This is a genomic window from Streptomyces sp. NPDC058086, from assembly GCF_042885015.1.
GTDB lineage: Bacteria > Actinomycetota > Actinomycetes > Streptomycetales > Streptomycetaceae > Streptomyces.
The window spans coordinates 1-56,654 of sequence record NZ_JBHVST010000031.1 but is presented as its reverse complement, the minus strand read 5'-3'; the positions used below and the strand labels follow the sequence as shown (position 1 = coordinate 56,654).

At 71.0% G+C, this 56,654-nt stretch carries 50 protein-coding genes and 1 pseudogene (1 of these 51 running past the window's edge); 26 read left to right on the top strand and 25 right to left on the bottom strand.

The window, feature by feature from the left end:
* Positions 1-476 carry the 3' portion of a S8 family serine peptidase gene (locus ACFVWD_RS24365; RefSeq protein WP_389598932.1) on the top strand. 1,264 nt of this gene lie to the left of the window's left edge, so 476 of the gene's 1,740 nt are visible here — the last part of the coding sequence; its start codon lies off the left edge, out of view; its stop codon occupies positions 474-476.
* Between the two features lie 77 nt (positions 477-553).
* Entirely contained in the window at positions 554-1,720 is a 1,167-nt protein-coding gene (locus ACFVWD_RS24360; RefSeq protein ID WP_389598931.1) for a damage-control phosphatase ARMT1 family protein, read from the top strand.
* Positions 1,721-1,723: 3 nt separating this feature from the next.
* Here the strand turns inward: ACFVWD_RS24360 and ACFVWD_RS24355 are convergent, their stop codons facing one another.
* Both ACFVWD_RS24355 and ACFVWD_RS24350 read right to left on the bottom strand, forming a co-directional pair.
* On the bottom strand, positions 1,724-2,989 hold the full coding sequence (locus ACFVWD_RS24355; RefSeq protein WP_389598929.1) for a cytochrome P450: 1,266 nt from the start codon (positions 2,987-2,989) through the stop codon (positions 1,724-1,726).
* Positions 2,986-3,888 (bottom strand): alpha/beta fold hydrolase, encoded by a 903-nt coding sequence (locus tag ACFVWD_RS24350; protein WP_389598927.1) that lies wholly within the window; start codon positions 3,886-3,888, stop codon positions 2,986-2,988. The genes ACFVWD_RS24355 and ACFVWD_RS24350 overlap by 4 nt, the downstream gene beginning before the upstream one ends.
* Positions 3,889-4,046: 158 nt before the next feature.
* Between ACFVWD_RS24350 and cyc2 the strand changes: the two genes are divergently transcribed.
* Positions 4,047-6,383, top strand: a complete 2,337-nt coding sequence (gene cyc2 / locus ACFVWD_RS24345) for a germacradienol/geosmin synthase Cyc2 (protein ID WP_389598925.1) — start codon at positions 4,047-4,049, stop codon at positions 6,381-6,383.
* Here the strand turns inward: cyc2 and ACFVWD_RS24340 are convergent.
* Both ACFVWD_RS24340 and ACFVWD_RS24335 read right to left on the bottom strand, forming a co-directional pair.
* Positions 6,346-8,001: a hypothetical protein gene (locus ACFVWD_RS24340; RefSeq protein WP_389598923.1), complete on the bottom strand. Its 1,656-nt coding sequence runs from the start codon at positions 7,999-8,001 to the stop codon at positions 6,346-6,348. The genes cyc2 and ACFVWD_RS24340 overlap by 38 nt on opposite strands.
* Positions 8,002-8,039: 38 nt before the next feature.
* Complete coding sequence (locus tag ACFVWD_RS24335; RefSeq protein WP_389598922.1) at positions 8,040-8,813, bottom strand: gamma-glutamyl-gamma-aminobutyrate hydrolase family protein; 774 nt, start codon at positions 8,811-8,813, stop codon at positions 8,040-8,042.
* A 117-nt stretch (positions 8,814-8,930) separates the two neighbouring features.
* Between ACFVWD_RS24335 and ACFVWD_RS24330 the strand changes: the two genes are divergently transcribed.
* Positions 8,931-9,797 (top strand): LysR family transcriptional regulator, encoded by an 867-nt coding sequence (locus ACFVWD_RS24330; RefSeq protein WP_389598920.1) that lies wholly within the window; start codon positions 8,931-8,933, stop codon positions 9,795-9,797.
* A gap of 93 nt (positions 9,798-9,890) precedes the next feature.
* A complete protein-coding gene (locus tag ACFVWD_RS24325; RefSeq protein ID WP_389598918.1) occupies positions 9,891-10,529 on the top strand; it encodes a PDZ domain-containing protein in 639 nt (212 codons plus the stop codon).
* A gap of 14 nt (positions 10,530-10,543) precedes the next feature.
* Here the strand turns inward: ACFVWD_RS24325 and ACFVWD_RS24320 are convergent.
* Positions 10,544-11,179, bottom strand: a pseudogene (locus tag ACFVWD_RS24320) (metallophosphoesterase); the annotation flags it as partial.
* A 201-nt stretch (positions 11,180-11,380) separates the two neighbouring features.
* Between ACFVWD_RS24320 and ACFVWD_RS24315 the strand changes: the two are divergent.
* Both ACFVWD_RS24315 and ACFVWD_RS24310 read left to right on the top strand, forming a co-directional pair.
* The gene (locus ACFVWD_RS24315) at positions 11,381-12,496 is read left to right on the top strand and encodes a M24 family metallopeptidase (protein ID WP_389598917.1); all 1,116 of its coding nucleotides are present in this window, start codon (positions 11,381-11,383) and stop codon (positions 12,494-12,496) included.
* Positions 12,497-12,563: 67 nt separating this feature from the next.
* Positions 12,564-13,493, top strand: a complete 930-nt coding sequence (locus ACFVWD_RS24310) for an aminoglycoside phosphotransferase family protein (protein WP_389598915.1) — start codon at positions 12,564-12,566, stop codon at positions 13,491-13,493.
* A 27-nt stretch (positions 13,494-13,520) separates the two neighbouring features.
* Here the strand turns inward: ACFVWD_RS24310 and treZ are convergent, their stop codons facing one another.
* A complete protein-coding gene (treZ, locus tag ACFVWD_RS24305; RefSeq protein ID WP_389598914.1) occupies positions 13,521-15,266 on the bottom strand; it encodes a malto-oligosyltrehalose trehalohydrolase in 1,746 nt (581 codons plus the stop codon).
* 241 nt (positions 15,267-15,507) lie between these two features.
* Between treZ and ACFVWD_RS24300 the strand changes: the two genes are divergently transcribed.
* The 3 genes from ACFVWD_RS24300 (at position 15,508) to ACFVWD_RS24290 (ending at position 17,990) form a co-directional block, all read left to right on the top strand.
* Positions 15,508-16,059, top strand: a complete 552-nt coding sequence (locus tag ACFVWD_RS24300) for a DUF1707 and FHA domain-containing protein (protein ID WP_067375856.1) — start codon at positions 15,508-15,510, stop codon at positions 16,057-16,059.
* A 150-nt stretch (positions 16,060-16,209) separates the two neighbouring features.
* Positions 16,210-17,577 (top strand): M14 family zinc carboxypeptidase, encoded by a 1,368-nt coding sequence (locus tag ACFVWD_RS24295; protein ID WP_389598912.1) that lies wholly within the window; start codon positions 16,210-16,212, stop codon positions 17,575-17,577.
* Complete coding sequence (locus ACFVWD_RS24290) at positions 17,574-17,990, top strand: SSI family serine proteinase inhibitor (protein ID WP_389598910.1); 417 nt, start codon at positions 17,574-17,576, stop codon at positions 17,988-17,990. Before ACFVWD_RS24295 ends, ACFVWD_RS24290 begins: the two co-directional genes overlap by 4 nt.
* A 143-nt stretch (positions 17,991-18,133) precedes the next feature.
* Here ACFVWD_RS24290 and ACFVWD_RS24285 read toward each other — a convergent pair whose 3' ends face one another.
* Positions 18,134-19,384, bottom strand: coding sequence for a M14 family zinc carboxypeptidase (locus ACFVWD_RS24285; RefSeq protein WP_389598909.1), 1,251 nt, complete (start codon positions 19,382-19,384; stop codon positions 18,134-18,136).
* Positions 19,385-19,891: 507 nt separating this feature from the next.
* Here ACFVWD_RS24285 and ACFVWD_RS24280 point away from each other — a divergent pair.
* On the top strand, positions 19,892-21,106 hold the full coding sequence (locus tag ACFVWD_RS24280; protein WP_389598907.1) for a cytochrome P450: 1,215 nt from the start codon (positions 19,892-19,894) through the stop codon (positions 21,104-21,106).
* Here the strand turns inward: ACFVWD_RS24280 and treY are convergent.
* Both treY and glgX read right to left on the bottom strand, forming a co-directional pair.
* Positions 21,066-23,471: a malto-oligosyltrehalose synthase gene (gene treY / locus ACFVWD_RS24275; protein WP_389598905.1), complete on the bottom strand. Its 2,406-nt coding sequence runs from the start codon at positions 23,469-23,471 to the stop codon at positions 21,066-21,068. The genes ACFVWD_RS24280 and treY overlap by 41 nt on opposite strands.
* 60 nt (positions 23,472-23,531) lie before the next feature.
* Positions 23,532-25,640, bottom strand: coding sequence for a glycogen debranching protein GlgX (gene glgX, locus ACFVWD_RS24270; protein WP_168496750.1), 2,109 nt, complete (start codon positions 25,638-25,640; stop codon positions 23,532-23,534).
* 178 nt (positions 25,641-25,818) lie between these two features.
* Here glgX and ACFVWD_RS24265 point away from each other — a divergent pair, with 178 nt between their 5' ends.
* From ACFVWD_RS24265 to ACFVWD_RS24250, 4 genes are all read left to right on the top strand, one after another.
* Positions 25,819-26,634: a Tat pathway signal sequence domain protein gene (locus ACFVWD_RS24265; protein WP_389598904.1), complete on the top strand. Its 816-nt coding sequence runs from the start codon at positions 25,819-25,821 to the stop codon at positions 26,632-26,634.
* 96 nt (positions 26,635-26,730) lie between these two features.
* Positions 26,731-28,050 carry a copper amine oxidase gene (locus ACFVWD_RS24260; protein ID WP_389598903.1) on the top strand — a complete coding sequence of 440 codons (1,320 nt, stop codon included), beginning with the start codon at positions 26,731-26,733 and terminating at the stop codon, positions 28,048-28,050.
* A gap of 114 nt (positions 28,051-28,164) precedes the next feature.
* Positions 28,165-29,403, top strand: a complete 1,239-nt coding sequence (locus ACFVWD_RS24255) for an SAV2148 family HEPN domain-containing protein (RefSeq protein WP_389598902.1) — start codon at positions 28,165-28,167, stop codon at positions 29,401-29,403.
* Between the two features lie 130 nt (positions 29,404-29,533).
* Positions 29,534-30,256, top strand: coding sequence for a 3'-5' exonuclease (locus ACFVWD_RS24250; RefSeq protein WP_389598900.1), 723 nt, complete (start codon positions 29,534-29,536; stop codon positions 30,254-30,256).
* A 27-nt stretch (positions 30,257-30,283) separates the two neighbouring features.
* Here the strand turns inward: ACFVWD_RS24250 and ACFVWD_RS24245 are convergent, their stop codons facing one another.
* On the bottom strand, positions 30,284-31,147 hold the full coding sequence (locus ACFVWD_RS24245) for a phosphotransferase enzyme family protein (protein ID WP_389598898.1): 864 nt from the start codon (positions 31,145-31,147) through the stop codon (positions 30,284-30,286).
* Positions 31,148-31,362: 215 nt separating this feature from the next.
* On the opposite strand from ACFVWD_RS24245, the gene ACFVWD_RS24240 reads away from it, so the two are divergent.
* The 4 genes from ACFVWD_RS24240 (at position 31,363) to mgt (ending at position 35,807) form a co-directional block, all read left to right on the top strand.
* Complete coding sequence (locus ACFVWD_RS24240; RefSeq protein ID WP_389598897.1) at positions 31,363-32,298, top strand: carbohydrate ABC transporter permease; 936 nt, start codon at positions 31,363-31,365, stop codon at positions 32,296-32,298.
* On the top strand, positions 32,295-33,128 hold the full coding sequence (locus ACFVWD_RS24235; protein ID WP_389598895.1) for a carbohydrate ABC transporter permease: 834 nt from the start codon (positions 32,295-32,297) through the stop codon (positions 33,126-33,128). Before ACFVWD_RS24240 ends, ACFVWD_RS24235 begins: the two co-directional genes overlap by 4 nt.
* An 89-nt stretch (positions 33,129-33,217) precedes the next feature.
* Entirely contained in the window at positions 33,218-34,477 is a 1,260-nt protein-coding gene (locus tag ACFVWD_RS24230; protein WP_389598981.1) for an ABC transporter substrate-binding protein, read from the top strand.
* Positions 34,478-34,607: 130 nt separating this feature from the next.
* Positions 34,608-35,807, top strand: coding sequence for a macrolide-inactivating glycosyltransferase (gene mgt, locus ACFVWD_RS24225; protein ID WP_389598893.1), 1,200 nt, complete (start codon positions 34,608-34,610; stop codon positions 35,805-35,807).
* Between the two features lie 161 nt (positions 35,808-35,968).
* On the opposite strand, the gene ACFVWD_RS24220 is transcribed toward mgt, so the two are convergent.
* Positions 35,969-38,233: an MMPL family transporter gene (locus ACFVWD_RS24220; protein ID WP_389598892.1), complete on the bottom strand. Its 2,265-nt coding sequence runs from the start codon at positions 38,231-38,233 to the stop codon at positions 35,969-35,971.
* 276 nt (positions 38,234-38,509) lie between these two features.
* On the opposite strand from ACFVWD_RS24220, the gene ACFVWD_RS24215 reads away from it, so the two are divergent.
* Positions 38,510-39,058 (top strand): DUF1697 domain-containing protein, encoded by a 549-nt coding sequence (locus ACFVWD_RS24215; RefSeq protein WP_389598891.1) that lies wholly within the window; start codon positions 38,510-38,512, stop codon positions 39,056-39,058.
* Complete coding sequence (locus ACFVWD_RS24210) at positions 39,051-39,428, top strand: DUF4440 domain-containing protein (protein WP_389598890.1); 378 nt, start codon at positions 39,051-39,053, stop codon at positions 39,426-39,428. The genes ACFVWD_RS24215 and ACFVWD_RS24210 overlap by 8 nt, the downstream gene beginning before the upstream one ends.
* On the opposite strand, the gene ACFVWD_RS24205 is transcribed toward ACFVWD_RS24210, so the two are convergent.
* Both ACFVWD_RS24205 and ACFVWD_RS24200 read right to left on the bottom strand, forming a co-directional pair.
* Positions 39,409-40,275 carry a transglutaminase-like domain-containing protein gene (locus tag ACFVWD_RS24205; protein ID WP_389598888.1) on the bottom strand — a complete coding sequence of 289 codons (867 nt, stop codon included), beginning with the start codon at positions 40,273-40,275 and terminating at the stop codon, positions 39,409-39,411. The genes ACFVWD_RS24210 and ACFVWD_RS24205 overlap by 20 nt on opposite strands.
* 34 nt (positions 40,276-40,309) lie before the next feature.
* Positions 40,310-41,140 (bottom strand): aldo/keto reductase, encoded by an 831-nt coding sequence (locus ACFVWD_RS24200; protein WP_389598887.1) that lies wholly within the window; start codon positions 41,138-41,140, stop codon positions 40,310-40,312.
* Between the two features lie 39 nt (positions 41,141-41,179).
* On the opposite strand from ACFVWD_RS24200, the gene ACFVWD_RS24195 reads away from it, so the two are divergent.
* From ACFVWD_RS24195 to ACFVWD_RS24175, 5 genes are all read left to right on the top strand, one after another.
* Positions 41,180-42,217: a ketopantoate reductase family protein gene (locus tag ACFVWD_RS24195; protein WP_389598885.1), complete on the top strand. Its 1,038-nt coding sequence runs from the start codon at positions 41,180-41,182 to the stop codon at positions 42,215-42,217.
* Positions 42,218-42,227: 10 nt separating this feature from the next.
* Positions 42,228-42,839: a TIGR03086 family metal-binding protein gene (locus tag ACFVWD_RS24190; protein WP_389598883.1), complete on the top strand. Its 612-nt coding sequence runs from the start codon at positions 42,228-42,230 to the stop codon at positions 42,837-42,839.
* 55 nt (positions 42,840-42,894) lie between these two features.
* On the top strand, positions 42,895-43,524 hold the full coding sequence (locus ACFVWD_RS24185; protein ID WP_389598882.1) for a DsbA family protein: 630 nt from the start codon (positions 42,895-42,897) through the stop codon (positions 43,522-43,524).
* Positions 43,525-43,680: 156 nt separating this feature from the next.
* Positions 43,681-46,164, top strand: a complete 2,484-nt coding sequence (locus tag ACFVWD_RS24180; protein ID WP_389598880.1) for a fibronectin type III domain-containing protein — start codon at positions 43,681-43,683, stop codon at positions 46,162-46,164.
* Complete coding sequence (locus tag ACFVWD_RS24175) at positions 46,161-46,271, top strand: fibronectin type III domain-containing protein (protein WP_389598879.1); 111 nt, start codon at positions 46,161-46,163, stop codon at positions 46,269-46,271. The genes ACFVWD_RS24180 and ACFVWD_RS24175 overlap by 4 nt, the downstream gene beginning before the upstream one ends.
* Positions 46,272-46,275: 4 nt before the next feature.
* Here the strand turns inward: ACFVWD_RS24175 and ACFVWD_RS24170 are convergent, their stop codons facing one another.
* From ACFVWD_RS24170 to ACFVWD_RS24115, 12 genes are all read right to left on the bottom strand, one after another.
* Complete coding sequence (locus tag ACFVWD_RS24170) at positions 46,276-47,016, bottom strand: sirohydrochlorin chelatase (protein ID WP_389598877.1); 741 nt, start codon at positions 47,014-47,016, stop codon at positions 46,276-46,278.
* Between the two features lie 8 nt (positions 47,017-47,024).
* Positions 47,025-47,945, bottom strand: coding sequence for an ABC transporter permease (locus tag ACFVWD_RS24165; protein WP_389598876.1), 921 nt, complete (start codon positions 47,943-47,945; stop codon positions 47,025-47,027).
* Positions 47,932-48,720 (bottom strand): ABC transporter ATP-binding protein, encoded by a 789-nt coding sequence (locus ACFVWD_RS24160; RefSeq protein ID WP_389598874.1) that lies wholly within the window; start codon positions 48,718-48,720, stop codon positions 47,932-47,934. Before ACFVWD_RS24160 ends, ACFVWD_RS24165 begins: the two co-directional genes overlap by 14 nt.
* Positions 48,721-48,756: 36 nt before the next feature.
* Complete coding sequence (locus tag ACFVWD_RS24155; RefSeq protein WP_389598872.1) at positions 48,757-49,872, bottom strand: aliphatic sulfonate ABC transporter substrate-binding protein; 1,116 nt, start codon at positions 49,870-49,872, stop codon at positions 48,757-48,759.
* A gap of 232 nt (positions 49,873-50,104) precedes the next feature.
* Positions 50,105-51,460, bottom strand: a complete 1,356-nt coding sequence (locus ACFVWD_RS24150) for a sulfate adenylyltransferase subunit 1 (RefSeq protein ID WP_389598871.1) — start codon at positions 51,458-51,460, stop codon at positions 50,105-50,107.
* 2 nt (positions 51,461-51,462) lie between these two features.
* Entirely contained in the window at positions 51,463-52,401 is a 939-nt protein-coding gene (cysD, locus tag ACFVWD_RS24145; protein ID WP_389598869.1) for a sulfate adenylyltransferase subunit CysD, read from the bottom strand.
* Positions 52,398-52,970: an adenylyl-sulfate kinase gene (cysC, locus tag ACFVWD_RS24140; RefSeq protein ID WP_384909899.1), complete on the bottom strand. Its 573-nt coding sequence runs from the start codon at positions 52,968-52,970 to the stop codon at positions 52,398-52,400. Before cysC ends, cysD begins: the two co-directional genes overlap by 4 nt.
* On the bottom strand, positions 52,967-53,704 hold the full coding sequence (locus ACFVWD_RS24135; protein ID WP_389598867.1) for a phosphoadenylyl-sulfate reductase: 738 nt from the start codon (positions 53,702-53,704) through the stop codon (positions 52,967-52,969). The genes cysC and ACFVWD_RS24135 overlap by 4 nt, the downstream gene beginning before the upstream one ends.
* Positions 53,701-53,880, bottom strand: coding sequence for a hypothetical protein (locus tag ACFVWD_RS24130; protein WP_389598865.1), 180 nt, complete (start codon positions 53,878-53,880; stop codon positions 53,701-53,703). Before ACFVWD_RS24130 ends, ACFVWD_RS24135 begins: the two co-directional genes overlap by 4 nt.
* Positions 53,877-55,571: a nitrite/sulfite reductase gene (locus tag ACFVWD_RS24125; protein ID WP_389598863.1), complete on the bottom strand. Its 1,695-nt coding sequence runs from the start codon at positions 55,569-55,571 to the stop codon at positions 53,877-53,879. Before ACFVWD_RS24125 ends, ACFVWD_RS24130 begins: the two co-directional genes overlap by 4 nt.
* 135 nt (positions 55,572-55,706) lie before the next feature.
* The gene (locus tag ACFVWD_RS24120) at positions 55,707-55,790 is read right to left on the bottom strand and encodes a putative leader peptide (protein ID WP_309486338.1); all 84 of its coding nucleotides are present in this window, start codon (positions 55,788-55,790) and stop codon (positions 55,707-55,709) included.
* A 172-nt stretch (positions 55,791-55,962) separates the two neighbouring features.
* On the bottom strand, positions 55,963-56,535 hold the full coding sequence (locus ACFVWD_RS24115; protein WP_389598861.1) for a GNAT family N-acetyltransferase: 573 nt from the start codon (positions 56,533-56,535) through the stop codon (positions 55,963-55,965).
* Positions 56,536-56,654 lie beyond the last annotated feature (119 nt).

Sequence of the window (56,654 nt, the reverse complement as noted above, 5' to 3'; positions counted from 1 at the left end):
CCCCGGCCCAGATCGAGACGGCCATCAAGAACAACGCCCGCGCACTGCCGGGCACCTGCTCCGGCGGCTGCGGCGCGGGCCTCGCGGACGCGACGAAGACCGTGCAGACCGTCAGCGCCGCGACCACGGGCACGACCTTCTCCAACACCACCGCCCTCTCGATCCCGGACAACGGGGCGGCCGTCGAGTCCTCGATCGCCGTCAGCGGCCGCACCGGCAACGCGCCCTCCGCCCTCCAGGTCGGCGTCGACATCACCCACACCTACCGCGGTGACCTGGTGATCGACCTGGTCGCCCCGGACGGCTCGACGTACCGCCTGAAGTCCTCCAGCACCTCGGACTCCGCGGACAACGTCAACACCACCTACACGGTCGACGCGTCCAGCGAGACCGTGAACGGCACATGGAAACTCCGCGTACAAGACGTGGCCGCCTCGGACACCGGCAAGCTCAACAGCTGGAAACTGACCCTCTGAGCGCGGCCCACGGGGGGAGGGGCGGCCCACGCGCGGCGTGGGCCGCCCCTTTCGGCTCAGCCGGTAGCGTGAGCCACATGTCTGAACCCGCCGACGTGCCCGTGATCCTCAGCAACGAGCCGGGCTCGTTCCCCTGGAGCGTGCTCGCCCAGCGGCATCCGGCCCTCGTCCGGAAGGTCCGGGACGCCTTCCCCTACGGCCCCGAGCAGCACGGTGCGCTCGACGCCCTGCTGAAGAACGCCACCGAGGGCGTCATCGAACCGCTCGGCGAGCAGGCGGCGGACCGCGGGCAGTGGGAGCGGTGGGGCGCCGAGGAGTACACCGGCCGCTCCTGGTTCGACGTGCCCTTCCTCTGGTCCGAGAGCTACTTCTACCGCCGACTCCTCGAAGCCGTCGGCTACTTCGCCCCCGGCCCCTGGAAGGGCATCGACCCCTTCCGCCCCTTCAAACTCGCGGAGCTGGACACCCCGGAGGCGGACGAGGAACTCGCCGCGCTCGACCCGCTCGCCGAGCGGCCGGTCGAGGAGCGGGAGAAGGCGCTGCTGCACGGTTCGCTGTGGGGCAACCGCGCGGACCTCGGCTTCCGCCTCGCCGCCCCGGACGGGGAATCGGACGTCGATGCCCAACTGGTCGCCAATGACGGTGAGTCGCTGCGGTCCCTGTTCGCGGGCGGCACCCTCTGCCTGGTCGCGGACAACTCCGGCCGGGAACTCATCCCCGATCTGCTCCTGATCGACCACCTGCTCCACCACCGCCGCGTAGGGCGGGCGCTCCTGCACGTGAAGCCGTACCCGTACTACGTCTCCGACGCCACGACCGCCGACGTGGTCGACGCTCTGCGCCACCTCACCGGGGCGAAGGGGGCGGCGGGCGAGTCCGGCCACCGGCTGTGGGCGGCGATGACCGACGGTCGCCTCACCGTCCGGGCCCACCCCTTCTCCTGTGCCCCGCTGCCGTACGCCGACATGCCCGACGACCTTCGCCGTGAGTTCGCCGAGGCCGACGTGACCCTCGTGAAGGGCGACCTGAACTACCGCCGCCTGGTCGGCGACCGGCGCTACCCCGCCACCACCCCCTTCGCGGAGCCCACCGCGTACTTCCCGGGCCCGGTCGCCGCCCTGCGCACCCTCAAGTCCGATGTGATCGTGGGCCTGGACGCCCGCACGGAGGCCGCCCTCGACGCGGCCGAGGGCGGCCGCTGGCGCACGAGCGGCACACATGCCCTGATCCAGGTGCGGACCTGAGGGTCAAGGAGCCTCCAACGGCAGCGACTTGATTCCGTTGATGAAGTTCGAGACGAGGCGCCGGGGAGGTCCGGCGGCTCGCAGCACGGGCAGGGCCCGCAACGTCTCCTCATGGAGCACGCGCAGTTGCAGACGGGCGAAGTGCGCGCCGAGGCAGACGTGCGGGCCGTCGCCGAAGGAGACATGGGGGTTGGGGGAGCGCGACAGGTCGAGCCGCTCGGGATCGGTGAAGACACGCTCGTCGTGGTTGGCCGAGGCGTGGAAGACGACCACCTTGTCGCCCGCGCGGATGCGCCGCCCGGCCAGCTCGGTGTCCAGAGCCGCCGTACGACGGAAGCTGAGCACCGGCGGATGCAGTCGCAGCAACTCATCGACAGCCGAGTCGATTTCGATGACCCCGGCGCGCAGGGCGGCGTACGCGACCGGGTGCTGAGCGAGTGTCAGAAGACCGCCGGGAGCCGCGCTGCGCACGGTGTCGTTGCCCGCGACGGTGAGGAGGAAGAAGAACATCTCCAGCTCGGCAGGCGTGAGTTCGGGGTCGGCGGCGAGGGTGGTCATCACGTCGTCGCTCGGATGGCTCTTCTTGTAGAGGGCCAGTTGGTGCGCGTACGCGAACATGTCCCCCAGCATCGCCGGGGAGCGCGGATTGACCGGGCGGCCGCGCGCGTCGAGCACGGGCTCGCCCGCCTCGTCGGGGTCCTGGTAGCCGATGACGCGCTGTGTCCAGCGCAGCAGCAGGCCGCGGTCGCGCTCCGGAACGCCCAGCAGGTCGGCGAGGTTGAGCAGGGCGTACTCGTCGGTGACGGTGGCGACGAGATCGAAGACGCCGTCGCCCGCACGGGCCTCGGCCGCCGCCTTTTCGAGCAGGCCCCGGGCCCGGGTGCGGACGACCGACGCGAAGTGCTCGACCCGGCGAGGCGTGAAGGCGCGGCTGACCAGACGCCGCAGCCTGCCGTGGTCCGGCGGATCCTGATTGAGCATCATGCGCCGGATGAAGGGCAGGTCGTCCGGGTCGGGATCGCGGATCTGGGTCGCCCCGAGACACGAGGAGTACGTCGCCGAGTCCTTCAGCACCCGGACCACGTCCGCGTGCCGGGTCACCGCCCAGAAGCCGGGCCCGGCCGGCCAGCCCAGCACTTCGGGCTCGTGCTGCCAGGCCACGGGGTGGTGGTCGCGCAGGGTGCGGTAGGCGGCGTGCGGGATTCCGTCGGCGTACCGCCGGGGGTCGAAGACGTCGGGGACGGGCGGGGCACTCTCGCGTACGCTCACGCCGGCTCGCCCCCACCCTTGCCCGCGACCACACCCGAGCCGCCGCTCGCGATCTCGCCCTCGTCGCCGCTCGCGATCTCGCCCCCTTCGTCTCCCGTGTTGTCCGCGTCCTCGCCGCTGCCCCAGCCCGCGTCCTGCGAGCGCAGGAAGGCCTCCACGACGCGGATCAGGTCCAGCGGGCTCTCGTCCATCGCGTAATGGCCCGCCCAGGGCAGCTCGAACAGCTCCGCGTCCGGGTACCAGCACATCCAGGTCTCCCGCATCAGACCGGCGGACAGGGCGGGATCCAGCGCCCCGGTCACCGCCAGCGCGGGTACCGTCGCGCCCTCGACCTCCGTGTGGAAGTCCTCGCCGGCCCAGGAGTCCAGATAGGCGCGGAACGCCTTGGTGTCGCTGAGTTCCAGTGAGCGCGCCACCATCCGGTCGAGCCACGCGGCGGGCAGCCGGCCGCCGGTCGTGAAGTCGATGATGGCGCGCCGGTTCTCCGGCTTGTGCGCCGCGTCCGCGAACAGCTCCCACTGGTCCGCCGGCAGCGGCAGCCCGGACGCGGGCACCGGCGAGACCCCGACGAGCCGGTGCAGCCGGTCCGGGGCGAGGGCCAGCAGGCGCTGGGCGACGGCGGCGCCCATCGAGTGGCCGACCACCGAGAACCGCTCCCAGCCGAGCCGGTCCGCCAGCTCGACCACATCGGCGGCGGCCTCGGCGGTGGTGTACGCGCCGACCGCGTCCTTCGCCTGCCCGTAGCCGCGCAGGTCGACCAGCGCGTACTGGAACGCGGCGCGGTCGAGATCCGGGACCACCGCCGCGTAGGCGGACCGGTCGGCGAACCAGCCGTGCACGGCGATCACCTTGTGAGCGCCGTCGCCGTGCACTTCATGGGGAAGTACGAAGGAGGTCATGCGACCACGGTGGCCCGGCGGGTGCGGGTCGGCAAGACCCCGCGCCGACCCGCCCGCGGGGCCCGGGCCGTTGACCGGAAAAGGGGCAAATTCACGCGATGGTGTGATCATGTCCCACCCGGCGGATGCTCCCGGAGGGCCCTGGGTAGGGCCCGGCCATGACGCAGCCGTTCGAACTCCCGCACTTCTACATGCCGTATCCCGCGCGGCTGAACCCGTACCTCGACGAGGCGCGCGCCCACACGGTCGAATGGGCCCGTGGGATGGGCATGTTGGAGGGCTCCGGCATCTGGGAACAGTCCGACCTCGACGCGCACGACTACGGGCTGCTCTGTGCGTACACCCACCCCGACTGCGACGGCCCGGCACTCTCGCTCATCACCGACTGGTACGTGTGGGTCTTCTTCTTCGACGACCACTTCCTGGAGACCTTCAAACGCACCCAGGACCGCGACGGCGGCAAGGCCTACCTGGACCGGCTGCCCCTCTTCATGCCGCTGGACCTCTCGACCCCCGTACCGGAGCCGGAGAATCCGGTCGAGGCGGGGCTCGCCGACCTCTGGGCGCGCACGGTGCCCGCGATGTCGGTGGACTGGCGGGGGCGGTTCGCGGTGTCCACGGAGCACCTGCTCAACGAGTCGATGTGGGAGCTCTCCAACATCAACGAGGGGCGGATCGCCAACCCCGTCGAGTACATCGAGATGCGCCGCAAGGTGGGCGGCGCCCCCTGGTCGGCGGGGCTCGTGGAGTACGCGACGGCCGAGGTGCCCGCCTCCGTCGCGGGGACGCGCCCGCTGCGGGTGCTGATGGAGACGTTCTCGGACGGGGTCCATCTGCGCAACGACCTGTTCTCCTACCAGCGCGAGGTCGAGGTCGAGGGCGAGCTCAGCAACGGCGTCCTCGTCCTGGAGACCTTCTTCGGCTGCACCACCCAGGAGGCCGCCGAGACCGTCAACGACATCCTCACCTCACGCCTGCACCAGTTCGAGCACACGGCTCTCACCGAAGTGCCCGCACTCGCCGCGGAGAAGGGACTCACCCCGGACCAGGTCGCCGCCGTCGCCGCGTACACCCAGGGGCTCCAGGACTGGCAGTCGGGCGGCCACGAGTGGCACCTGCGCTCCAGCCGCTACATGAACGAGGGTGCGGTGGAAGGCAGTCGGCCGTTCGGCCTCGCCGAGCTCGGCACCTCGGCCGTCGACATCGGCGCACTGCTCTCCGCGGCCGGGGCGGAGCGGCTGCGCAGGTACACCCATGTCCCGTACCAGAAGGTCGGCCCGTCCCTGCTCCCCGACTTCTCCATGCCCTTCGAGCTCGCCCTCAGCCCCCACATGGACGGCGCCCGCGACCGCCTCACCGGCTGGATGTACGACAACGGCATGCTCCAGGAGGGGGTCTGGGACGAGGACAAGCTGGCGGCGTACGACCTTCCGCTGTGCGCCGCGGGCATCCACCCGGACGCGACCGAGGAAGCCCTCGACCTCGGCTCCCAGTGGCTGGCCTGGGGGACGTACGGCGACGACTACTACCCGCTGGTCTTCGGACACCGCCGCGACCTGGCGGCGGCGAAGACGACCACCGAACGCCTCTCGGCCTGCATGCCCATCGAGGGCGAGCCGACCTTGGTCCCGGCCAACGCAATGGAGCACGGCCTCCTCGACCTGTGGGAGCGCACGACGGCGAAGATGACGCCGGACGAGCGGCGCAAGCTGCGCGGTGACGTGGACAAGATGACGGAGAGCTGGGTGTGGGAGCTGTCGAACCAGCTCCAGCACCGCATCCCCGACCCGATCGACTACCTGGAGATGCGCCGCGACACCTTCGGCTCCGACCTCACCCTGAACCTGTGTCGCCTGGGCCACGGCCCCAAGGTCCCGCCGGAGGTCTACCGGAGCGGTCCCGTCCGGTCGTTGGAGAACGCCGCCATCGACTACGCGATGCTCATCAACGACGTCTTCTCGTACCAGAAGGAGATCGAGTACGAGGGCGAGGTCCACAACGCCATCCTTGTCGTGCAGAACTTCTTCGGCTGCGACTACCCGACCGGCCTCGGCATCATCCATGACCTGATGACCCAGCGCATGCAGCAGTTCCAGCACGTCGCCGCCTATGAACTGCCGCTCCTGTACGAGGACTTCAAGCTCTCGCAGGAGGTGCGCGGGATCATGGACGGCTATGTGGTGCAACTCGAGAACTGGCTCTCCGGAATCCTGAAATGGCACCAGGACTGCCACCGTTACGGCGCCGAGGACCTGGCTCGCCGCGCCCACGGCTTCTTGCCGGACCGGGCTCCCACGGTGCCGTTCCCCGGGACGGGGGTCGGGACCGTACCGGTACCGGTGCTCAGTTCGCACGACATGGTGGAGACGGAAGCCCCGCCGGACCTCGCTCCCAGGATCGCAGCAGGCGCCACCCCGTCGTTCACCCTGCCGAAGGGAGTGGGAGCCGCCGCGGAGTTCAGCCTGCCGAAGGCCGCGGCGTCCGCTCCGCACTGACGTCGGCATCGGCGTTCTCAACGGCGTTCGCACCGGTGTTGGCACCAGTGTTGGCACCGGTGTCCGTATGGATGTCCGTCGTCCCGGCGAGGCTCCGCTCCACGTTCGCCCTGGCCGTCCCGGAGAGTCTCGCCAGAAGCTCTCCGGCGGCCACGGCGACGGCGCGGACCTCGTCGGTGAGCGCCGGGTCGGGGGCCGCGGCCCGTGCGACCGCGTAGTGCTCCTCGACGATGTACGCGCCCAGATTGGTGCGCCACCAGTGCTCCAGTGAGCCGTCGCTGTTGCTGTTGCCGTCACTGTCACTGCCGCCGTCGTTGCCGTCCGGCTCGACGAGGGTGTCCCGCAGCGAGGTCAACGTGCGTATCGCCGCGCCGAACCTGCCCTCCTCCCGCTCCAGCCGGGCGAGCCTGAGGAGGGCCGAGACGCGGTCCCAGGCTTTGGTCTGCAGCGGCACGTACAGCCGCTGGGCGCGCAGCGCCTGAAAGGTGTCGCCCAACTGCTGGAACTCGTGTACGAGCGGGCTCAGTTGGCATGCGTGGCGGCGCTCCATGGCCTTGCCGTCCCGCGCGTCGCAGTACGCCCGGAAGTCGATGTCGTCCAATCGCCGGATCAGCGCGGCGCGGGCGAGCTCGACCAGACCCTGTTCGCGGGCGAGTCCGGTCCAGGTGAACAGCGGCTCGTCGGCGGGGTCGGTGCCGAAGAGCGAGTCGTCCAGGTCGCTCGCCCACCTCCGCAGCTCGGCCGGATCAGCGCCCGGCTCGGGCATCCCGCCGAGCCCGCACCAGGTGTCGAAGTCCGTCTCTCGGACCTCGTACAGCAGCGGCAGATCCTCCGCCAGACCGTGCAGGCCCACCAGGACGGCGGCGAGCCGCAGTTCGTCGGTCATCGACGCCTCGGCCTCATGCCTCAGCAGATGCCGCAGCAGCGGAAGATCGCCCTCGCGCCGGTCGAACTGGGCGGCGCGCAGCGCGAGCGCCCGGCGCGCCCGGTCCCCGGCCACCTCGTCCCACGCCGAGCCCTCGCGCAGCAGCGCCAGGTCGGCGCGTCCCCGCGCGAGGACCGACTCCCACAACGGGGGACGGGGGTGGCGGTCCAGGAGGCCGTGTGCGCCGCCCTCCTCCGCGTTCAGAAGAAGGAAGTCCGGCTCGGTGCGCAACAGGGCCGCGTGCAGCAGACCGATGAGCTCGACGGGTGAGCGCTCGGGCAGGCCGAGACCGGCCCGCAGTTCGGTCCGCTCGTCGTCGATCCCGTGGTACTCCCGGATCTCCTCCTCCGTCTCGGCGACCGCGGCGCGGATCTTCTCCTCTCCGTCGGCCGGCGCGAGCCCCAGGTGGTCGTGCCAGCCGGGCAGCCCGACCAGCACCTCCAGCGCCTCGTCGACGCTGCTGCCGATGATTCCGGCGGAGCCCTCCGAGTCCGCGTACAGCACGGAACCGTCCTCGCACACGAAATACGTACCGCCCGTGTCGTCCCCCGCCACCGCCTCCAGCGGACCGCCCGAGGCGAGCCGGACGTCCTCGCCGTGGTCGGCACGGGCCAGGTCGAAGTTGAAGGGGAACGCGGCCAGTTCGGCCAGGTGAGACTGCTCCCGGAGCAGCCGCAGGGCGTGATCGTTCATACCGCCGAACGTAACAGCCGGCACTGACAACGGCCCCGTCACACCGGCTGACGCCGTCCGCCGACCTCGCCGACCTCGCCGACCTCGCCGGGTCCCCCGACGGCCGCGTGCGCCACGGCGGCTCGTGCCAGTGCCCGCACGATCGGGTGCGGGCGCGAGCCGTCCCCGTACTGCTCCGGCTGGAAGAGGGTGCCCAGGAAGAAGGGGTGGCCCGGGAGTTCGACGATCCGTACGTTTCCGTCCTCGTCGTGGCCGCTGAAGCGCAGACCGTGGGCGCGCAGGGTGTCGAGGTGGCGGGTGGGGCCGTAGGCGCAGAAATAGCGCTCGACCGTCCGCTCGGCGCCCATCACGGACTGGGCGAGCGAACCCGGTTCGATGGTGACGGCGGCCTCGTGGCCCAGGAGGGAACAGGTGAGCGGTTCGATGAGGAGGTCATCGGCGTCGGGGTCCTGCTCGGCGTGCGCGACACGGGTGAGTCCGCAGACGTTGCGCGCGAACTCCAGGAGCGCGTGCTGGAATCCGCCGCATGTGCCCAGGAACGGGATGCCCTCCTCGCGCGCGGTGCGGATCGCGGTGAGGGTCCCCGCCTCGCTGCGGTACGGGCTTCCGGGCAGCACCCACACCGCGTCGAACCCGCGTACCGCGGCCGGGTCCTCGGCATCCTCGGACGGGACCCAGTAGGCGTCGAGGACGAGGCGGTCGCGGGTGGCCAGGGCGTCCAGGAGCAGGGGAACGCGGGTGTGGGCGAGGACGTTCGGGGAGCGGTCGCCCACGAGGGCGAGGCGAGCGGTCTGCGCCGCGTTGTTCGTCATGCCCTCATCCTCGGCGGGCGCGCTCGTTCACGTCCAACGATGACTACTGCACCCTCGATAAGCAACGCTGATGAGGGGGCTGATGTGCCCCAGGATCCGTACGAGATCCTGGGGCGCATGGATCCGCATCTCCTGCGCACATACGTCACCGTGGCCCGCCTCGCCTCCTTCTCGGAGGCCGCGCGGGAACTCGGCTACACCCAGTCCGCGGTGTCCCAGCACATCGCCGCGCTGGAGCAGGACCTCGGCGCGCCCCTGCTGACCCGGCGCCCCGTGGCACCGACGGCGGCTGGCGAACGGCTCCTCGAACACGCCGGGCCGCTGCTGCTGCGCCTGGATGCGGCCCGCGCGGACGTCGTACGGATGGTGGGGGCGCCCGAGCACGGGCTGACGCTCGTGGCGACACCGACGGCGCTCGGTTCGCGCGCGCTCGCGGCGCTGCCCGCCGCAGGGGTGACCCTGCGGGTGCTGGCCCGCGAGGGGATCCCCGCCGCCGTCGCGGAGGGCGGGGCGGACCTGGGCCTGGTGGATGGACTGACGGCGCCCAACGACCCCTTGCGGCACCCCGACGTGGCCCCGCTGACCACGTACGGTGTCGGCGAGGAACCCGTCAGCGTGCTGCTGCCCGAGACCCATCCGCTCGCCCGGCGCGACGGGCTGCGCCTCGCCGATCTCGTCGACGCCCGCTGGCTGGACGCCCCCGGCGCGGGACTGCCCCTGGCCCACCTCCGCCGGGCGAACGGCAGCGGGGGCTTCCGCCCGGCCCTGCGATACGAGGGCACCGACGTGCGCACGCTCACCGCCCTGGCCGCCGCCGGGCACGGCCTCACCCTGTTGCCGCGGGCCGCGGCCACCGGCGTCCCCGGGGCGGTGGCCGTCCCGCTCGTGGCGCCGCGCCTGGTGCACCGGACGGAACTGGTGCACAGCGGGTCGCCGCGCGGAGCCGCCGCGGCCATGGTGGACATACTTCTCGAACGTGTTTGACAGTCTCACTCGTTCGTGAATCGTCGTGCGCCGGAGCGCAGGGTAGAGCAAGAGCCGGGGGGCGGTCCGTAGAGCATCTGCCGGAGGCGATCCATGGAACAGGCCGCACTGCGTCCCAAGCCGATGCCCGGTCAGGAGCCGGGCGGTGACGGGCGTCCGACCGGCACCACCAAGCGTCCGCACGCCGCGCGACGGCGTGGCAGGCGGCTGATGTCCCTGCTCCTCGGTCTCTTCGTCGGGACCGTGCTGGTCCTGTCGGGCGTCGGAATCGGGACCGTCGGCGCCACGGTGATCGGTATGAGCAGGCTGGCGGACTTCCAGAAGCGGGCGGGGGCGACGCAGGGACCGTCCGGCCGGGCGTCCCGGCCCGGACAGGCCTCCCGTGCGCCGCGGGCCGGTGGCACCAAGTCGGCGTCCGGCGGCGGGAGTCCGGTCGCTTCGACGGCACCGGAGACCGCGCCCGGGAAGGCCACGCTCGGCGTCGAGGCAGTCGACGCCCCCGACGGCGGGGGCGCGCTCGTCGTCGGTGTGCACATCCCCGGCCCGGGCTACACCGCGGGCCTGGTCCGCGGTGACACCCTGATCGCCTTCGGCGGGGCACGGCTCGGCTCGGCCGCCGACCTCGCCCGGGCGGTCTCGGCCGCGGACCCCGGGACCACGGTCACGCTCGGCGTGCGCCACGCGAACGGCAACCACCAACAACTGTCCACGGTCCCGGGCATCGTGACCTGACGCCGACGAAACGGTGAGGCGGTCCTGAAGTGGCTGGTCAGCCGCCCGTCGTCGGCCAGCACATGAAACGCGAACCCAGGGGGCGCGTCCCGGTCGGCGACCCCCTCGCCCTCCCAGGGCAGCCGCAGCGTTCAGGTCACCCCGGGACCGACGACGAGCGGCCGCCCGACGAAGGCGGTTGCGGCGGGCGTGTGCGCATGCCCGGTGATCAGCCCGACGACCTCGGGCCTGCGCTCCAACAGCGCGGCAAGGGAATCCGGCCGGCGCAGCTGGAAGGCGAGCAACGCAGGAACACTGCCCTCCAGTTCGTCGAGCGTCGTCTCGATCCAGGCGTACGTCTCCTCGTCCAGCTCTCCTTCGTCGTGGCCCGGAACGCTGGAGTCGCACATCAGGAGGGCGGCGTCGTCGAAGACGTGGACGCTGTTGACCGGGCTCTCGGACGCGGGCTGCCCGAGCAGGGCCTTGCGGTAGGGCGCGCCGCTGTCGTGGTTGCCCGGGCAGGTGGGTACGGGGTAAGGAGGCTCCCCGTCGCGCAGCCCGAGCAGACGCGCCGCCTCCTCGTGCTTCGCCTCCGTGCCGTGGTCCGCGATGTCGCCGGTCACCAGCAGGGCGTCTAGATGCAGATCGCTGATGTGTGCCAGTACGAGCATGGCCTGGGCCTCCCTTCGGCGTTCTTAGAAGTTAATGGAACATCCGAATGCAGCCATTAGAGCTAATGGATTGGGGATGCCACACCGTTAGTTGAGCTCCCGGACCGACGCCATGGCCGCAACCGGCTCGCGTCCGCATCGGCGAACGGGCAGGATGCTGCCCGTAGACCCTGGGGAAACTCCGGACAGACGGAGGCATGGATGACCGGCACGCCCGCGCCCTTCACCGCCGGTGACTACGAGGCCCGTATGCGGCGCGCGGCCGAGGCCGCCGCGGACGCGGGACTCGACGGCGTCCTGATCGCCCCCGGACCCGATCTGGTGTGGCTGACCGGCTACCGGCCCGTGGAGACCGAACGCCTCACCCTGCTGGTGCTCAGGGCCGGGCAGGATCCCGTGCTGGTCGTGCCGACCCTGGAGGCCCCGGACGCGGCAGCGGCGGCCCCGACGCTGACCCTGCGCGACTGGACCGACGGCAAGGACCCGTACGAGGCGGCCGCGTCCCTGGTCGGGAGCGACGGCCGCTTCGGCGTCAGCGACAACACCTGGGCCCTGCATCTGCTCGGCCTCCGGCGGCGGCTGCCGGACACGCGGTACGCGGCCCTCACCGAAGCCCTGCCGATGCTGCGGGCGGTCAAGGACGCGGCGGAGGTGGCGCGGTTGGCGGAGGCCGGGGCGGCCGCGGACGCCGCGTACGAGGAGATCCGTAAGGTGCCCTTCGCGGGGCGCAGGGAGGCCGAAGTCGCCGCCGACCTCGCCGAGCTGCTGCGGCATTTCGGCCACTCCCAGGTCGACTTCACCATCGTCGCCTCGGGCCCGAACGGCGCCAACCCGCACCACGAGGCGGGCGAGCGCGTCGTCGAGCGCGGTGACATGGTCGTCCTCGACTTCGGCGGCCTCAAGCACGGCTACGGCTCCGACACCTCCCGCACGGTCCACGTCGGCGAGCCGGACCTCGAGGAGCGCCGGGTGCACGACGTCGTGCGCGCGGCCCAGGAGGCGGGCGTCGCGGCGGTCCGGCCGGGAGCCGCCTGCCAGGACGTCGACCGGGCGGCCCGCGCCGTCATCACCGAGGCGGGATACGGCGAGTACTTCATCCACCGCACCGGGCACGGCATCGGCGTCACCACCCACGAACCGCCGTACATGATCGAGGGCGAGGAACTGCCCCTCGTGCCCGGGATGTGCTTCTCCGTGGAGCCCGGCATCTATCTGCCCGGCCGCTTCGGGGTGCGCATCGAGGACATCGTGACGGTGACCGAGGAGGGCGGATGGCGCCTCAACACCACGTCCCGCGAGATGGCGATCGTCGACTGACCGGCCACCAGGAGTACTCCCCAGGGCCTCCCGGCAGCCCAAGGCCCCCGACGGCAACGGCGCGACCATGACCCAGGCACCGACACCGACCGCGGACACCGTCCGCCGACTGGCCCGTTCACTGCTCGCCGGCAGCGAGGCGGCGGGCGCGGGCCCCGACGTCCGGCCCGTCACCGAGGGCGGTGAGCACACCACCTGGTGGGTCGGCACCCGTTATGTGCTGCGGCTCGCCCAGGACCGCGAGACCGCCGTGCGCCGACGCCGCGAGCTGCGACTGCGCGACCTGGTCCGCCCGCTGGTCGGGGCCACGGTGCCGACGAGCGTCGCGCACGGCGACTGGGCGGGCGGGCTCGCCTACACCCTGGACACCCGGCTGCCCGGCCGCTCCGGTGAGGCACAGGGCGTCTCCGCGGCCGGGGAGGCGGACCTCACAGGACTGCTGGCAGGGCTGCGCGAGGTGCCCGTACGGCAGGCCGAGGCGCTCGGGGTGCCACGGGCCGCGCCCCGCTCCCTGGAGGAGCTGCGCACGGCCGCGGAGTGGGCCGCCGAGCGGCTCACCGCCGCCGACGAGTTCGACCCCGGACGCCTCGCCCAGCTCACTCGGCCCGCCGCCGGCCAACTGGCCGCGCAGACCGCGGCCGCCGTCCTCGTCCATCACGGCCTCAAGGGCGAACACCTGGTGGTGAGCGCCGACGGGCGGGTGCGCGGCGTCCTCGACTGGACCGACGCGGTCCTCGGGGACCCCGCCGAGGACATCGCCGGGCTCGCGATCGCCGTCGGCGCCCCCGCCGCCGTACGCGCCGCCACCCTCGCCGGCTACGGGGCCCGACCCTGTCTGCGCGGCCTGTGGCTGTCCCGCTGCGACACGGTGATCCGCCTCGCCGAGCGCCTGCGGGGCCGCGGCGAAGACCCGCTCCCGCTGCTGCGGACCCAACTGGGCCGCGCCTGGGAGCCGATCCTCCTCGAACGGGTCACGGACCTGCCGGGCGACGGCTGAGTCCGGTCGCGCGAAGCCGCCCGGCGCTCACGCCTGCGTCAGCACCACACACGACTCACCGGGCACGCTCAACAACCCGTCCGTGTCCGGCGCCTCGACCGGTTCCCACGCGGCCAGCACGCGCGCGTGGCGCAGCCCCAGCGGGATCGCGGCGGCCTCCTTGCCCAGGTTCACCGCCACCCGTACGTCCCCGCGCCGCAGGGCCAGCCAGCGGGCCTGGTGGTCGTAGGCGACCTTGACGGCGGCGAGATCGGGGTCCGCGAGGTCGGGCTGACGGTGGCGCAGGGCGATCAGGTCGCGGTACCAGGCCAGCACACGCGCGTGGAGTGCCTTCTCGGGCTCCGACCAGTCGAGGCAGGAGCGGTCACGGGTCGCCGGGTCCTGCGGGTCGGGGACGTCCTCCTCGGCCCAGCCGTGCGCCGCGAACTCCCGCCGCCTGCCCTGCCGTACGGCCTGAGCGAGCTCGGGATCGGTGTGGTCGGTGAAGAACTGCCACGGGGTCCCCGCCGCCCACTCCTCGCCCATGAACAGCATCGGGGTGAAGGGCCCGGTGAGCGTCAGCGCGGCCGCGCAGGCCAGCAGCCCGGGGGAGAGGGACGCCGACAGCCGGTCCCCCTGGGCGCGGTTGCCGATCTGGTCGTGGGTCTGGGAGTAGCCGAGCAGCCGGTGGGCCGAGACGCGCGTACGCTCCAGGGGGCGGCCGTGGCGGCGGCCGCGGAAGCTCGAGTACGTACCGTCGTGGAAGAAGCCGGACGTCAGCGTCTTCGCGAGCGCCGCGAACGGGGACCGCGCGAAGTCCGCGTAGTAGGCCTGCCCCTCACCGGTCAGCGCGGTGTGCAGCGCGTGGTGGAAGTCGTCGTTCCACTGCGCGTGCAGCCCGAGACCGCCCTCCGCGCGCGCGGTGACGAGCCGCGGGTCGTTCAGATCCGACTCCGCGATCAGGAACAGCGGCCGGCCCAGGTCGTCGGCGAGGGCGTCCACGGCCGTCGACAGCTCCTCCAGGAAGTGCACCGCGCGCGTGTCCCGCAACGCGTGCACCGCGTCCAGGCGCAGCCCGTCCAGCCGGAAGTCCCGCAGCCAGGCCAGGGCGCTGTCGACGAGATACGCGCGCACGTCGTCCGAACCCGGTGCGTCCAGGTTCACCGCGGAGCCCCAGGGCGTCTGATGGGTGTCCGTGAAGTACGGCCCGAACGGGGGGAGATGGTTGCCGGACGGGCCGAGGTGGTTGTGCACGACGTCGAGGACCACACCCAGGCCGAGTTCGTGCGCCCGGTCGACAAAACGCTTCAGCGCCTCCGGGCCGCCGTACGGCTCGTGCACGGCCCACAGGGAGACCCCCTCGTACCCCCAGCCGTGCCGCCCGGGGAACGGACACAGCGGCATCAACTCGACGTGCGTGACGCCCAGTTCCGCGAGGTGTTCGAGCCGCCCGGCCGCCGCGTCGAGCGTTCCCTCGGGGGTGTACGTCCCCACGTGCAGCTCGTAGAGGACCGCGCCCTGCAGCGGGCGCCCCGCCCACTCGGTGCGCCACGCGTACCGGGCCTGGTCGACCACCGCGCTCAGTCCGTCCGGGCCGTCCGGCTGCCGCCGCGAACGGGGATCGGGCAGCACGGGGCCGTCGTCCACCGCGAACCCGTACCGCGTGCCGTCCTGCGCGTCCGCGTCGCCCGTCCACCATCCGGCGTGCTCCGGATCGCGCTCCAGCGCGCGCGTGGCGCCCGCGCAGTGGAGCGTCATCCGGTCGGCATCCGGTGCCCACACCTCGAACCGCACAGACGGTTCCCCCTTGTCCGCTCTCCGTTGTCCGCTCTCCGTGACAGAGCGCGACGTGAGTGGCACAACATGTCGTGACGTAGCACGTCCATGGTGCTTCACGCGAGATCAATTCGCTTTCGAATCCACCCTTTTGCCGCGTGTTTGCCACGTGATGGACGCGTGGAGCCCACCTGTCGGCGGCGGCGGCCCTTTCCGGGTCTTCTGGACACCCCGCTCCTACTGACCGACAATCACCTCCGTGACGTCGTCTTTCGAGTTCCATACGTACCCCGCGCGGCTGTCCGACGCGGAGCGCGACCGGGCGCTGAAGGCGCTCAGTGACGGCGTCGCCCTCGGGCGCCTCTCGCACGACACGTTCGTCCGCCGGATGGAACTGGCGCTCGCCGCCCGCCGCTCCGACGAACTCGCCGTGCTCATCGCCGACCTGCCCACCGAGGGACGCTGGTCGAAACTGGTGTTCGGCACCGTCGAGGCGGTCTCCGGCTTCACCGTACGGCTGCGCAGGGCCTGGCAGGCCGAGCGTCTCCCCAAGCTGCTGCTGCCCCACCCGGGCAACAACTACCCCCTGCGGATCGGCCGCGACCCCGCGAGCGGACTGCGGCTCAACCACGAGACGGTCTCCCGCGTCCACGCCGAACTGAGCCGCCAGGGCGGCCTGTGGGTGCTGCGCGACCTCGGCTCGACCAACGGGACGACCGTCAACGGACGGCGGGTGATCAGCGCCGCCGTCGTCAAGGAGGGCGATCAGATCAGCTTCGGACGCATGTCCTTCCGCCTTTCCTCCTCCTGAGCGACCGACCCGCACCCGTGTGAGCCTTGGCCTCTGATTCACTCAGTGATTTCCTCAAATTCCCTTACGTTCGACGGTGTTGACGTACCTCCACAGCCGTGACTGACTGTGCGTACACCATGCACATCAGGTGAAACGACGGCACCATATTTGTGGAGGTGTGCCCTGCCGCCACTCCTCCGCTACCCGACCGTGGACGAACTGGGCGCCCGTGCGGCCGCGCTCGTCGCCCGCCGGCCGCGCGACGCCCGACTGCGCCGAGTGGGCACGTCACGGGCGGGCACCCCGCTGTGGCTGCTGTCCGTCGGACACGGCGGCCGCCAGGCCCTCGTCGTCGCGGGACCCCACGCCAACGAACCCGTGGGCGGCGCCACGGCCCTGCGCCTGGCCGAACGGGCGCTCGCCGACCCCCGGCTCCGCGAGGGCGCCGACGCCACCTGGAACCTGCTGCTCTGTCTCGACCCCGACGGCGCTCGCCGCAACGAGGCCTGGCTGTCCGGCCCGTACACCCTCGGCCACTACTTCCGGAACTTCTTCCGCCCCGGCTTCCTCGAACAGCCCGAGTGGCTGCCCGACGGCGCGGCCGGTGCCACCCTCCCCGAGACCCGCGCCCTCCTCGACCTCCAGGACGAACTGCGGCCGGTCTTCCAGTGCTCGCTGCACGGCGTCGACGTCGGCGGCGCCTTCGTCGAACTGACCCGCGAGCTGCCCGGACTCGCCCAGCGCGTCGCCCACACCGCGGCCCGCCTCGGCATCCCGCGCGAACTCGGCCCCTACGACACCCTGTACTGGCCGAGGCTCGGCCCCGCCGTCTACCGCATCCCGCCGCCGCACCCCGGCGACCTGGCCGCCGCCATCACCGAGGCCGCCGTCGAGTCCACCTGGTTCCACCCGCACCGCTACGGCACCGTCACCGCCGTCGTCGAGGCCCCCATGTGGGGCGTGGCGGCCGTGGAGGACGCCACCCGGCCCGCCGACGCCGACGCCGTGCTGCGCTTCGTCAGCCACACGCTGCGCCACGACACACGGCTCCTGGAAGGCATCCTCGGGCGGATCCGCCCCGGCCTCGACACCTCCCCGGACGCGGCCTGCCTCCTCGCACCCGTCGACGACTATTTACTCGTCGGGCCCGGCCTCGCCGATTCCTGGGACCCCGACGTGCACGACGCCGGGGCGCGTCCCCTGCCGCCGCTCGACACCGCCCGCCTGACCGCCCTGCGCCTCGCCGGACGCCGGGTCGCCCTGCGCACGGCCGGGCTGCTGCACCAGCTCGTGACCGGCTCCGGGCACGACCCGAGCGGGGCGCTGCCGGAGCTCGACCGGCTGATCGACGGATGGTGCGCCGACTACCGCGAGGGCTGCGGGGCGCGTTGGATCCCGGTCGCCCGCCAGGTCGAGTACCAGGCGCGCGTGGTGATCGCCGCGTTCGAACTCGCCGGGCGGTACGCGCCCGTGCGCTCCCATTCGGGTGAGACGGGGTGGGGTTCGCAGGCCGCGCTGCCGATGCACCGGGAATGACGAGAAACCTCCACGCGGTACGCAACGCCCTCCTCGCGACCGTCGCCCTGCTCACCCTGGGCGCGACCCCGGCCCAGGCGACGTCCCACCAGGCGTTCCCCGGCAACTGGCTCTACCTCACCCTCACCACCGGTGACGCCCACGCCAGCAGCATCCGCGGCACGCTCCTGCTCTGCGACCCGCCCCAGGGTCACGCCCACGCGGCCGAGGCCTGCGCCGAACTCGCCACCGCCGGGGGCGACATCTCCCGGATCCCGCCCAAGCCCGACACCGTCTGCTCGATGATCTACGGCCCGGTCACCGCTTCCGCGCGCGGGGAGTGGGAGGGGCGGCAGGTGACGTACTCGCACACATTCTCGAACTCGTGTGTGATGGGGGCTGGGACGGGGGCGGTGTTCGCGTGGTCGGATTGAGGTGATGTCGGATGACAGATAACGATATCTGTCATCCGATATCCGTCATCTGATATCTGTCATCTGCTCTCTGACACCTGACCTCTGCGATCCGGCAGACGTCATCTGCTATCTGCTATCTGCCGTCTGTCATCTGTCAGGCGTCAAGCCGCGCCGTCCCGCGCATGCCGCGCCGCCGCGACCACCGTGCGGGACTGGTGCTCGACCTGGTTCTCCAGCGGAACCCAGCGCGCGCGGAACCGTTCGGCGAAGGCGTCGCTCCAGGCGGCGACCAGGCGTTCGAGGCGTGGCGCCGCCCGGTCGTCGGCCTCCTGGAGGACCCGCAGCAGCATCGCGGCGGCCCGCAAAGGGAGTCGGCGCCCGAATGCGTCGACACTGCCGACGTACGCCATCGTCGGGTCGGGGGGCGGCGTCCGCACCCAGTCGTGGGCCAGACCCGGCACCAAATCCAGCGCCCACTTCGCGGCGCGCAGGAGCGGCCCGTCGGGGCCGGGGAGCCTCGGCAGGACCTCCGTGAGTACGTCCTGCACCTGGAGCGCGTCGCGCAGCAGTCGGTGTGCCAGGCGTCGCATCGCCGCGTCCGGTGCGGGATGCGGCGCTGGGTCGTCCACGAGGTCGCTCGCCCACATCGGCACCTCGACGACCGCGGTCAGGCCGCCGTACCGGTGAGTGTGGTACCAGGTGCTGTGCCGGGCGTCGTCGGGCATGCTCGGGTACGCCGCGTCCGAGCCCGGCGCCGGCATCACATGCACCCCGGGTCCGGAAGCGGGCCAGCCGGCGGCGTCCGAGGCGCCCGTCTCCACGGGGATGTGCAGTTCCGCCGCGGACTTGGCGAAGGGTTCGGCGAGGCCCGGGATGTCCTTGGTCAGCTGCACCCAGCTGCCGCCGAGATCGGTGCCGTGCAGGGTCACCTGGAGGTAGGGCCGCAGATCGTCGATGACACGGGTGAGGGCGCGGGTCTCCGGGGGCAGCCGGTCTGGCGGCAGGACGGAAGGCGACCACTCGGGCTGTTCGGGGCCGGCCGGACGGAAGAACCCGAGGTGGTAGTCGAACAGGGTGCGCGGGGCCGGTGTCACATGGAGGCTCGCGCCGTCCGGGTCCGCGCAGAGGAGGAAGTGCCAGGAGGTGTCGGCCCGCAACTCCCGCTCATGCACTACACGTTCGGCCAGGGACTGGAGCGTCGAGCCGCCGGTCGGCTCGTTCGCGTGGGCGCCCGCCACGACGAGGACCGCACGCTCGGCGTGACCGACGGACAGCAGATGGAGGGGTCTGCCCGCGCGCGAGACGCCGATCTGTCTGAGGGCGCACAGCCCGGGACGGTGAGCCGCCAACGTCCGAGCGGACGAGACGATTTCGGTCACACTGGGGTAGCGCAACTCCGGCAGGAGACTCACCCCCGACTTGTCCGCCCTGCGTCGCTTTCCGCAGTACTCCACGGTCTGGGGGAACTGTCAAGGAGAAGGCGGGACGGCGCCCCGCGGCTCCAGGTGGCGTTGATCTCCGCCAGGACGGGCGGGCAGCGCCGGACGAGCCGTACGCGGCGCCGCTCGTCCCCGCCCGGGGGCCGGGGCCGAACTCAGGAGTCCCGGCGCGGCCCGCGCGTCGTCGCCCGCCCCACACGCCGTCCCTCCGATGCGAACCCTGGGAGCGTGCGCGGTCGCGAGCCGGTCCCGGGACCAAGCTCCGGCGCGTGGTGAAGCCGCCCGAGCCTGTGACGAGCCGACGAGCCCCGGCGTCACCCGTTCGGGCGTACGAGGACTGCGGTCCGGGGGCCTCGGTGGTCCGCTGGGAACAACCACGTGCCGCTCCCCGGCGCGCAGACCCGAGGTGGGAGGCCCGCGGTGTTGTGTTCTCATGGCCTTCCTGTCGAAGGCGCTTCGATCGCGCCCGTCGCTCGGGTCGTGCCCATTGCTCCGGTCGCGCCCGTCGCCCCGGTCGCGGCCACCGCTCAGGCCGCTCAGGCCGCTCGGGTCGCTCCGACCGCGCCGCTCGCGACACCGACACGACCGCCCGTCGTACGACGGCTGCCCGACCCACCGAGCCTGCTCACCCCCGGCATCGAACGCGACCCGTACCCCCTGTACCGCACCCTGCGCCGGAAGTTCCCGCTCGTGTACGACCGGCCGTTCGGCGCGTGGCTGGTCAGCCGGTACGCCGATGTGCGCGCCGCCCTCGCCGACCCACGGCTCGTCGCCCCGCCGCCCGGACGCACCCTGGCCCACCTGGAGGGCGGCACGCACAGCGCGCACCGGGCCCTCGTCTCACCGGCGTTCCGCGGACACGCCCTGACCGCGCTGACCGCCGGGGTCGAACGGACGGCGTACGTCCTTGCCCGCCGCCTCGCCGACCGTCAGGAGGCCGACCTCGTCGCCGAGTTCTGCCACTGGCTGCCCACCGCGGCGGCCGTCGCCGCGCTCGGGCTGCCGTACGAGGACACCGCGCGCGTGCACTCCTGGTGCCGCACGGGCCTCGACCACCTCGGCGGTCACCACCCCGAGCTCGACGCCTTCCTGCTCCCGTACATCGCCCGCCGGCGCGCTCACCCGGGCGGCGATCTGCTCTCCGCGCTGTGCACGGCGCGGGCGGACGGGCGCCCGCTGTCCGACGAGGCGGTGGCGGGGATCGCCGGGACGCTCCTCGGCGCCGGCGGCGAGGCGACCGCGCACGCGCTGGCGTCGTTCCTCGCCAACCTCCTCGACCACCCCGGCCAACTGGCGCTGGTCCGCGCCCGGCCCGAGCTGACGGCCGGGGCCTGGGCCGAGTCGCTGCGCCGCGATCCCCCGCTGCACATCGTGCTGCGCCGGGCCGTCGAGCCGGTCGGCGCGGTACCCGTGGGGGCCACGGTGGCGTGTCTGCTGGGCGCCGCGGGCCGTGACCCGGTCCGGTTCGCCGACCCGGACCGCTACGACGTCTTCCGGCTCGACCCCGGGCAGCTCGCGTACGGCTCCGGACGGCACTTCTGCCCCGGCGCGCTGCTCGCCCGGCTCACCGCGGAACACGGCCTGCACGCCCTGCTCGCCGCCCTCCCGGAGCTGCGCAGGTCCCCGGGCTTTTGCCCCGTCGCGGACGGCCTGATCAGCCGCTCTCCCCGGAGCCTGCTGGTCCGCCTGCGCTGACCCGCTCCAGGAGGACCACCGGCAACCGCTCGAAAAGCTCCGCCACACGTGTGTGCCCCGTGAACTCCCGCTCCGGGGCGAGCACGTCCGCCCACCGCCCCTCCGGGAGCGCGAGCCGGGTGTCGCGCCAGCCGCCCGCCTCCGCCAGGCGCAGCGAGAGCCGGGTGACGGCGGAAATCACCTGCCCGGAGCGGACGAACGCCGTGCAGTGCGCGGCGCCCGGTCCCTCCGCCGCCAGCGGCACGTACGTCGCCGCGTCACCGAAGACCTCGGGGCGCCGCCCGCGCAGCCGCAGCGCCGCCGTGGTGAGCGCGGTCTTCGCCGACGTCTGCTCCAGGGGCGTGAACGGCTCGCGGTTGTCGGGGTCCACCAGCGCCAGGTACTCGCCCTCGGTGCCCTGGTAGACGTCGGGTACCCCGGGCATCGTCAGCTGGACCAGAGCGGCCCCCAGGACGTTCGCCCGGACGTGCGGGGCGAGCGAGACCCGGAAGTCCGCCACGCGCCGCCCGGGCGGCCCGCAGGGGCCCGCCGCGACGAAGGACGCCACCGACTCCTCGTACGCGGGGTTCTGCTCGGTCCAGGAGGTGTGCAGCCCGGCCTCCCGGACGTGTTTGAGCAGTGCCCCCTGGACGCGTTCCGCGTCGGCCGGACCCAGCCCGAACACCGTCTGCCACGCGGCCCACGCGAGCTGGGGGTCGGGTACGCCCGTCGCCCCCTCGCGGGTCACCTCGGCCAGCACGTCCGCCCATCGCTCGGGGCACTGGGTGAGCACCGAGAGGGCGGCGCGGACGTCGGCGCTGCGTTTGGTGTCGTGCGTCGACAGGGCGGTGCCGGTGGCGGGCCAGTCGCGTTGCACACGCGCGCAGTAGGCGTGGAAGTCCTCCGGGGAGACGGCCGGAGCGCCCGGGTTCCCGCCCACCTCGTTGGCCGACAACAGGGGCACATAGCGGTAGAACGCGGTGTCCTCCACGGACTTCGCCCGCAGCGCGGACGAGGTCTGAGCGAACCGGGCCCGGAACTCCGCGTGCTCGGGCCCGTCCCCGGCCCGCCCGAGCAGCAGGTCCCGTACGACGTCCACGGCGTGCGCCTCCTCCGCCACCGTGAAGACCGCCCGGGCCTCGTCGGCGGCCTCCTCCGTCACGACCAGGGAGGGGTCCGTGGACGGATAGGGCCGGTACACCTCGACGCGCACCAGGAGTTCCCGCAGCGCGGTGCCCAGGGCCCAGGGGGCGTGATCGCGCGGTTCCGGGTCGGGGGAGGCGGCGCACAGCCCGCTCGCCACGCGCGTGAGGCGGTCGAACTCCGTGGCCAGCTCGTGCGTGATCACCTTGTAGGCCGCCCGGCGCACCGTGGCCTCCCAACGGCCGCCCCGATCGGCCTGAGGGGCCGCGAACCGCCGGTACTGACCGAGGAGTTCCCCGGCGCCCGCCGGGTCCGTGAGGAGGCCGTCGACGTGCCGCAGGGCGTCGTAGCCCGTGGTACCCGCGACGGGCCAGGCGGCGGGCAGCGGCTCGCCGTCCGCGAGGATCTTCTCGACCACCGTCCAGCGCCCGCCGGTCGCCTCGTGGAGGCGGCGCAGATAGGCGTCCGGGTCCGCAAGGCCGTCCGGATGGTCGATGCGCAGTCCCTCGACCACGCCCTCGTCCAGCAGCTCCAGGAGCTTCGCGTGGGTCGCCGTGAACACCTCCGGGTCCTCGACCCGCACTCCGATGAGCTCCGAAATGCTGAAGAAGCGGCGGTAGTTGAGGTCGGTGCGGGCCAGCCGCCACCAGGCCGGGCGGTACCACTGCGCGTCGAGGAGCTCCGGCAGCGGCAGCCCCGCGGTGCCCTCGCGCAGCGGAAACACGTGGTCGTAGTAGCGCAGTACGTCGCCGTCCACCTTCAGGTGGCCGATTTCCGCGCCGAGCCGGCCCCCGAGCACCGGCAGCAGCAGCCGGCCGTCCCCGGCGTCCCAGTCGATGTCGAACCAGCGCGCGTACGGCGACTCGGGGCCCTCGCGCAGCACCTCCCACAGGGCGTGGTTGTGGCGCGGGGCCATCGCCATGTGGTTCGGCACGATGTCCACGACCAGGCCGAGCCCGTGCGCCCGTGCCGTGCGGGCGAGGGAGCGCAGCCCGTCCTCGCCGCCCAGTTCACCCCGTACACGCGCGTGGTCCACCACGTCGTAGCCGTGCGTCGAGCCGGGGACCGACTCCAGGACGGGGGACAGGTGCAGATGGGAGACGCCGAGCGAGGCCAGGTACGGCACGGCGGCCTCGGCGGCCCCGAAGGGGAACTCCGGCTGCAGCTGCAGCCGGTAGGTGGCGGTGGGTGCGGCGGGTACCACCGGGGCCGGGATCTCCCGTTCGGGACGCTCAGGTGTCATGGAAACCTACGTACCCGCCTCGCCCTCTTTCGTGTCATCGGCGTACGCCCGAATGACCGGCTACGCGGGCCGTTGCAGCACGGTCAGGCTCCGGTCGAGCAGGGTCAGCCGGTCACCGGCCTGGACCTTCGCACCCGTGCCCGCCGCCACCCCGTCCGGGAGGGCCGTGTCGACGACCACCTGCCACTGCCGCCCGTGGTTGACCGGAACCACGAACTCCAGGGGCTTGGGCGAGGCGTTGAACATCAGCAGGAAGGAGTCGTCGGCGATGTGCTCACCGCGCGGGCCGGGTTCGGAGATCGCGTTGCCGTTGAGGAAGACCGACAGCGCCTGCGCCTGTGTGGACCCCCAGTCGCGTTGTGTCATCTCGGTGCCCGCCGGGGTGAACCAGGCGATGTCGGACAGCTCGTCGTGGGTGCCCTGGACGGGACGGCCGTGGAAGAACCGGCGCCGCCGGAAGACGGGGTGGTCGCGGCGCAGCCACACCATCGCGCGCGTGAAGTCCAGCAGCTCGCCGCCGTCCTCGGGCCACGGCACCCAGGCCAGCTCGCTGTCCTGGCAGTAGGCGTTGTTGTTGCCGTTCTGGGTGCGCGCGAACTCGTCGCCGTGGCTGAGCATCGGCACGCCCTGGGAGAGCATCAGCGTCGCGATGAAGTTGCGCCTCTGACGGGCCCGCAGCGCGAGTACGGCCTCGTCGTCGGTGTCGCCCTCGGCGCCGCAGTTCCAGGACCGGTTGTGGCTCTCGCCGTCGCGGTTGTCCTCGCCGTTGGCCTGGTTGTGCTTGTTGTTGTAGGAGACGAGGTCGTTCAGCGTGAACCCGTCGTGGCAGGTGACGAAGTTGATGGAGGCGAGCGGACGCCGGCCGTCGTCCTGGTAGAGGTCGGAGGAGCCGGTCAGACGGGAGGCGAACTCCGCCAGCGTGCGCGGCTCGCCGCGCCACAGGTCCCTCACGGTGTCGCGGTACTTGCCGTTCCACTCGGTCCACAGCGGCGGGAAGTTGCCCACCTGATAGCCACCCTCGCCGACGTCCCAGGGCTCGGCGATCAGCTTCACCTGGGAGACCACCGGATCCTGCTGCACCAGGTCGAAGAACGACGACAGCCGGTCCACCTCGTGGAACTGGCGGGCCAGCGTGGCCGCGAGGTCGAAGCGGAAGCCGTCGACGTGCATCTCGGTGACCCAGTAGCGCAGCGAGTCCATGATCAGCTGGAGCACGTGCGGGGAGCGCATGAGGAGCGAGTTGCCTGTCCCCGTGGTGTCCATGTAGTAGCGGGGGTCGTCCGCGAGGCGGTAGTACGAGGCGTTGTCGAGGCCCCTGAAGGACAGCGTCGGGCCCAGATGGTTGCCCTCGGCGGTGTGGTTGTAGACCACGTCCAGGATGACCTCGATCCCGGCCTCGTGCAGCGCCCGGACCGCCGACTTGAACTCCAGGACCTGCTGGCCGCGGTCGCCCCAGGACGCGTAGGTGTTGTGCGGGGCGAAGAAGCCGATCGTGTTGTAGCCCCAGTAGTTGTCGAGGCCCATCTCCACCAGCCGGTGGTCGTTCACGAACTGGTGTACGGGCATCAGCTCCAGCGTCGTGACACCCAGCTCCGTCAGGTGTTCGATGATCGCCGGGTGGGCGAGCGCCGCGTAGGTGCCGCGCAGTTCCTCGGGCAGCGCCGGATGCTGCATCGTCAGGCCCTTCACATGGGCCTCGTAGATCACCGTGTGGTGGTATTCGGTGCGCGGGCGCCGGTCGTCGCCCCAGTCGAAGTACGGGTTGACCACGACCGAGGTCATGGTGTGCGGCGCCGAGTCCAGGTCGTTGCGCTTGTCGGGCGCCCCGAACGGATAGCTGTACACCTCCTCGCCCCACTTGACCGAACCGCTGATCGCGCGCGCGTACGGATCGAGCAGCAGTTTCGCGGAGTTGACGCGCTGTCCGCGCTCGGGCGCGTACCGCCCGTGCACCCGGAACCCGTACCGCTGCCCGGGCATGATCCCCGGCAGATACGCGTGTCGTACGAACGCGTCGCTCTCGCGCAGTTCCACCGCCGTCTCCGAGCCGTCGTCCTGCAGCAGACACAGCTCGATCCGGTCGGCGGCCTCCGAGAAGACCGCGAAATTGGTACCGGCGCCGTCGTACGTGGCACCGAGTGGATACGCCTCTCCAGGCCAGACCTGCATGGATATGACTCTTCCAGTAGTGCCGCGCCCCTGGGGGCAACTCGGAGTCGAGTCTCCCCGAAAGTGAGGGAACCTCATATGACTTATGTCCCTCTTACCCGCTGACCAGGCATACGTCGTATGCCGAACCAGTGGGGCTCAGATCACTCCTGGAGAAACAGAGGGAGTAGGGGGAAATGTGCGCAAGATAGTGCACCGCCATCTGGGAAAGGTGGTGGCGGGTGCGGCCATCGCAGTGGCCGGGACGGCCGTGATGGTCGGGGTCACCCTTCCGGGCTCGGCGGGGGCCGATGAGAGCTCGGGGGGACTGCGCGGCGGCAACCAGGCCGCGCAGCAGGGGGGACAGGACCAGGGACAGGCGGCCGTCGAGCCCGGTGTCGTCGAGCGGGCCCCGGCCGAGGGCGACAAGGGCACCGGCCGTGATCCCCTGACCGACGACGAGACCAAGCGGGTCGAACGGATCGCGCTGAACCGGCAGTTGTCGACCTCCGGCGAGAACGTCGAGGGGCAGCGCGGCCCGCAGCGTATCGGGGTCGACCTCGCCGATCCGGAGGAGAACGAACTCGACGACCCGAACGCGCCGCGCCGCGCGGATGTCACGTTCTACGACTACAAGGACGACTCGCTCGTCACCAAGACGGTCAACCTCGACAGCGGGAAGGTCGAGCGGACGGACACTCAGCACGGTGTCCAGCCGCCCATCAGCCGAGACGAGATGGTCGAAGCCGCGAAACTGCTGATCGCAGACCCGCTCGGCGCGGGCCTGCGAGCCGACTACAAGGACGCCACCGGCAAGGACCTCACCTCGCCCGACCAGCTGACGCTGAACAGCATGGTCTACCGGGCGACCTCGGGCGCCCAGCCCGCCCTTCTCGCGAAGTGCGGCGAGCACCGCTGCGTGAGGCTGTTCCCGAAGGTCAAGAACGGGTCCTGGATCGACGCCCGTCAACTGGTGATCGACCTGAGCGCCCGCAAGGTCGGCAAGCTCGGCTGAGCCGCGACCGACGCGCTCCGGGCGGCTGAGCCGCCTCCGTTCACATTCCCAACGCACCTCCTTCTTCCGCATGCTTTCGCAAGGAGTCTCTTCGTCATGCGCGTGAACAGAATCAGCCGTGCCCGCAGCCGTACGGCGGTCGGCCTCTCGGTGGCCGCACTCGCCGTCGGTGCGACGACGGCCGCGGGTCCGGCCGTCGCCCAGCCCAAGGCCGCGCCCGCGGCGGCCCCCGGCTGCAGCACGGCGTACAAGATCGAGCAGAAGCTCTCCACCGGCACCACCTGGCGCATGTGCTGGCACTACGAGAGCGAGGCCGGGCTCGTCCTGGAGAACATCTCGTACCAGCCCAAGGGCGAGGCCCAGCCGATCAAGGTCCTCACCAGTGCCAAGCTCGGCCAGATCCACGTCCCCTACGACGACGGCAAGGCCGAGTACGACGACCTGACGGGCGCCGGCTTCGGCCAGGGCCTGATGACGATGGCGCCCGGCGAGTGTCCCGGCGGCACCATCAAGACCGTGAAGATCCCCAACGCCTGGGACCCGCAGCACCCGAACGTCAACGGCCTGTGCACCACCACCCGTTCGCGCGGCCACGCCTACCGCATGGAGGCCGACACGGGCAACAAGGTCTACCAGACCCAGGGCAAGGACCTGCTGATCTACACCGTCAACAAGGTCGGCTGGTACGAGTACATCACCGAGTGGCGCTTCCAGGACGACGGCACCATCAACATGAACATCGGCGCCACGGGCAGCCTCTCGCCCGGCGACTACGACGCGGGCGACGGCCGCGGCTGGCCCATCGGCAAGGGCGCCAAGGCCTACGCCACCAGCCACAGCCACAATGTCTTCTGGCGGCTGGACTTCGGCCTCGACGGCTCCTCCAAGAACAAGGTCGAGCAGTACGACTCCGTGGTCAGCCCGCCCCGCAACGGCAACGAGGGCCCGACCAACAAGACCACCCGTACCAAGATCACCAAGGAACTGGCGGGCGACGCCGCGAACATGCGCTGGTGGCGCGTCGTCAGCGACACCGGCAAGAACAAGGACGAGCACGCCCGCAGCTACGAGATCGTCCCGGGCGCCACCACCAAGTACCTCGGCCGCCCCTTCACCAAGCACGACGTGTACTTCACCGAGTACAAGAAGTGCGAGCAGTTCGCCACCAACAACCTGCTCAACTGCGGTGCCGGAGCGGGCACGTCCGTCGACAAGTACGTCAACGGACAGACGCTCACCCACCCCATCGTGTGGGTCAACGTGGGCTTCCACCACATAGCGCGTGACGAGGACCAGCAGCCCATGCCGGTCCACTGGCAGGGGTTCTCCCTGGCTCCGCGTGACGTCACCGCTATGAATCCGCTCACTCCGCCGGAGCTCGCCGACCAGAACGGGCATGTGGAAAACGGTAGTTGAGAAACGACCTGTCCATCGGGCTGCACCGCCCGCCGCTCCCGGAGTACCCTTCCTTGATCGTTGAGTGGGGCTGACCCCACGGAAGAGCTCGGGGGAGCGGAAGGCGGTGCGCGGGTGGGCTCGGGAGGGCTGGAGTTGCCTCCTGGTGACGAGGGTCACGAGGGGAACTCCACAGATGTCCCACCCGGCGCGGTGTCCCTGGCACGGCCGATGGAGATGGGATCCATTGGACCGGAACTGGACTGGGGTGCCGACGCCTGGCGTGAGGTGCGTACGCGCGCCCAGCGAGCCGGCCGTGCCTACATCTGGCTGAACCTGGTCGAACAGCGGCTGCGTGCGGTCGTGGCCGCTGTTCTGCGTCCCATCTACGAACCCGTCCACGGCGACGAATGGGTGGTCGCCGCCGCCGGACCCGCCGGGCAGGAGTGGGTGCAGCGCGCGGTCGCCGTACGCGAAGTCAGCCGCCGCAAGGGTTACTTGCTCGACCCGGCCGACGACAACGTGCTCAGCTTCCTCACCCTGCCGCAGCTGCGCGAGCTCATGGTGCAGCACTGGCCGTGCTTCGAGCCCTACTTCGACGAGCGCCGGGACGTCGAACTCGCGCTGGACGAACTGGAAGTCACCCGGAACGTGGTCTCCCGCAACCGGGCCCTGTCCGAGGCGGTCCTGGGGCAGGCCGAGCGCGCGGCGGCGAAGCTCCTGGAGATCCTCGGCGCCGGCAGCGACGTGCCCTCCGCACGCCGGCTGCCCGTCGACGCCGTCGAGGACCTGGTCGGCGACCGGTACGCGGACGTGGTCGGCGTGCACTCCGACCGGGTGCGGCTGTTGCGCCAGTTCCCGGCCGAGGACCTCTTCGGCGGCGCCCGCCGCCTCGACGCCATCGGCATCGGTCTGAACCTGCTGGTGCAGAACTTCTCCGGGCGGCGGCTCGTACGCCTCGCCGAGTCGGGCTGCCGGGTGCGGCTGCTCTTCCTGAACCCGGCGTCCAGCGCCGTCAAACGGCGCGAGCGCGAACTCGGCCTCAAGCGGGGCGAGCTGAGCCGGGCCGTGGAGATGAACATTCTGCACATGCGGCGGGTGCGGGCCCGGCTGCGCGACCCCGGCGCGTTCGAGATCCAGGTGTACGACGAGACGCCGCGCTTCACGGCGTACCTCGTCGACGGGGACGGCTCCGACGGCATCGCGGTCGTGCAGTCGTATCTGCGCCGCGCCCGCGGTATGGAGGCACCGGTGCTGGTGCTGCGCGGCGGCGGCCGGGTGGTCAAACCGGACGAGATCGGTGAAGAGGGCCTTTTCCCCACATACCGCGAAGAGTTCGAGGTGGCTTGGGCGGATTCACGGCCGGTGTCCTGAAGTGTCGCCCCGAACGGGGCCGTGACGTGGTGTCCGGCGCGGGAAGCGGAACGCGGTCCTCGGACTGTCAGTGGCTCGTGCGATCGTGGAGACCACTGGGGGAAAGCACCACGAAGAAGGGGGGCCGCCCATGGGCTGGCACCGGGAGCTGCTGATCGGCTTCGACCTGGAGACGACCGGGACCGATCCGCGCGAGGCGCGCATCGTCACGGGTGCCGTGATCGAGGTCAGGGACGGAGAGCCGATAGGGCGCCGTGAGTGGCTGGCCGATCCGGGCGTGGAGATTCCGGCGGACGCGGTGGCGGTGCACGGGATTTCGAACGAGCGGGCGGCCGCGGAGGGCAGCCCCGCCGACCAGGTCGCCGACGCGATCGCCGACGTCCTCACCGGGTACTGGAAGAGCGGCGTCCCGGTCGTGGCGTACAACGCGACCTTCGACCTGACCCTGCTCTCCGCCGAACTGCGCAGGTACGGGCTGCCGTCGCTGCGCGAGCGGCTCGGCGGGACCGACCCCGCACCGGTCGTCGACCCGTACGCGATCGACCGCTCCGTCGACCGCTACCGCCGCGGCAAGCGCAACCTCGAAGCGGTCTGCACGGAGTACGGCGTGTCGCTGGACTCCGCCCACGACGCCTCGGCCGACGCCCTCGCCGCGGCCCGGCTCGCCCGTGCGATAGCCGACCGCCACCCGAAGGTCGCGGCCCTCGGCCCGGCGGAGCTGCACCGCCGCCAGATCGAGTGGTACGCCGAGTGGGCGGCCGACTTCCAGAGCTTCCTGCGCCGCAAGGGAGAGACGGACGCGGTGGTCGACGGGGCATGGCCGATGAGGGACCTGGCGGACCAGAAGGTCTAGGGCCCCTCCGGCGGACCGGCCCTCGGGTCAGAAGGGGTACCAGCGCACGGTCTCGTCCCCGTCCCGCAGCGACGCCACCCGTCGCTCGAACTCGGCCAGGGCCTTCGGGTTGCTCGGCGCGTGCTGGGCGACCCAGGCGCAGCTGGCGGTCTCGCGGGCGCCCCGGAGTACGGAGCAGCCCTCCCACGCGCGCACATCCCAGCCGTAGACCTCGGTGAAGGAGTCGTACGCCTCGGCGGGCAGCCCGTAGCGGTCGCGGGAGAGCGCCATGACCACCAGGTCGTGCTCGCGCAGATCGGCGGAGAAGGTCTCCAGGTCGACCAGGACCGGGCCGTCGGGACCCACGTGCACATTGCGGGGCAGCGCGTCGCCGTGGATCGGGCCCGGCGCCAGGTGCGGGGTGAGCGCGGCCGCGGCGTCCGCGAAGCCGTCGCGCCGCGCCCGCAGGTACGCCGCGTCCGCCGGGTCGATCGCCTCGCCCGCGAGCCGCAGCCAGCGCTCCACCCCGCCCAGCAGCTCGCGGGGCGGCAGCGGGAAGGAGGGGGAGGGAAGCGCGTGCACCACCCGTAGCAGTTCGGCCAAATCCCGTGGCTCGGCGGGGCGTACGGGATCGGGCAGCCGGTGCCACACCGTCACCGGGTGACCGTCCACCAGCAGAGCCTCTGCCTCGGCCGCCCGCACCGCGGGGACGCCCGCCTCGGCGAGCCAGGCCGCGATGTCCAGTTCCCGCCGGGCGCGGTCGAGGAGCTCGGCATCGCGTCCCACCTTGACCACCAGGTCACCGGCGGCCAACACCGCGTTCTCGCCCAGGGCGAGGAGCGTCGCGTCCCGCGCCTGCCCGGGCAGCACCTCCGCCGCGGCCAGTACGTCCCGCGCCCGTGCCTCGTCCATCCTTCGCCTCCGCGTCCTCGCGCACAGCCCGTGTACGACCCTCGTGTACGACCTTCGGGTAAGGCGTCACGTTCCCGCCATCCGTCGGCCAGTGTCGCATTCGCACAGGTCGGACCGCGTGCGAGGTGTCTTGACGACCTCCATCTCCCTCAGGACCATGACGGGGGCCGCCGGGGCGGCCAGACCGCCACGAGTCGCGCGAAGGAGCCGATTCCATGACATTGGCGAGCGCGACCAGGCGGCCGGCGACGCGCACGCCCGATGCGGGCGGCAGACGGCGCCCCGTCGACCACGGGGCCTGGTTCCTGGTGCTGCCCGCGCTGATCCCGATCCTGGTGCTCAGCGTCGGACCGCTGCTCTACGGGATCGCGCTGGCGTTCACCGACGCGCAGTCGGGCCGGACCGCGCCCACACGGTGGATCGGGGCGCTCAACTTCCAGGACCTGCTGCACGACACCTTGTTCTGGGACTCGTTCCGGATCGGACTGCTGTGGGCGGTCGGGGTGACCGTGCCGCAGTTCCTCCTCGCCCTGGGCCTCGCGCTTCTCCTCGACCAGGACCTCCGCTTCCGTCCGCTCGCCCGCGCCCTCGCGATCATTCCCTGGGCCATGCCCGAGGTCGTCGTCGGCATCATGTGGCGGCTCGTCTACAACCCCGACGCGGGCATCCTCAACGAGACCCTGCGCGACCTCGGCCTCGGCGACGGCCACGACTGGCTGAGCGGTCTCGGCACCGCCCTGCCCGCGGTGATCGTCGTCGGCGTCTGGGCGGGCATGCCGCAGACCACGGTCGCGCTGCTCGCCGGGCTGCAGAACACCCCGCGCGAACTCCACGAGGCGGCCGCGATGGACGGCGCGGGCGCCTGGCGCCGCTTCCTGACCGTCACCTGGCCCGCCCTGAGACCGGTCGCCCTCGCCATCACGGCGCTGAACTTCATCTGGAACTTCAATTCCTTCGCCCTGGTCTATGTGCTGACCAACGGCGGACCCGGCGGCCGGACCCGGCTCCCCATGCTCTTCGCCTACGAAGAGGCCTTCCGCTACGGGCAGTTCGGCTACGCGGCGGCCATGGGGTACGTGATGGTCGCGGTGATCTCGGTGCTGCTCGCGATCCGGCTGGCAGGCCGGCTGAAGGGAGACGAGGACGCGTGAAGACCCGCAAAGGGGCCCGCGCGGGCCAGTACCTCGCCCTGCTCGCCTATCTCGTCTTCCTGGCCTTCCCCTTCCTGTGGCTGATCTCCACCGCGTTCAAGCCGGCCCGCGAGCTGGCCAGTCTCCACCCCACCTGGATCCCCCGGAGCCCCACCCTCGCCAACTTCCGCCAGGCCTTCGACGAGCAGCCGCTGCTGCACGCCGCGCTCAACTCCCTGCTCGCGGCCCTCGGCGCGGCCGTCGTCGCCGTACTGATCGCGACCCCCATGGCCTACGTCATGGCGCGCCACCGCACCCTGCTCGCGAAGGCCACCACGGGATGGGTCGTGGTCAGCCAGGCGTTCCCCTTCGTGCTCGTGATCATCCCGCTGTTCCTGGTCCTGAAGAACCTGCGGCTGATCGACTCACTGACCGGGCTGATCATGGTGTACGTGGTGTGGGCGCTGCCGTTCGCGCTGTGGATGCTGGTGGGGTACGTACGGGCCGTGCCCGCCGAGCTGGAGGAGGCCGCGGCGGTCGACGGGGCGGGAAGAGTGCGGACGCTCGTCTCCGTCACCGCTCCGCTGCTCGCGCCCGGCATCGTGGCGACGGCGCTGTTCGCGTTCATCAGCGCGTGGAACGAGTTCTTCTTCGCGCTCGTGCTGCTCAAGACCCCGGAGAAACAGACCCTCCCGGTCGTCCTCACCCACTTCATCGGGGCGGAGGGGGCCGCGGACCTCGGCCCGCTCGCCGCGGCGGCGACCCTCGCGACCCTGCCGTCCCTGGTCGTCTTCGCGATCATCCAGAAACGGATCACGGACGGCATGCTCGCCGGGGCGGTGAAGAGCTGATGCGCGGGAAGCCGATGCGCGGGAAGCCGATGGACGGGAGGCTCGTGCGCGGGAAGCCGGCGCGCGCGAGAGGATGCGTCGCGCTGGTCATGGGGCTGCTGCTCCTGCTGGGCGCGGGCTGCTCCGGCGGCGGCAGCGGATCGCGGGACGGCCGGATCACCCTGCGCTTCCAGTCCCTGGCCTGGCAGCAGGAGTCCGTCGCCGCGAACAAGGCGCTGGTGAAGGAGTGGAACGCCACTCATCCGGGCATCAAGGTCGAGTACATCCAGGGCAGTTGGGACAGCGTCCACGACCAGCTGCTCACCTCCTTCGAGGGCGGTGAGGCGCCGGACATCATCCACGACGCCTCGGACGACCTCGCGGACTTCGCCTACGGCGGCTATCTCGCCGATCTGCGCACGCTGCTGCCCGCGCGGCTCAAGTCCGAGATCCCGCGACGCAGTTGGGACACCGCGACTTTCGGCGACGGGGTCTATGGCGTGCCCTTCCTCCAGGAGCCACGCGTCCTGATCGCCAACGCCGGATGGCTGAAGGCGTCAGGCGTCCGCATTCCCACGCCCGAACGGCCCTGGACCTGGGACGAGTTCCGGGCGATCGCGAAGCGGCTGAGCGGCAAGGGCAGGTACGGCGTCGCCTGGCCGCTGAAGGAACCCGTCTCGGCGACGCTCAACCTCTCCCTCTCCAACGGCGGACAGCTGTTCCAGCGGGGCGCCGACGGCAAGGTGACCGTCCGCTTCGACGCGGCCGACGCGGTGGTGCCGAGGACCGTGCACGACGAGGTGAACACGGACCGGAGCGCCGCCGGCGCCACGCTCGGCATGGGCGGCTCCGACACACTGCCCGGCTTCTTCGGCGGGAAGTACGCGATGGTGCCGCTCGGGTTCTCCTACCGCCAGCAGATCGTGCAGCAGGCGCCGAAGGGCTTCGACTGGCAGGTGCTGCCCGCCCCGGCCGGCGCGGACGGGCTCACCCAGGGCGTCAGCCCGCAGACCCTGTCCATCGATGCCGACAGCCCGCACAAGAAGGAGGCCGCCGCGTTCATCGACTTCCTGCTCCGGCCGCAGAACATGGTCCGCCTCGCCCTCGGCGACTGGATGCTGCCCACCGGGACCGAGGCACTCAAGGACCCCGCCCTGCACACCGCCAAGGACGGCTGGGCGACCGGCGCCGCCCTCGCCGCCCACCTCCGCCCGGCCCCCGCCCAGTCCGTGCGCGGCTATCCCGAGTGGAAGGACAAGGTGGCGACCCCCGCGTTCCAGGAGTACTACAGCGGGGCGATCGGGCTCGCCGAGCTGAGAAAGCGGCTGGTGAAGGACGGGAACCTGGTGCTGGCGCGCTATCAGAGGTGAGTGGTCAGGGTCAGAAGTGAGTGGTCGGGGCCAGCGGCGAGTGGCCAGGGCCGATACCGAGGCGCCGGTGGCCACTGTCGCGAAAGAAATCAGGTTGAACGAGACGTCTCGTCTCGCCTAAGGTCGTCGCATGACCATCCGCCCCGCCCACATCGCCATGTTCTCCATCGCCGCCCATGGGCACGTGAACCCGAGCATCGAGGTGATCCGCGAGCTCGTGGCGCGCGGTCATCGCGTGACGTACGCGATTCCGCCCGCCTTCGCCGAGAAGGTCGCCGAGACGGGGGCCGAGCCGAGGCTGTGGCACTCGACCCTGCCCACGGACGACGACCCGGAGGCATGGGGGACCGAGCTGATCGACAACCTCGAACCGTTCCTGGCCGACGCGCTGCAGGCCGAGCCGCAGCTCGCGGCGGCCTATGAGGGTGACGAGCCGGACCTCGTGCTGTACGACATCACCGCGTACCCGGCCCGGGTGCTCGCCCACCGCTGGGGCGTCCCGATCGTGCAGCTCTCCCCGAACCTCGTCGCCTGGGAGGGGTATGACGAAGAGGTCGGCAAGCCGCTGTTCGAGCCGCTCAAGCGGACCCCGCGCGGCAAGGCGTTCTACGACACCTTCGCGCGCTGGATCGCGGAGAACGGCATGGCCCTGAGCGTCGAGGACTTCATGGGCCGCCCCGACCGGTGCCTCGTCCTCATCCCCAAGACCCTCCAGCCGAACGCCGACCGCGTCGACGAGAAGCGGTACACCTTCGTCGGCGCCTGTCAGGGCGACCGCGCCGCGCAGGCGGACTGGCGGCGGCCCGCGGACGCCGGGAAGGTGCTGCTCGTGTCGCTGGGCTCCACCTTCACCAAGCAGCCCGCCTTCTACCGCACGTGCGTCGAGGCCTTCGGCGGGCTGCCGGGCTGGCACGTCGTGCTGCAGATCGGCAGCTTCGTCGACCCCGCGGAGCTGGGGGACGTTCCCGGCAACGTAGAGGTCCACCCGTGGGTGCCCCAGCTCGCGATCCTCCGCCAGGCCGACGCGTTCATCACGCACGCCGGTGCGGGCGGCAGCCAGGAGGGGCTGGCCACCGGCACCCCGATGGTCGCCGTACCGCAGGCCGTCGACCAGTTCGGCAACGCCGACATGCTGCAGGCGCTGGGCGTGGCCCGCCACCTGCCGATGACGGAGGCCACGGCCGAGACCCTGCGGGAGGCCGTCCTCGCCCTGGTCGGGGATCCCGAGGTGGCGCGCCGCCTGGCGGTGATCCGCGAGGAGATGGCGGGAGAGGGCGGCACCCGACGGGCGGCCGACCTCATCGAGGCCGAGCTGCCGGCGGGGGCGTAGGCACGATGGCCCCGTAGGCAAGAGAGGCCCGTAGGCAAGATGGGCGCCTGGACGAAACGGGCGCCTGGACAAGCCGGGCGTGTGGGCAAAGGGCGTGTGGGCAAAGGGCCTGTTGGTTCCCTGGGGAACCAACAGGCCCTGATACCCGGGCAGTTACGGAGTCAGACCCCGGCCCGCTCGCCCTCTCGGGCCGGCGGGAGCGCGGCCTCGGGCGACTCGTCGTGGGTGAGGTCCGGCAGCCGGTTCAGCCACTTCGGCAGATACCAGTTGCGCTCGCCGAGCAGCGCCATCACGGCCGGCAGCAGCACCCCGCGGATGATCGTCGCGTCGATGAGCACCGCGGCCGCCAGGCCCACACCCATCTGCTTCATGGACTGCATGGACAGCGTCCCGAAGATCGCGAAGACGGCGACCATGATGACGGCGGCGCTGGTGACGACACCGGCCGTCGTGACCACCCCGTGCCGGATCGCGTCCTTGGTGTCCCGGCCCCGCAGCCGCGCCTCACGGATCCGCGAGACCACGAACACGTGGTAGTCCATCGAGAGCCCGAAGAGGATCACGAAGAGGAACAGCGGCAGCCAGGTGATGATGGCGCCCACACCCTCCGCGCCGACCAGCGAGGCGCCCCAGCCGTGCTGGAAGACGGCGACCAGGATGCCGTAGGCCGCCGCGACCGACAGGAGGTTGAGCACGATCGAGGTGATCGCGATCGTCAGCGAGCGGAACGAGAGCAGCATCAGCAGGAAGGCGAAGACGACCACGAACGCGAAGACCGGGGCCACCGAGCCCAGCAACTGGTCGCTGAAGTCGTGCGATCCGGCGACCTGTCCGGTGATCGGCGCCTGGACGCCGTCGACCTTGCCGAGCGTGTCGGGCCGCACCTTGTCGCGCAGCAGCTGAAGGCTCTTCTCCGCCTTGTCCTGGTCGGAGCCGCCCACGAGGGGCACGTACACGAAGGCGACGTTCTGCGCCGCGTGCACCTTGATGTCGACCGGGCCGCGCGAAGCGCCCGAACTGATTGCCTGCGTACGGAAGTCGGCGAGCGCGGACTTCACGTCGGCCGCGTTGATGTCGTGCGCCTTGACGACCACCTCGGCCGGCTCGGAGCCGCCCGGGAAGGCGTCGTTGACCCGGTTGTACGTCCCCACGATCGGCAGCGAGTTGCCGAACTCCTTGTCCAGCGTCAGCTGTTGCGTCTTCATGCCGAGGGCGGGAGCGGCGATGGCCAGCAGCGCACCGGCCGCGACGACCAGCGAGACGGCGGGCTTGGCGAGTACGACCCGCAGCACCGCGCTCCAGAACCGGCTGCCCTCCTCGGCGGACCGGACGCGCTTGCCCCTGGCACGCCGCTTGTCGGGGTGCAGGAACGGCAGGCGGCCCTTCTCGACCCGCTCGCCGAGCAGCGAGAGCAGCGCGGGCAGCACGGTGACCGAGCCGACCATGGCGACCGCCACGACCATCAGCGAGGCCAGCCCCATCGCCTCGAACCCGGCGAGCCCGGTGAAGAGCATGCCGGCCATCGCCACGCACACCGTGACACCGGAGACGACGATGGCGCGGCCACTGGTGGCGGCGGCGATCCGCAGCGCGGCACCGGCGTCCCGGCCGGCCTCGCGCTCCTCGCGCTCACGGCGCAGATAGAACAGGCAGTAGTCGACGCCGACGGCGAGACCCACCAGGAGCATCACGGAGTTGGCGGTGTCGCTCATCGGCTGGAGGTGGCTGACGATGCCCATCAGGCCCATCGTCGCCATGATCGCGGTGAGCGCGAGCGCCACCGGGAGCAGCGCCGCCACCAGGGCGCCGAAGGCGATCAGCAGAATGCCGAGGGCCACCGGCACCGCGGAGTACTCGGCCTTCTTGAAGTCGTCGCCGAACGCGTCGGAGAAGGTCTTCTGCATGCTGGCGCCGCCGATCTCCTCGATCCGCAGCCCCGCGTGGTCCTTCTGGACGCCCTTGACGGCGTTCAGCACCGGCTCGACCCGGTCGCCCGCGGTCTCCGCGTCGCCCCGCATGTCGAACTGCACGAGCGCGCTGCGCCCGTCCCTGGAGATCGTCTTCGTGTCGTACGGGGAGGTCACGTCCGTGACCTTGCCGGTCCCCTCGACGGCCTTGACGACGGCGGTGACGGCGGCGCGGAAGTCGGCGTCCGTCGCCTTGACGCTCGCGTCCTTCCCCTGGATCAGGACGCTCTCACCGGCCGGTGCCTTGATCCCCGAGTCCTCGATGATCTTCGCGGCGGTGTGTGTCTCGCCCTTGAGCTGATCGCTCTCCTTGACGTCGACGCGGCCCGCCGCCGAGCCGAGCCCCATCGCCAGGACGACGAACAGCACCCAGATTCCCACGGCGGCCCATCGGTGCCGGGCGCTCCAGCCGCCTGCCCGCGCGGCGATGCCCCGCACCCGTATGTCTCCGTTCCCCATGACGGGCCAGCCCCCTTGTGCACGGTGACAGCCCCCTGCCGTCACCTCTGCTTATGAAGGTAGGGGCCGGATAAGAACGTCTCCTCGTGCTGCCCGGTGAACCCCGGGACCCCCGACTCCTCCCCGCGGACCCCGTCGTCTCCGCACTGGGGAGGACAGGGGCCCCTTACACCTATCCGGGCCTCTCGGGGATCCGGATCAGGGTGCGGCCGCCGATCCGGAGCGGGGTGCGGGTGTTGATCCGTCTGGGCCCGACGGCCGTCCTATGGTGTGCGGATGACGACGACGTACGCGGCACTGCTGCGCGGGATCAACGTGGGCGGCAACAAGAAGGTGCCGATGGCCGAGCTCCGCACACTGATCGAGGAACTCGGCCACGGCGACGTACAGACGTATCTCCAGAGCGGCAACGCCGTCTTCTCCACCGACCGAGGGGACGAGGACTCCCTGGCGGCCGAGTTGGCCGAGGTCATAGAGAAGCACTTCGGCTTCGGCGTCGGTGTACTGGTCCGCGACCACGCCTATCTGAGGGCCGTACGGGAGGCGTGCCCGTTCCCGGCCGCCGAACTGGAGGCCAAGCAGTTGCACGTCACCTACTTCTCGGGCCCCGTCGACCCCGAGCGCTTCGCCTCGGTCGACCCGGCGGTGTTCCTGCCGGAGGAGTTCCGCCTCGGCGACCGGGTGCTCTATCTGTACGCCCCCGACGGCCTGGGACGCTCCAAGCTCGCCGAGGCCCTGTCGAAGCCGCGGCTCCTCAAGGGCGTCACCGCCACCACCCGCAACTGGAACACGGTCGTCAAACTCGAGGAGCTGACCGGTGCCTGAGCACAACCCCGCCGTGGAGGCCGCCATCGTGGGCGAACTGAGCCTGCTCGACGCGGAGGTCCGCCGCTCGCCGGAGCGGATGGGAGCGCTGCTCCACCCCGACTTCTACGAGTTCGGCTCCTCCGGGCGGCTGTGGGACCGCGCTTCGGTCCTCACCGAACTGACCTTATTGGCGCAGCAGGGGTCGCGGCCCATCACCACGTCGCGGATGAAGGGTGTCCAGCTCGCCCCGGACCTGGTCCACCTCACCTTCGACACGGAGGACGACAATGGCCGCCGGGTGCACCGGAGTTCGCTGTGGCGGCGGACGGAGGGCGGCTGGCGCCTGTACTTCCACCAGGGCACACCGTTCAGGTCCGACCCAGAGTGACCTTTCGTACGCCGTTGTAGGTGGTGTACGAGACGATCTCGTCCGGGACCGTCAGCCTCGGGTCCCGGTACAGGCGCCGCAGCTCGTCCTCGCCGCCGGCCGCGGCGACGGAGTCGATCAGGGCGAGCTCCTCCGCGTCGAGCGCGGCGTCGTCGAGGATCTCCGGGCCCCAGGCGTCCCAGGGCAGGAGCTCGACACCGTTGAGGGCGGCCAGGTCGCGCAGGACGTCGGCGCGGACGAACCACAGGCCGTGATACGACAGGCCCTCGATCCCGTTGAGGTCGAACACGCCGAACCTGCGGGGGTCGGCCCCTCCCTCACGGCACGCCCGCCAGGCGTCCCCGGCCACCAGGAACTGGTCGCGGGGCACATCCATCGGGTCGAAGTCGATGTCGTACTCGTGATGGACCTGTGGGTCGGCCAGCCGCCAACTGCCGTCCGGCAAGCGGTACTCGGTGACCCAGTGGTCGGCGTAGTACGCGTCGAAGTACCGGGCGAAGCCGCAACGGAGCCGGGCGGCCGTCCCCGTGGCCCGCAGCAGGGAGCAGTGCAGCAGCGCGAAGTCCCGGCACGTGCCCACGAACCGCTCCGCGGGCGCCCGCCGTTCGGTGAGCGGCGCATCTCCGCGCTCTGCCAGGATCCGCAAGAGCCGCGTGGCGTACCGCGACTCCGCGTCCTCGTGCAGCCGCTTCTCCGGGATGGCGTGGTCGAAGCGCCACCCCTCGCCCCGATGGATGATCAGATCTCTGACGGCGCGGGCGAGTTGCCCCGGATCGCGGGGCAGTCCGCCGATGTCCAGGGCGTCACCCGGATCGCTGTACGGCGTCTGCTTCAGGTACTGGTCCATGCCCGGGAGCCTCGTCCTTGCCCCAGGGGCAGGGTCAACCCAGCGCCGCCATGTCCTCGGCGGTGAGCCGCACCGCGCCCGCGTCGAGGTTCTCCTCCAGATGGGCGAGGGATCCCGTGCCCGGGGTCGGGCAGAGCACCGGGGAGCGGTGCAGCAGCCAGGCCAGGGCGATCTGGCCCGGTGTCGCCCCGTGCGCGGCGGCGATCCGGGCGCACTCAGGGTCGGCGGTGAGGGAGCCGTTGCCCAGCGGGAACCAGGGCAGGAAGGCGATGCCGCGCGCCTCGCACAGCTTCAGCAACGGTTGCGAGTCGCGGTCGAGCAGGTTGAATCGGTTCTGGACCGAGGCGATGTCGGTCAACTCCAGTGCCTCTTCCAGCTGTTCGGCGGTGACCGTGTCGAGCCCGATGTGCCGGATCTTGCCCTCCGTACGCAACTCGTCGAGCGTGCCCAGCTGTTCGGCCATCGGTACCGCCGGGTCGAGCCGGTGCAGCTGGTACAGGCCGATCGTGTCGAGCCGCAGCCGCCGCAGGCTCGCCTCGCACATCGCCCGCAACCGCTCGGGCCGCCCGTCGACGTGCCAGGAACGGTCACTGGTGCGCACGACGCCGCCCTTGGTCGCGATCAACAGGCCCTCGGTGTACGGGTGCAGGGCCTCGGCGACCAGCTCCTCGGCGATCGCGGGACCGTAGTTGTCGGCGGTGTCGACGAGGGTGACCCCGCGCTCGACGGCCCGCCGCAGCACGGCCACCGCGTCCCCGGCGTCCCCGCGCGGCCCCCAGTAGCCGGGACCGGTCAACTGGGCGGTGCCGTAACCGAGCCGCCGCACCGGCGGCTCCCCGCCGAGGGCGAAGCTTTCGGAAACCATTTAATGGAGGGTACACACGACTGTGCGAGGCTCATCCCCATGCGCTACATCATCATCGGAGCGGGAGCGGTCGGCGGGGCCATCGGCGGCCGGCTGGCCGAGGCGGGCCACGAGGTGGCACTGGTCGCGCGAGGAGCGCACTACGAGGCGCTGCGCACGCACGGGCTGCGACTCATGACCTCGGAGGGGACGCGTACGCACCGGCTGCCCACGGTCGACGGGCCCGCGGAGCTCGGAGAGCTGCGCGCCGACGACGTACTGGTCCTGGCGGTGAAGACGCAGGACAGCGAGGCGGCCCTCGAGGCGTGGGGCCCGACCCCCGTGGCGGGCGGCGGCACGGCCGCCGAACGGCTGCCGCTGGTCTGCGCGCAGAACGGGGTGGAGAGCCCCCGGATCGCGCTGCGCCGCTTCCGGCGGGTGTACGGCGTCTGCGTCTGGCTGCCCGCGACCCTCGTCGAGCCGGGCGCGGTGTCGGCGGGGGGCGCCCCGCTCACCGGAATCCTGCACCTGGGCAGCCATCCGCACGGCACGGACGAGACGGCCCGCCGCATCGCCGCCGACCTGGAGAAGGCCCACTTCGAGGCACCGGTCGTGCCGGACGTGGCGCGCTGGCAGTACGCCAAGCTGCTCGGCAATCTCGCGAACGCGATCGAGGCGGTCAGCGGCGTCCTGGCCAGCGAGGAGGGCCTGGCGCTCTACGCGCGGGTGCGCGCGGAGGGCGAGGCGGTGCTGACCGCCGCCGGCATCGCGTACACCGGCGAGGAGGAGCAGAAAGAGGTCCGCGACAACAAGATCCGGTTCGAACCCTTCGACGGCTCCGAACGCGGCGGCGGCTCCTCCTGGCAGTCCCTCGACCGCGGCACTGGCACCATCGAGGCCGACTACCTCAACGGCGAGATCGCCCTCCTCGGCAGGCTGCACGGCGTACCGACCCCGCTCAACGAGCTGCTCCAGCGGCTCGCGAACACCTTCGCGCGCGAGCGCAGGGCGGCGGGGTCTTTGTCGGTCGCGGAGCTCGTACGCCTGGCCGACGAGGCTGTCGCGTTTGTTCAAGAGGAGCGCGCGCCGCGCCCCTAGCGTGGAGGGCATGAGCAATCCGTACAAGAACGTGCACCCGTACATGGTGGAATGCGCCGCCGAGGCCGCCCGCGTGGCCGGCGGTGTCACGGCGGCGCAGCTGGCCGCGCCCGGTCCCACCCACTGCCCGGACTGGGACCTGCGCACCTTGGTGAACCACTGGGTCCTCTACACCTCGCACGGCCTGGAGCACCGTGCGCTGCGCAAGCAGCTCTCCGAGGAGCTGACCGGCCGTGACTTCACGGCGGATCCCGGCTGGGCGCGGGCGTACGCCGAGCAGCTCGACCGTGCCGTGGCCGTCTGGGACGACCCCGAGGTGTGGGAGGGCGAAGTCGAGCTCGGGACGGCGAAGATGCCCGCCGCCGACATCGCCTCGATGATCGTCAAGGAGATGGCGGTGCACGGCTGGGACGTCGCGACGGCCACCGGCCAGGAGTTCCGGATCTCGGACGGCGCGGCCCGGTTCGTCCTGGACGTCGTCGACACGCACGCCGAGCTCTACCGTCAGTACGACGGCTTCGCCGACCCGGTACCGGTGTCCGACGACGCACCCGTCTTCGAGCGCGCCCTCGCCCACAGCGGCCGGAATCCGCACCTGGCCCACACCACATTGGACCAGTGATTCAGAGCGGAATTGGGTCGTGTCGCTGTGCCATTGACTGGCTAGCCTCGACGGTATGACGAACCCGAGGACGGACGACTCACCCACCCGCGTCGACTTCTACTTCGACCCGGCCTGCCCCTTCGCCTGGATCACCTCACGCTGGATGCTGGAGGTCGAGCGTGCCCGCCCGCTCGACCTCCGCTTCCGTGTGATGAGCCTCCACCTGCACAACCTGGGCAATGAACTCCCTGACTGGTACCGGGAGTTGGTCGACAAGTCCGTCGGTCCCGTACGGGTCGCGGTGGCCGCCGCCGAACAACACGGCGAGAAGGTGCTGCGCGACCTCTACACGGCCTTCGGCACCCGCATCCACGACCGAGGGGTCGAGGACTTCGACGCCGTGGTCGCCGACTCCCTCGCCGAACTGGGGCTCCCGGCCGAGTTGGCCGCAGCGGCCCACGACGGCGCGTACGACGAGGCGGTACGCCGCAGTCACGAGGCGGGCCGGGAGCCCGGCTCGGACGGCTATGTGGGGACCCCCACCCTCCACGTCGACGGAACGGTGTGGTTCGGCCCCGTCCTGCGGGCCGTTCCGCGGGGCGAGCGCGCGGCGGAGCTCTTCGACAGCTTCCGTGTCCTCGCCGCCCACCCGGACTTCTTCGAGCTCAAGCGGACGAGGACGGGAGGACTGTCCTTCGACTGAACAGCGGTCCGGAATATGAACGCTGCTCGGATGAATGGTTGTCCACTAGAAGGGAGTTGGGCCGTTCTCTGTCGCATTCATTGACGATGGCACTACATAGATCCTACCTTTCTCGGCGTTGGATACAGGCTGATCCCACGGGAGGGGAACATGCCCATGCGCCGAAGAGCCGCCTTAGTCACCCTGATCTCCACGGTCCTGGCCCTCGGAATTCCGGGCGCCGTGTCCTCCGCCCAACCCGCGTCATCCGACCTCTACGTCTCACCGAGCGGGAACGACCACGCGAACGGCACCGCCCGCCACCCCGTACGCACCCTGGAACGCGCCCGCGACCTCGTCCGCAAGCGCGTCACGGGGATGAAGGGCGACCTGACGGTCCACCTCGCGTCGGGTACGTACCGGCAGACCGCACCCCTCACCCTCGACGCCCGGGACTCGGGCACCGGCGGCCACCAGGTGATCTGGCAGGGCACCGGGAACACCGTCATCAGCGGTGGCCGACAGGTCCAGGGCTGGAGCCAGGTCGCCGGGAGGCCGGGCCTGTGGTCCGCGCCCGCTCCCCAAGGCCTCACCGACACCCGGCAGTTGTACGTCGACGGGGTGCGCGCCCAGCGGGCCCGCGGGGCCGTGCCGGTGACCCTCACCCAGACCGCCACCGGATACACGGTGTCCTCCGACACCCTCGCGCACTGGAAGCACCCCTCCGACGCCGAGTTCGTCTACACCAGTGGTGAGTCCCTGTGGAACGTCGAGCGCAACGGCCTGGGTCAGTGGACCGAGCCGCGCTGCCGCATCGCCGCCGCCGAGGGCACCACGATCACGATGGTCCAGCCGTGCTGGGACAACTCCAACAAGCGGGTCGAGTTCCCGGACATCCCCGGCCGCACGGTCAGCATGGTCGGGCCCGGCCACCTCACCAACGGCGGCAGGGCGACCTACGTCGAGAACGCCTACGAACTCCTTGACCAGCCCGGCGAGTGGTATCTCGACCGCACCGCGCACCGGGTCTACTACCTGCCCCGCAAGGGCGAGAACCTCGCGCGCGCCGACGTCGAGGCGGCACAGGCCGAGAAGCTGATCGAGGGACGGGGCACCGCCGCCGCGCCCGTCCACGACCTCGCCTTCCGCGGCCTGCAGTTCAGTTACGCCACCTGGCTCACCCCCTCGGGGCCCGAGGGCTTCTCCGAGATCCAGGCGGGCTACACCATCACCGGCGAGAAGGGCTGGGCGACGCAGGGCCTGTGCCAGTACGTCGAGGGCGGCACCTGCCCCTTCGCGTCCTGGACCAGGATGCCGGGCAACGTCTCCTTCGCGTACGGGCAGCGCATCGCGTTCAGCGACGACGTCTTCGCCCATCTCGGCGCGTCCGGCCTCGACCTGGGCACCGGCTCGAAGGACTCCACGGTCAGCGGCAGCGTCTTCACCGACATCTCCGGCAACGGACTGGAGATCGGCTCAGTGGACGGACAGACCCCGGCCTCCGGAGTCCAGGTGACGGACAATCACCTCTACGGACTGCCCCGCGAGTACCACGGCGGTGTGGCGATCCTCAACGGCTGGACCCAGCGCACCACGATCGCCCACAACCAGATCGACCATGTCGGCTACAGCGCCGTCTCGCTCGGCTGGGGCGGCTGGCCCGACAAGATCGGCGACCCGGCGACCCCCAATCCCAGCCACGACAACGCGGTCCGCGACAACCTGATCTTCGACTACATGCAGATGCTCGACGACGGCGGCGGCATCTACACCCAGGGACTGACGGGCACCTCCCTGGCCGACGGCGAGAAGGTCACCGGCAACGTCATCCACGACCAGTGGGGCCTGGGCAAGAACGTCTACACCGACAACGGCTGCACCTACGAGACGGTCGAGGGCAATGTCCTCTACAACGCCTCGTACGCCAACGTCGCCTCCCGCCACACCGACTACCGCGACACCCTCGGCAACAACGACCCGACCCTCGTCAAGGACAACTGGTGGGAGGAGGGGACCTCCGACGGCGACAACAAGGGACTGGTGACGACCGGCAACAAGATCATGGCGGCCCCGTCCGACGTACCGCCGGAGATCCTGGGCAACGCGGGACTCGAACCCGCCTACCGAGGACTGCTCAGCCGCAGCGTCGGCGCCGTCTCCACCCCGGAGGCACCCTCCCGCGTCGGTACGAGCACGGCGGGCGCCGACGCCCTGTACGTCACCTTCAACCCGAGCTTCGTGGACGGCGGTTCACCGGTGACGGGCTACACGGCGCGAGCGTACGACGCGTCCGGACATCAGGTGGGCGAACAGGCCATCGGAGCGGCCGAGTTCAAGCGCACGGCGGTCGTACGGATCGGCGGACTGCCCGCGTCGGCCGGCCCGCTCACGGTCACCGTCAGCGCGAGCAACGCCCACGGCACCAGTGCCCCGTCGCTCGCCTCGCTCCCGCTGACCCCGACGGCCGTGACCGCGCTGCCGGGCGCCCCGACCGGCCCCAAGCTGCGTACGGCGTCCACCGCGGCCACCGTCGCCTGGACCCCGCCGACGCCAAGGTCATCGGCTACCGGGTCACCGTCTCCGACGGCCGCGCCCCGATCGACGTCACGGGCCGGGACGTCCTGGTCGGCCAGCCCTCCGCGAAGGGCATGTTCCGGGTGATCGGAGGCCTCAGGCCGGGCACGTCGTACACCGTCACGATCGCGACGGTGACGGCGGCGGGCACCGGACCGGAGGCCACGGTGACGGCCGCCACCAAGTCGTCGTGACGGCTCAGGCGCCGAGCGCCGCCAGCACCGGGACGTGTGCCTCGTCGTAGCGCTCCAGCAGGACCCGTGCCACCTCCGGTGCCGGGCCCAGTACGTCGGCCAGTACGTCCGCCTCGGCGGCGCCGCGGGCGATGCGGTCCGGGAGGAAGCCGGGGGCGAGGACGTAGGGGGCGACGGCGACACGTTCGCAGCCGAGGGCGCGCAGTTCGCGCACCGCGTCCTCGGTGCGCGGAAGGGATGCGGAGGCGAACGCGGGCCGCACGGCGCACCAACCGGTGTGCCGCCACTCCCGCGCGATTTCTGCGATCACCGCGATCGCCTCCGGGTCGGTGGACCCCGCGGAGGCCAGCACGACCCCCGTCGAGGACTTGTCGGCGGGGGTCAGCCCCGCCTCGTACAGCCGGCGTTCGAGCGCCGCGGTCAGCAGGGGGGAGGGGCCGAGCACCTCCGCCTGATGGACGCGCAGGCGCGCCGGTGCCTCCCGCAGGACCGCCGGGATGTCCGCCTTCGCATGGAAGGCACGGGTGAGCAGGAGGGGGAGGGCGACCACATCGCGAACGCCCTCCGCCGCCAGGGACTCCAGCACCCCCGGCACCGAGGGGATGTTGAAGTCGAGGAAGCCGGTCTCCACGCGCAGGCCCGGACGCCGGGCCCGCACACACCGTACGAGGGCGTGCACCGTCGCGGCATGACGCGGATCGCGGCTGCCGTGGGCGATGACCAGGAGGACCGGCTGACTCGTCATGGCTTGGCTCAGCTCTTCACCAGAAGACCGCGGCTGCGCAGCACCCACCGCTCCAGCGGGCTGAAGATCAGCAGGTCGATGGCGATACCGACGAACAGGATGAGGAAGATGGCGAGGAAGACCATCGACATGGAACTGGCGGTGCGGCCGTTCTCCAGCAGCTGACCGAGGCCGATGCCCAGGTCGGGTGAGGAGGCGATGATCTCCGCCGCCATCAGGGAGCGCCAGGAGAACGCCCAGCCCTGCTTCAGGCCGGCGAGATAGCCGGGCAGCGCGGCCGGCATCACGATGTGCCAGGTCCCGCGCAGTCCCGTCGCGCCCATCGTGCGGCCCGCCCGCAGGAACAGCGGCGGCACCTGGTCCACGCCCGACACCAGGCCGTTGGCGATGGACGGGACGGCGCCGAGCAGGATCACCGCGAACATCATCGAGTTGTTCAGGCCCAGCCAGATGACGGCCGGCGGCACCCAGGCCACGGAGGGCAGCGACTGGAGGCCGGAGAGGATCGGGCCGATCGCGGCGCGGACGAACTTCACGCGGGCCACCAGCAGACCCAGCGGGGTGCCGATCACCAGGGCGAAGAGGAAGCCGAGCAGACCGCGCGAGACACTCGTCCAGATGTAGCCGAGCAGTGTGCCCTGCAGCCAGGCGTCCTTGACCTCGCCCCAGACGTCGGACGGGGAGGGCAGCTTGCTCGGGTCGGTGACGACCTTGAACGAGATCAGCGCCTGCCACACCACCAGCACCAGCGCGATGGCGACGAGCGGCGGCAGTATCTTCTCGACGAAGGTCTGGCGGAACGTCGGCCGGCCCGTGTGGCCGGTCGTCTCCAGGGCGTCGAGGCCCGCTTCCAGGCCCGCCATGTCGCTGCCGGGGCTGTCCTTGACGGGCTGGTCGGCCGCGTCGGCCTTCGTCTCAGTGCTGGCCATGGCGGCGGATCTCCCCACGCAGTTGTTCGGTGATCTCGACGGACAGCTCCGCCACGGCCGCGTCCTCGATACGACGCGGCTGCGGGATGTCGACCCGCCACTCGTGGGCCACCCGGCCGGGGCGGGAGGACAGCAGGACGACCCGCTCGGCCAGCCGTACCGCCTCACGCACGTTGTGGGTGACGAAGAGGACGGACAGCTGGGTCTCGCGCCAGATCCGGGTCAGTTCGTCGTGCAGGACATCGCGCGTGATGGCGTCCAGCGCCGCGAACGGCTCGTCCATCAGCAGGATCTGGCTGTCCTGGGCGAGCGCGCGGGCCATCGCGACGCGCTGGCGCATACCGCCGGACAGCTCGTGCACCCGCTTCCTGTACGCGCCCTTCAGACGGACGAGTTCGAGCAGTTCCTCCGCCCGGTCGCGGCGCTCGGACTTCGCGACGCCGCGCAGCCGCAGGGCGAGTTCGATGTTCTTGCCCGCGGTCAGCCACGGGAAGAGGGCGTGCTCCTGGAACATCAGGGCCGGGCGCCCGTTGGTCGTGATGCTGCCCGCGGTCGGGGCGTCGAGGCCCGCGACCAGGTTGAGCAGCGTCGACTTCCCACACCCCGAGGCCCCCAGGAGGGTGACGAACTCGCCCGGCGCGACATCGAGGGTGATGTCGTCGAGGACGAGTTGCTGCCCTGCCGGTCCGGCGAAGGACTTCGAGACATGCTCGATCCGGGCGGCGTGCTCCACCACTTCGGCGCCGTCGGCGGCCTTGGCGAGGGTCGTGGCCATGGTCGTCACCTCCTGGGAACTCATCGGTGTGGGTTCTTACTTGACGCCGAGACCGGCGTCGGCGACCGGGCTCTCGCCCGCGGCCCCCAGGACCTTGTTCAGGAGCGTGAGGTCGTAGATCCCGTTCAGGTCCGGCTTCTCCAGCAGGCCCGCCTTGACCGCGTGCTCCGCCTCGGTGTTGAGAGTGGAGGCCAGCGGGTCATTGGTGATCTGGATGGACTTCCAGGCCGGGTCGAGGACCTTCGCCGGGAGCTCCTTGCCGGAGTCGACCTTCAGCTGGGCGTTGGCCGCGGCCTTTGCCTGGTCGGGGTTGGCGTTGATCCACTTGTTGGTGTCGACCGAGCCCTTCAGCACGGCCTCGACGACCTTCGGGTGCTCCTTGAGGAACTTCTGCGACACGATGATGTTCGTGATCACGAACTTCTTGTCGGGCCACAGCGAGGCCTCGTCGAGCAGGACCTTGCCGCCCTCGGCGACCAGCTTGGACGCGGTCGGCTCCGGCACCCAGGCGCCGTCGATGGAGCCGGACTTGTAGGCGTCCGGGGTGATCTTGTTGTCCGTGCGGACGACCGAGACGTCACCCTTGCCGCTCTGCGCGTCGACCTTCCAGCCCTGGTCCGCGATCCAGTTGAGGAACGCCACGTCCTGGGTGTTGCCGAGCTGCGGGGTCGCGATCTTCTTGCCCTTGACGTCCTTCAGGGACTTGATCTTCTTCGGGTCGACCACGAGCTTCACGCCGCCGGCCGCCGAACCGCCGATGATGCGCAGGCTCTTGCCCTGGGACTTGGTGAAGCCGTTGATCGACGGCGAGGGGCCGATCCAGCCGATGTCGATCGAGCCCGAGTTCAGGGCCTCGATCTCGGAGGGGCCGGCGTTGAAGATGGAGTACTCCGCCTTCGTGCCGCCCAGCGCCTTCTGGAAGAGGCCTTCCTGGCGGCCGACCAGCGCGGTCGCGTGGGTGAGGTTGCCGAAGTAGCCGATCTTCACGGTGTCGACACCGTCGATCTTCGAGGATCCGGCGGCGACCTTCTCCTTCGAGGAGGAGGAGTCCTTGGAGTCGGAGCCGTAGCTGCACGCGGCGAGCGCGAGCAGGGGGAGTGCGACGGCGGCGGCTATGCCGCGGCGTACGAGGTCGGAGCGGATGGCAGGCACGGGAGGGGTTCCTCTCGTTGGCCCGGCGGTCACGATTTCAGGTCGTGGCCGGGAGGTCGGCAGGTCTTCGTCGTCGCATCCGGGACGTCGGGTGGGGGGACGGGGCGCGCAGGCAGTGCGCGTACGTCATTCCGCACATCGCGCCACCCCGCCCTGCCCGCTGCCGAGGGCGCCGCTGCCGACGCGGCCGCCCTCCTTCGCGAACGTGGAGTAGAAGTCGGTGGGTGTCATGTCAGAAGTCCCACCCGTCGTCGTCGCCCTCGTCCTTGACCGGCTGCGGTGCGGCGAACGACTCGCCGACCATGCCCGCGGTCAGCGTGGTGCCGTCCGCCGGGTCGATGAGGATGAACGCGCCGGTGCGCCGGGAGTCGGCGTACGAGTCGAGCGGAAGCGGTTCGGCGGCACGGATCTTGACGCGGCCGATGTCGTTGGCGACCAGCTGACCCGGGTGCGGGTGCAGCGACAGGTCGTCCAGTGTCAGCCGGGACGGGATGTCCTTGACGATCGCCTTCACCGTGCGGGTGCCGTGCTTGAGCAGCACCCGGTGGCCGACGGTGAGCGGCTGGTCGGCCACGTGGCAGACGGTCGCCTCGACGTCCTGCGTGGTCGGGGGAGCGTCCTTGCTCGGCACGATCAGGTCGCCGCGCGAGACGTCGATGTCGTCCTCCAGCAGGAGGGTCACCGACTGCGGGGTCCATGCCACGTCGACCGGCTTGCCCAGCAGATCGATCCCGGCGACCTTCGTGGTGCGCCCGGAGGGCAGCACGGTCACGCTCTCGCCGACCCGGAAGGTACCGGCGGCGATCTGACCGGCGTACCCCCGGTAGTCGGGGTGCTCGGCGGTCTGCGGGCGGATCACGTACTGCACGGGCAGCCGGGCGTGGCAGTGCCCCAGGTCGTGGCTGACCGGGACCGTCTCCAGGTGTTCCAGGACCGTCGGGCCGCCGTACCAGTCCATGTTCGCGGAGGCGTCCACCACGTTGTCACCGGCGAGCGCCGAGATCGGGATCGCGGTGATCTCGGGAACGCCCAGCTCGGAGGCGTACGCCGTGAACTCCTCGGCGATCGCCGCGAAGACGGACTCCTTGTACTCGACGAGGTCCATCTTGTTGACGGCGAGGACCACGTGCGGGACGCGCAGCAGTGCGGCGACGGCGGCGTGGCGGCGGGTCTGTTCGATGACGCCGTTGCGGGCGTCGACGAGGACGACGGCCAGGTCGGCGGTGGAGGCGCCGGTGACCATGTTCCTGGTGTACTGCACATGCCCGGGGGTGTCGGCGAGGATGAACCGGCGGCGCGCGGTGGCGAAGTAGCGGTAGGCGACGTCGATGGTGATGCCCTGTTCGCGCTCGGCGCGCAGGCCGTCGGTGAGGAGGGCGAGGTCGGGGGCGTCCTGGCCACGGCTCGCCGAGACGCGCTCGACGGCTTCCAGTTGGTCCGTCAGGACCGACTTGGAGTCGTGCAGCAGGCGTCCGACCAGCGTGGACTTGCCGTCGTCGACGGAACCGGCGGTGGCGAAGCGCAGGAGCGTGGTGGCCGACAACTGCTCGACCGACAGCGGCTCGGTGGGTTCGGTGGTGCTGGTCATGTCTAGAAGTACCCCTCGCGCTTGCGGTCTTCCATCGCGGCCTCGGACATCTTGTCGTCGGCGCGGGTGGCGCCCCGCTCGGTGAGGCGGGAGGCGGCGATCTCGGTGATCACGGCGTCCAGTGTGGTCGCGTCGGAGTCGACGGCGCCCGTGCAGGACATGTCGCCGACGGTCCGGTAGCGGACGAGTCGCTTCTCGACCGTCTCGCCGTCCTTGGGGCCGCCCCACTCGCCTGGGGTCAGCCACATGTTCGACCGCTGGAAGACCTCACGCTCGTGCGCGAAGTAGATCTCGGGCAGTTCGATGTCTTCGCGGGCGATGTACTGCCAGACGTCGAGTTCGGTCCAGTTGGACAGGGGGAAGACGCGGACGTGTTCGCCGGGTGCGTGGCGGCCGTTGTAGAGCTGCCACAGTTCGGGGCGCTGGCGTCGGGGGTCCCATTGGGAGAACTCGTCGCGCAGGGAGAAGACGCGTTCTTTGGCGCGGGCCTTCTCCTCGTCGCGGCGTCCGCCGCCGAAGACGGCGTCGAAGCGTTCGGACTGGATCTTCTCGGTGAGGGGCACGGTCTGCAGGGGGTTGCGGGTGCCGTCGGGGCGTTCGCGCAGGACTCCGCGGTCGATGTAGTCCTGTACGGAGGCGATGTGGAGGCGCAGTCCGTGCTTTTCGACGGTGCGGTCGCGGTATTCGAGGACTTCGGGGAAGTTGTGTCCGGTGTCGACGTGCAGGAGGGTGAAGGGGATCGCGGCGGGGGCGAAGGCCTTCAGGGCGAGGTGCAGCATGACGATGGAGTCCTTGCCGCCGGAGAAGAGGATCACCGGCCGTTCGAACTCGCCCGCGACCTCACGGAAGATGTGGACGGCCTCGGACTCCAGGGCGTCCAAGTGCGAGAGCGCGTACGGGGTGCTGTCCGTCTCCTCGGAGACACTGGCGACGGTCGTCATGCGAGACCCCTTTCGGTGAGCAGCGCATGGAGCGCGGCCGCGGACTCCTGCACGGACTGGGTGTGCGACTCGATGCGCAGATCGGGCGACGCGGGCTCCTCGTACGGGTCGTCGACGCCGGTCAGCCCCGAGATCTCGCCCGCGGCCTGCTTGGCGTAGAGGCCCTTCACATCGCGTACGGAGCAGACCTCGACCGGGGTCGCCACGTGCACCTCCAGGTAGGGGGTGCCGCCGCTCCGGTGACGTCCGCGGACTGCCTCACGGCTGTCGGCGTACGGCGCGATGACCGGGACGAGCGCCTTGACGCCGTTGCGGGCGAGCAGCTCGGCGAGGAAACCGATCCGCTGCACGTTCGTGTCGCGGTCCTCGCGCGAGAAGCCGAGACCCGACGAGAGGAACTCGCGGATCTCGTCGCCGTCGAGCACCTCGACGCGGTGGCCCTCGTCGCGCAGCCGGCCGGCCAGCTCGTACGCGATGGTGGTCTTGCCGGCGCTCGGCAGACCCGTGAGCCAGATGGTGGCTCCGGTCGTCACTTGCTGCTCCTGGGAGATCTGGGTGGTCGTGGTCATCCGTGCAGCCCGCACTCGGTCTTGGATCGTCCCGCCCAGCGTCCGGCGCGGGCGTCCTCGCCCTCCAGAACACGGCGGGTGCAGGGCGCGCAGCCGACGGAGGCGTAGCCGTCCATCAGCAGCGGGTTGGTGAGGACGCCGTGCTCGGCGACGTACGCGTCCACGTCGTCCTGTGTCCAGCGGGCGATCGGCGAGATCTTGACCTTCTGCCGCTTCTCGTCCCAGCCGACGACCGGAGTGTTCGCCCGGGTCGGGGACTCGTCGCGGCGCAGCCCGGTCGCCCAGGCGTCGTACCTGGTCAGGCCCTCTTCCAGGGGCTTGACCTTGCGCAGGGCGCAGCACAGGTCGGGGTCCCGGTCGTGCAGCTCGGGGCCGTACTCGGCGTCCTGCTCGGCGACGGTCTGGCGCGGGGTGAGGGTGATGACGTTGACGTCCATCACGGCCTCGACCGCGTCCCGGGTGCCGATGGTCTCGGGGAAGTGGTAGCCGGTGTCGAGGAAGACTACGTCGACTTGGCTGTCGCCGGGCTGGGCGCGGGAGGCGAGGTGGGCGACGACCGCGTCCTCCATGGAGGAGGTCACGCAGAACGTCTTGCCGAAGGTCTCGACGGCCCACTGGAGGATCTCCAGAGCCGAGGCGTCCTCGAGGTCGCGCCCCGCCTGCTCGGCGAGCCGCTTCAGATCCTCGGCCGTACGGTCTTCCCGGTCTTCCCGATCTTTCTGAATCGTCGTCATATCTTGTCCCCTCCACCTTCGTTGCGCTGAACCCCACGGGCGAGCAGCCCGAGGAACTTCAACTGGAAGGCTCGGTTGCACGCCGCGCATTCCCACGCGCCGTGGCCCTGCTCGCTCGGACGGAGGTCTTCGTCGCCGCAGTAGGGGCAGTAGAAGGGAGCGGCTCGCTCACTCATGACAGCGACTCCTCAGAAGCCCTGGTCGCCCACGTGGCGAAACGCTCGCCGTCCTCGCGCTCCGCCTGGAAGCGCTTGAGGACCCGCTCGATGTAGTCGGGCAGTTCGTCCGAGGTGACCTTCAGGCCACGGACCTTGCGGCCGAAGCCGGCTTCCAGGCCGAGCGCGCCGCCCAGGTGCACCTGGAAGCCCTCGACCTGCTCGCCCTGGTCGTCGAGAACCAGCTGGCCCTTGAGACCGATGTCCGCGACCTGGATACGGGCGCAGGCGTTGGGGCAGCCGTTGATGTTGATGGTGATGGGCTCTTCGAACTCGGGGATGCGGCGCTCGAGTTCGTCGATCAGAGAAGCACCGCGCGCCTTGGTCTCGACGATCGCGAGCTTGCAGTACTCGATGCCGGTGCAGGCCATCGTGCCGCGCCGGAAGGTGGAGGGCTTGACGGTCAGGTCGAGGGCTTCGAGGCCCTCCACCAGCGAGTCGACCTGGTCCTCCGTCACGTCGAGCACGATCATCTTCTGCTCGACGGTGGTGCGCAGCCGGCCCGAGCCGTGTGCCGCGGCCAGCTCGGCGATCTTCGTGAGGGTGGTGCCGTCCACGCGGCCGACGCGCGGCGCGAAGCCGACGTAGAAGCGGCCGTCCTGCTGGCGGTGCACACCGACGTGGTCGCGCCAGCGGGCGACCGGCTGGTCGGGGGCCGGGCCGTCGACGAGCTTCCGCTTGAGGTACTCGTCCTCCAGGATCTGGCGGAACTTCTCCACGCCCCAGTCGGCGACCAGGAACTTCAGACGGGCGCGGGTGCGCAGGCGTCGGTAGCCGTAGTCGCGGAAGATCGAGATCACGCCTTCGTAGACGTCCGGGACCTCGTCCAGCGGGACCCAGGCGCCGAGGCGCTGGCCGATCTTCGGGTTGGTGGAGAGACCGCCGCCGACCCAGAGGTCGAAGCCGGGGCCGTGCTCGGGGTGGTTCACGCCGACGAAGGCGACGTCGTTGATCTCGTGTGCCACGTCGAGCAGCGGCGAGCCGGAGATCGCGGACTTGAACTTGCGGGGCAGGTTCGAGAAGTCCTTGTTGCCGATGATCCGGCGGTGGATCTCGTCGACGGCCGGGGTGCCGTCGATGATCTCGTCCTCGGCGATGCCGGCGACGGGCGAGCCGAGGATGACGCGGGGCGTGTCACCGCAGGCCTCGGTGGTGGACAGCCCGACGGCTTCGAGCCGGTTCCAGATCTCGGGGACGTCCTCGATACGGATCCAGTGGTACTGCACGTTCTGGCGGTCGGTGAGGTCGGCCGTGCCGCGCGCGAACTCCTGCGAGATCTCGCCGATGACGCGCAGCTGGTCGGTGGTCAGCCGGCCGCCGTCGATGCGGACGCGCAGCATGAAGTACTTGTCGTCCAGCTCCTCCGGCTCCAGGATCGCGGTCTTGCCGCCGTCGATCCCGGGCTTGCGCTGGGTGTACAGCCCCCACCAGCGCATCCGTCCACGAAGGTCGTTGGGGTCGATCGAGTCGAAGCCGCGCTTCGAGTAGATCGTCTCAATGCGTGTCCGCACATTGAGACCGTCGTCGTCCTTCTTGAACTGTTCGTTTCCGTTGAGCGGGGTGAAGTGACCCACGGCCCACTGACCCTCGCCGCGGTGACGACTCACCTTGCGGCGGGGCGCGGCGGCGGGATTCTGCGGGGTGGCGGCCATGGTTGATACGTCCTTCGGGACTGCGGGACAGGAAGGAGAGCGGCTCTCATCTGCGCATACGGGCGCATACGGAAGTGCGCGCGCGTCATTGCGCAGAGGGAGGCAAAAGGGAGAATGTCGGCTGGGCCGGGGCTGTCAGCTCGCCGGACAGATGGCGCTGGACATGCGGCCGAGGTCGACGTGCCGCCGACTCACCAAGGCAATTCCAGTTCCAGACATGACGGAAGCGTGTCACGGGGATCTCGGACCAGTCCACCGTCATCCATCATGTGGACACCCTTGTCCCGAATGGCGAGACAAAGGTGTTGTCGGTCACACGGCTGGGCAGGAATGGACGATCCGACGGACCGGTGCCCGCCCGATGGCGGGCCGAGGGTCGGTCCGTGGCAGGTCAGACCGCTCGTGCGCCCGGCCAGGGCCCGGGTGTGGCGACCTCCGGCTCCTCCTCCACCTTGGTGTCGAAGAGCTTGAAGCCGCGGCGCAGGTAGTTGTCCATCGCGTGCTCCCCGTCCTTGCTGCATGTATGCAGCCAGACGCGCTTCGTCTCGGGCCGTCCCGGCCAGCGCTCCGCCAGGTCCCAGGCGCGTGCCACCCCGTGGGAGAGCAGGTGCCCGCCGATCCGGCGGCCCCGGAAGGCCGGGATCAACCCGAAGTAACTGACTTCCACGACGCCGTCGTCCTGCGGGTCCAGCTCGACGTAGCCCGCGGGCGTTCCCCGGTCGTAGGCGACCCAGGTCTCCACGCCGGGGCGGTCCAGGAACCCCTGCCACTGGGCGTACGTCCAGCTCAGGCGGTCGGTCCAGCGGATGTCTCCGCCTACGGAGGCGTACAGGAAGCGGCTGAACTCGGGCGAGGGGACTTCGGAGCGCAGGATCCGGACGTCGCCGTCGGGCGTGATCGCGGGGAGCAGGTCGCTCGACGCGGTCTGCTCCAGGGACCAGGTGGTCACAGTGACGTTGCTCATGGGGGCCAGGGAACCACGGGGCTGCGCTGCGCTCCAAAGCGGGCCAGGTGTTTTCGCCCCCGCCGCCCCTACCCGTCCCATCCCTGGGGGCTCCGCCCCCAGACCCCCGGCATGTGTTG

Bases quoted from the DNA above. Each gene is read 5' to 3' on its own strand.
- ACFVWD_RS24360 (WP_389598931.1), top strand. From the start codon at position 554: ATGTCTGAACCCGCCGACGTGCCCGTGATCCTCAGCAACGAGCCGGGC.
- ACFVWD_RS24350 (WP_389598927.1), bottom strand. From the start codon at position 3,888: ATGACCTCCTTCGTACTTCCCCATGAAGTGCACGGCGACGGCGCTCAC.
- cyc2 (WP_389598925.1), top strand. From the start codon at position 4,047: ATGACGCAGCCGTTCGAACTCCCGCACTTCTACATGCCGTATCCCGCG.
- ACFVWD_RS24340 (WP_389598923.1), bottom strand. From the start codon at position 8,001: ATGAACGATCACGCCCTGCGGCTGCTCCGGGAGCAGTCTCACCTGGCC.
- ACFVWD_RS24335 (WP_389598922.1), bottom strand. From the start codon at position 8,813: ATGACGAACAACGCGGCGCAGACCGCTCGCCTCGCCCTCGTGGGCGAC.
- ACFVWD_RS24330 (WP_389598920.1), top strand. From the start codon at position 8,931: ATGGATCCGCATCTCCTGCGCACATACGTCACCGTGGCCCGCCTCGCC.
- ACFVWD_RS24325 (WP_389598918.1), top strand. From the start codon at position 9,891: ATGGAACAGGCCGCACTGCGTCCCAAGCCGATGCCCGGTCAGGAGCCG.
- ACFVWD_RS24315 (WP_389598917.1), top strand. From the start codon at position 11,381: ATGACCGGCACGCCCGCGCCCTTCACCGCCGGTGACTACGAGGCCCGT.
- ACFVWD_RS24310 (WP_389598915.1), top strand. From the start codon at position 12,564: ATGACCCAGGCACCGACACCGACCGCGGACACCGTCCGCCGACTGGCC.
- ACFVWD_RS24290 (WP_389598910.1), top strand. From the start codon at position 17,574: ATGACGAGAAACCTCCACGCGGTACGCAACGCCCTCCTCGCGACCGTC.
- treY (WP_389598905.1), bottom strand. From the start codon at position 23,471: ATGACACCTGAGCGTCCCGAACGGGAGATCCCGGCCCCGGTGGTACCC.
- glgX (WP_168496750.1), bottom strand. From the start codon at position 25,640: ATGCAGGTCTGGCCTGGAGAGGCGTATCCACTCGGTGCCACGTACGAC.
- ACFVWD_RS24260 (WP_389598903.1), top strand. From the start codon at position 26,731: ATGCGCGTGAACAGAATCAGCCGTGCCCGCAGCCGTACGGCGGTCGGC.
- ACFVWD_RS24250 (WP_389598900.1), top strand. From the start codon at position 29,534: ATGGGCTGGCACCGGGAGCTGCTGATCGGCTTCGACCTGGAGACGACC.
- ACFVWD_RS24245 (WP_389598898.1), bottom strand. From the start codon at position 31,147: ATGGACGAGGCACGGGCGCGGGACGTACTGGCCGCGGCGGAGGTGCTG.
- ACFVWD_RS24240 (WP_389598897.1), top strand. From the start codon at position 31,363: ATGACATTGGCGAGCGCGACCAGGCGGCCGGCGACGCGCACGCCCGAT.
- ACFVWD_RS24230 (WP_389598981.1), top strand. From the start codon at position 33,218: ATGGGGCTGCTGCTCCTGCTGGGCGCGGGCTGCTCCGGCGGCGGCAGC.
- mgt (WP_389598893.1), top strand. From the start codon at position 34,608: ATGACCATCCGCCCCGCCCACATCGCCATGTTCTCCATCGCCGCCCAT.
- ACFVWD_RS24220 (WP_389598892.1), bottom strand. From the start codon at position 38,233: ATGGGGAACGGAGACATACGGGTGCGGGGCATCGCCGCGCGGGCAGGC.
- ACFVWD_RS24215 (WP_389598891.1), top strand. From the start codon at position 38,510: ATGACGACGACGTACGCGGCACTGCTGCGCGGGATCAACGTGGGCGGC.
- ACFVWD_RS24205 (WP_389598888.1), bottom strand. From the start codon at position 40,275: ATGGACCAGTACCTGAAGCAGACGCCGTACAGCGATCCGGGTGACGCC.
- ACFVWD_RS24200 (WP_389598887.1), bottom strand. From the start codon at position 41,140: ATGGTTTCCGAAAGCTTCGCCCTCGGCGGGGAGCCGCCGGTGCGGCGG.
- ACFVWD_RS24195 (WP_389598885.1), top strand. From the start codon at position 41,180: ATGCGCTACATCATCATCGGAGCGGGAGCGGTCGGCGGGGCCATCGGC.
- ACFVWD_RS24190 (WP_389598883.1), top strand. From the start codon at position 42,228: ATGAGCAATCCGTACAAGAACGTGCACCCGTACATGGTGGAATGCGCC.
- ACFVWD_RS24185 (WP_389598882.1), top strand. From the start codon at position 42,895: ATGACGAACCCGAGGACGGACGACTCACCCACCCGCGTCGACTTCTAC.
- ACFVWD_RS24180 (WP_389598880.1), top strand. From the start codon at position 43,681: ATGCGCCGAAGAGCCGCCTTAGTCACCCTGATCTCCACGGTCCTGGCC.
- ACFVWD_RS24170 (WP_389598877.1), bottom strand. From the start codon at position 47,016: ATGACGAGTCAGCCGGTCCTCCTGGTCATCGCCCACGGCAGCCGCGAT.
- ACFVWD_RS24165 (WP_389598876.1), bottom strand. From the start codon at position 47,945: ATGGCCAGCACTGAGACGAAGGCCGACGCGGCCGACCAGCCCGTCAAG.
- ACFVWD_RS24160 (WP_389598874.1), bottom strand. From the start codon at position 48,720: ATGGCCACGACCCTCGCCAAGGCCGCCGACGGCGCCGAAGTGGTGGAG.
- ACFVWD_RS24150 (WP_389598871.1), bottom strand. From the start codon at position 51,460: ATGACCAGCACCACCGAACCCACCGAGCCGCTGTCGGTCGAGCAGTTG.
- cysD (WP_389598869.1), bottom strand. From the start codon at position 52,401: ATGACGACCGTCGCCAGTGTCTCCGAGGAGACGGACAGCACCCCGTAC.
- cysC (WP_384909899.1), bottom strand. From the start codon at position 52,970: ATGACCACGACCACCCAGATCTCCCAGGAGCAGCAAGTGACGACCGGA.
- ACFVWD_RS24135 (WP_389598867.1), bottom strand. From the start codon at position 53,704: ATGACGACGATTCAGAAAGATCGGGAAGACCGGGAAGACCGTACGGCC.
- ACFVWD_RS24130 (WP_389598865.1), bottom strand. From the start codon at position 53,880: ATGAGTGAGCGAGCCGCTCCCTTCTACTGCCCCTACTGCGGCGACGAA.
- ACFVWD_RS24125 (WP_389598863.1), bottom strand. From the start codon at position 55,571: ATGGCCGCCACCCCGCAGAATCCCGCCGCCGCGCCCCGCCGCAAGGTG.
- ACFVWD_RS24120 (WP_309486338.1), bottom strand. From the start codon at position 55,790: ATGTCTGGAACTGGAATTGCCTTGGTGAGTCGGCGGCACGTCGACCTC.
- ACFVWD_RS24115 (WP_389598861.1), bottom strand. From the start codon at position 56,535: ATGAGCAACGTCACTGTGACCACCTGGTCCCTGGAGCAGACCGCGTCG.